The sequence below is a fragment of the Winogradskyella sp. genome, from assembly GCF_965228925.1.
Lineage (GTDB): Bacteria > Bacteroidota > Bacteroidia > Flavobacteriales > Flavobacteriaceae > Winogradskyella.
On the sequence record NZ_OZ245845.1, the window covers coordinates 2,595,213 to 2,652,883 of the forward strand.

A 57,671-nucleotide genomic window follows, 5' to 3' on the forward strand; every position below is an offset into this window, starting at 1 on the left:
TTTGCATCAACATCGGAAAATTTGGAATCAGTTGCCCTTTCCTTGGCAAAAACCTTTAAGTCAACCATTGTACCGTTACATGTCCTACCAGATGATATTGTTAATTCTAAAGTCAAGGCTTTGTTAGACGATACAGCATTAAATCGACTAAACGCCGCGGCTGAGGCGATGAAAGCAGAAGGGGTTAATGTTGAATCTCCACTCATTAAATACGGTGTGGCTCACGATCAAATCGTAATGACAGCCTCAGCAACTAATGCCAATATGATTTTGGTCGGTTCGGGTGAGAATAAAGCCAAGGAGAAGTTTAAATTGGGTACTACTACTGAGCGGATTATTCAAAATAGTGAAAAACCAGTATTGGTCATTAAAGAAGATGATGCATTTAACGTAAATACCATTCTATGTCCAGTAGATTTTTCAGACCCATCCAAGCGTGCCTTAAATAATGCTATGATCATTGCGAGACGTTTTGGAGCACAGCTTATGGTATTAAGTGTTTCTGAAGAGCAAACGTCTTCATGGTTCAGCTCTAAAGAAGATTTGGACAAAGAAAATGCCGAACGTTTTGAAAACCATAAGCAAGAGTTCGACCAATTCTTGGCACAGTTTAGATTTGGCGATTTAAACTGGTCGAAAATAGAAAAATCAGGTAATGCTGCCCAAGAGATCTTAAAAGCCATAACCACAAACACTATAGATTTGCTTATTATGGGTACAGCTGGACGTACAGGATTAAATCGTTTGGTGGTTGGCAGTGTTACTGAAAAAGTCATACGTGAAGTACCATGTTCCTTCCTAACCCTTAAATCCCAAGATGTGATTAGCCTTCATTTAGAAACAGATATTAGGGATTTTGAAACGTCGTTTGCAGCTGCAGAACAACTAGAGAAAGATGGGTTTTTAGAAGAAGCTATAGAGCAGTATAAGGCTAGTTTGGGCATTAATACCATGCATGTCCCGGCATATAATGCTATAGCTAAATTATTCGATGAGATTGGGGAACCAGAAAAGGCAGCATTGTACAGAAAAAGTGCTAATGAAATAAAGGAGCGTATTTGGTACAGTAAAGTTGAGGAGGAAGCCCGTAAGCTAAGAGGTAGCTAATAGGATAGTATATAGGTACTCGTTTGCAAGCACAGTTTTTAAAGTTGTGAAGCAACCAGACATTTCAAATAAAAAAGTAGAAAGAAAGATAAATTCTAAACATTTGGAAAACGCAAAAGGAAAAGTCGTCAGTGTCAATGAATCTTTAGTAGGTGTCGAAAATACTGAGGGAGCAGTAATGAATGGCGAAGTGGCTTATATTATCATTGAAGATGGCAAGCGATTAAAATCTGAAGTCATAGATGTAAAACCTGGCAAATTAGTTTATCTACAGGTATTCGAAGATACCTCTTGGATGCGCGTTGGCGATCCAGTGGAATTTACAGGTTTGCCTTTATCCGTAAAATTAGGCCCGGGCATTTTAGGCACAGTAACAGATGGTCTTCAAAATCCACTGTATGAACTTGCAAAGAAAGAATGGTTTTTAGAACGTGGAATGGTGGTTGCGCCATTAGACACTGAGGCGAAATGGCGTTTTACACCCAAAGTCAAAAAGGGCGATACCGTAAGTGGAAGTTCCATTTTAGGTGCAGTTCCCGAAAAACTATTTACACACAACATTTTTGTTCCGTTTTCAATTAAGGGAAACTATACGATCGATTTCATTGTTGAAGAAGGAGACTATACCATAGCAGATAACATTGCTATCATAAAAGACGATTCTGGGAACACCATAGACTTGACTATGACTTTTGATTGGCCTGTAAAGCAACCCATGCCATTTCATGAACGGTCAGTTCCTACAGAGACCTTACCGACAGGCATGCGTATTCTCGATGCACTATTTCCTATTGCTTATGGTGGAACAGCCTGTAGTCCTGGACCTTTTGGGGCGGGAAAAACAGTATTGCAACATAGTATCGCCAAACATTCTAGAGCAGATGTGGTGATTATTGCCGCTTGTGGTGAACGTGCGGGAGAAGCTGTGGAAGTCTTTAAAGATTTTCCTGAGCTTATTGATCCGCGAACGGGCAAATCCTTAATGGATAGAACCTATATTGTTGGAAACACGTCATCAATGCCAGTGGCAGCGCGAGAAGCCTCTGTCTATATGGCAACGGCAGTCGGTGAGTACTATCGCAAGCAAGGCTTAGATGTATTGATATTGGCAGATTCTACCTCGCGTTGGGCACAGGCACTTCGAGAAACTTCAGGTAGAAAAGAAGAAATTCCCGGACCAGAGGCCTTTCCTATGTATATTTCAACATTGATTTCTGCGTTCTACGATAGAGCAGGAGTGGAGGTTTTACCCGATGGCACCAAGAGTTCTTTAAGTATTATCGGTACGGTATCACCTGCTGGCGGTAATTTTGACGAACCAGTGACTCAAGCTACCCTATTGAGTACAGGCGCTTTTCTAGGGTTATCACGAGAATTATCAGATGCTAGAAAATATCCGGCAATCGACCGTATAGATAGTAGCTCAAAATATCCATCTCTCATTTCAGAGGATGAGGTACAGTTTTTAAAAGAATTGCTGCGTGAAGGTAAAACCATAGCTTCTAATTTGTTACTCATGGGCGAGCGCGGTATTACTAACGAAGCCTATATCAGCTATCAAAAAGCGGAATTGTTAGATGCGGTGTTCTTGCAGCAGAACAGTTTTCATCCCGTAGACGGCGTCACCAATCCAGAACGTTTGCGAATGATGTTCGATATGATAAAACACATCATAGACACGCCTGTTTATATTGAAACTAAGGATGATATCCGATCGCATTTTAACTTCTTGCGTCAGGCCTTTATCGACTGGAACAACCTAAAACTAGACGACTCGAACTTTGAGGGTCAAAAGTCTAAAATTGTAAACTTGGTTAAACAAAAAGCACATGCTAAGGAAAACGTATGAACATATAGATAGTATTGGTAGAGCCATTTTAACCATTGAAGCCGCAGATGTCCATAATAAGGAGTTGGCCGAAGTTATTTATCCAGACGGAAAAAAGGCCTTTGCTCAAGTCATTGCACTAAACGGAAATAAAGTCACCTTACAGCTTTTTGGTGGTGGTTTTGGGGTATCAACGGATTGTAAAGTACGCTTTTTAGGTCATCCGGTCCAAGTAGGTTTTTCGGATGATATGCTTGGACGTGTTTATGCCGGAAACGGTGCGCCCATTGATGGTGGCCCTCAATTAACCTCGGATATGACGCGCGTAGCTGGGCCATCCATTAATCCCGTAAAACGTCTGATTCCAAAGAATATGATTCGTACGGGTGTACCGATGATCGATGTGTTTAACACCTTGGTACGTTCTCAAAAAATACCCATTTTCGCAAGGGCAGGCGAGCCTTATAACCGGCTTCTAGCCAATGTAGCTACACAAACCGATGCCGATGTTATTATCATTGGTGGAGTAGGACTCAAATACGATGAGTATCATTACTTCAAGGAACGTATCGAAGAAGCAGGTAGCAAGAGCAAAACCATTATGTTTATCCACACCCATCGCGATTCTATTGTAGAAGGATTAATGGTGCCAGATTTAGCCTTAACGGTTGGAGAGCGCTTTGCTTTGCAGGGTAAAAATGTTTTTGTGTTATTATCCGACATGACGCAGTGGTCAGATTACCTGAGACAGGTAGCCAATGCCCAAGACCAGATCCCTGCCAATCAAGGCTATCCGGGAGATTTATATTCCCAATTAGCGAGTCGCTATGAAAAAGCCGCCGATATTGAAGGTTCTGGTAGTTTGACCATTTTAGGGGTGACGACCATGGATGATGTGACCCATCCTGTACCTGATAACACAGGTTATATCACAGAAGGCCAATTCTTCATGAAAGATGGTTACTTGGAGCTATTTGGATCATTGAGCCGTCTAAAACAGCAGGTTAATGATAAAACACGTGATGACCATCGCGGTATCATGAATGCGATGGCGCGATTACTCTCAGAAGCAGAAGAACGCGTAAAGGCACAAAAATTTGGCTCGGTCAAGGATGATTATTCGTTGCGATTGTTGGACTATCGCAAAACCTTCCAAAGGGAGTTGATGGATCCTTTCCGTTACTTGGAATTAGAGGATGCCTTAGATTTATGCTGGGATATTCTGTCCAATCATTTTAAAAAGGAAGAAGCCGGATTGTCAACTGAATTAGTTGAAAAATATTGGCCTAATAAAGGTGAATTTAAGATTTTAAAAGCACAGAGAATATGAGTGAACAGACTTTAGATGGGTTGATAGCCAGGGTAAAATCTGAGGCTATTGAAGCTTCTGAAAATGAGGCCAAGCAAATTATTGATGATGCTAAACAAAAGGCACAACAGCTATTGAGCAATGCTGAGACTGAAAAGGAAACGCTACTTGCTAACGCGAAAGTACAAGCTGAGGCTTTAGTGGAAAAAGGGAAGATTGCCTTAAATCAAGCATCCCGTGATGTTCAGATTAGTGTTAAAAATGATATTCAGAAATTATTCAAATTGGCCTTGGAGGCTAATATCAAAGACGCCTTTACGTCAGATTTGTATAGTTCAATTATTACTCAGGTTACGAATAGCTTAGGCAGCAACGTTGCAATTGCATTACCGGCAGATACGGAAGACCAAGTGTTGAAGTCCATTCAAAAAAAGGTAGCAACATCCCAAACCATTCCAGAAATTATAAAGAAAGAACAGTTGTTGTCTGGCCTTTCGGTAACCAAAACTGATGAAGGTTGGAGTTATGATATTACTGCTGAGGAAATAGCCAGTCTATTAAGTCAACAGTTGAGTCAGAAATGGATCGAATTTTTGAATACCAAATAAATGCTTACAGGAAATCTTGAATATCTAATCAGTAGCCTTCCGAATTTGTCATTCAGCAATTCAGAGGCGGTTCAGCATGAGGTGAAAACTTTATTTCAAAAGTATGCCTCTTCAACTGAAGCATCAGGTGACTTGGTTTCCATATTAAATGATGAAGCGTCAAAATATCTGTCCGCACGTGATGTTCAGAGTTTTCAAGACATTCAATTACATGTTATTCGTCAGGTGCAATTTCAAAACAGTCATATCCAAGTGGTTTCAGAGCTTTCAAAATTCATGTACCAACTAAAAAGCGAACTTAAAGCTTTTCGTCTAGCTCAAAAATCTGAAGAGTCCCTTGGTAAAACTAATTATGAACTATTGGGTGAATTGCCTGAAAACCCACTAAAAGCGGAGGAATATTTACTCGATATGCAATGGCAAAAGCTAGATGCCTTGTCCATTGGTCACTATGCTAGCCTATCGGCATTGGTACTCTATAAATTGAAGTTAGACCTATTGTCGCGTTGGTGGCAATTTGATGCGGAAAAAGGCTTTGAAGTATTTCAGCAATCTTTAAATGTAGCGTGATATGGCGGACAAGATTTTGATGAATAAAAATACCTTGGCGGCCTTGAAGAACGAGTTGAAAGGCTACCGAACCGCTTTGCCTGTCTTTGAAATGAAGGAACAACAGTTAAAGGAAGTTATCACCACTATTGAAACTGCTGTGGAGCGTTTACAAGAGGCTATCTCCAAAACCAATACGGATGTCAAAACATGGGCTGCTGTTATGACGGAACCGACCATAGATCTTAGTCAGTTAATTTCCGTGAAGGAACTTAAAACCAAAACCAGAGAAATTGCAGGTGTCATTATAGAACAATTTGTAGCGATTGAATTTGACGAGATGAACATTGACTACTTCGAAACACCGCTTTGGATTGATGCTGCCGTTCAGGCGATCAAGGATCAGACAACCAATCAGGCAATGCTGAAATTGGAATTAAAGAATTTAGAGAACGTTCGAGAGGAATTGGCTGAAGCGCGCCGTATGAAGAATGCTTTAAAAGAAGTCTTTATACCAGAAACCCAACATAACATCCGAAAGATTGAGATTTATTTAGGCGATGTAGAGCGCTTGGCCATAGGTTGTGCCAAATTGGTAAAAAAGAAAAAACAGCTAAAAAGTGATGTCGCATGATTGTAAGGATGAAGGAAATACTGCTCTTTACTAGCGCTAAAGCGGTTGATGATACCATTCAAAAGTTGGGCGGATTAGGTGTGGTCGATATAAAAGAGGTACATCCGCCATCAGGTGATGTTATAGAACGTTGTTTGCAAGATATTGAGGATACCCATCAAGCCTTATCCATTTTAGAACAACATGAATTGACCGATGTGCCTCCCAATGGTATCGTAGATACTAATGGAAAAGATCCCAAACGTATTATTGGTCGTTTATTAAAATCTAAAACAGTCAAGCAGAACATTGACAAAACCCTTGAAGATATCAGTTCCCAATTACAATTTTATGATACTTGGGGACAGCAATTTCATAAAAAAGATCTGGATGATCTCAATCGAAATGGTATTTATGTTCGATTGTATGCCATCGAAAAATCTCAGATAAAAACACTGCCAAAAGATAAGACCACGGTTGTTTTTACTGAGAAAGACGGCAAAATACCTGTAGCGCTCTTTTCCCAAAATGCCAAGGATAGACTTAATTTTAAGGAAGTCACCATTCCGGATTTGCTATATACGTCTCTACAGGACATTAAAAAAAGGAAGGAACGTCAGCTCGAACAATTGAAGGTGTTTCTAAATGAACAAAAAGCCTATGTAGAATTATTAACAGACTACAATCATTATTTAAACGATCGGTTTAATTCTGAAACCGCATTGGAAAGTATGGGGGACATTGAAGGTAAGGTTAAGTTTTTAAGAGGCTATGTACCCAAGGATGCTGTAGATGGTTTTAAATCTAGAGCTAAAAAAGAGCATTGGGGCTATTCGATTTCCGAACCCACCAATATGGATGAGGTACCTGTATATATCAAAAATCCGAAATGGATTAGCATTATCAATCCTATGATGAAGTTTATTGATATCGTTCCTGGCTATAAGGAAATAGATGTATCTATTTATTTCCTCATTGCCTTTGCCTTGTTTTTTGCTATGTTGGTCGGTGACGCTGGTTATGGTCTTATATTCTTGCTTTTGACCATTATTTTCAGAAAGAAAATGGCAGCAAAATTACGCACATTGATTTATGTGTTGAGTGGTTCGACCATTATTTGGGGCCTATTGAGTGGTACGTATTTTGGAGCTGAGCAAATAGCTCAATTACCCTTTTTGAGGGATTTGGTGATTCCGAATATTGCCAGTTTTGGTGTGGATAACATCAATTTTATGATGCACTTATCTTTTTTGATTGGTGCCATTCATTTAACAGTGGCACATGGAATAAGGATCTTTCAATTTATCAATTCTATTAAGGCCTTAAGTGAAGTTGGTTGGATAGCATTGGTTTGGGGACTCTTCTTTATCACCGAACAACTGGTGCTGGGAAATCCAGCGCCCAGTTGGTATAATTGGCTGTTTATTGCAGGTGCCACCTTGGTTATTTTCTTTTCCAAGGAGAGTACGAGCTTTTTAAAGAGTATGGGAGCATCCATTGCAAATTTACCACTGAGTTTAATAAGTGGATTTTCGGATATTGTGTCTTACGTAAGGCTTTTTGCTGTGGGAATGGCAACTGCTGCGGTTGCGGCAAGTTTTAATAATATGGCCTTACCAGATGGTATTGCAGGAATGGGCATTTTGGATATGCTGATGGCAGCTATTGCGTTGCTCTTGGGACATACTTTGAATATTGCTTTGGCTCTAATGGCCGTTATGGTACATGGTATACGATTGAATATGTTGGAATTTGCTGGGCACCTAGGTGTGCAGTTTTCGGGTGAAGCTTATAAGCCGTTTAAACTAATGGTAAATAATGAAGAATAGATATGAAAGTTTTGTCTCCTTGAGCGCAGTCGAAAGGTTGACAAAACATCTCGACTGCCTGTCCGCCGAACTAGTCTTTGGAAGGCGAGGCGCTCGATATGACATATGAATAGTATTAGAGATGAGCGTCAATTTGAATGTCGAGAACTGTTGGAATAAAAAAACAAACAAAATAAAAACACTTTAAAGGAAATAACTATGGGAATTTTCACAATGATACAAACATCGGTTGAAGGCTTAGGGGATATGGGTATGTCGTTAAGTATTGCAGCTATCGGTTCTGCTATAGGAACTGGAATTGCTGGAATGGCGGCCATTGGTGCATGGAAAAAGATGATTACCAGTGGGCAGAAAGCCGCAACGGCCTTATTAATATTTGTTGGAGCGCCACTATCCCAGGTGATATATGGTATGATACTTAAGAACTCCATTGCAGATGCTAATTTGGATCCTGATTCTTACATATGGCAAATCATCATTGGCTTGTTTGCTGGTGCGGCTATGGCAGGTTCTGCAATTTTTCAAGGAAAAGCTGGTGCAAGGGCTTGTGACGCTATTGCTTCAGGAGCGAATGATACAGCAAAGTATATCATGATCATCGGAGTAGTGGAAACCGTAGCACTATTTGTTATGATATTTACAATGACTGGGTTACCAGGTTAAAGTATAGTGCCATACTGAATCAATTATGTCAGGTCGAGCGCAGTCGAGACCTTAATTGCAAGTAATATTTTGGTAGAGCCATGTCAAGTCGAGCTAGGTCGTGTTCTTAATTCCAAAGGATATATTGGTTGAATGATGTCAGGTCGAGCGCAGTCGAGACCTACTGAATACATAATAGTCATAAATTGAAAGAATACTATGTTTACATATTAGAATGTAGTGACGGTTTAACCTATACAGGAATTACCAACAATGTTCACCGTCGTTTCGAAGAACATCAAAAAGGTTTAAATCCAAAATGCTTTACGTTTAAAAGAAGACCCTTAAAGTTGATATTTCATCAAGTATTTAATGATGTTAACCAAGCCATTTATTTTGAAAAGAAAATAAAAAAATGGAGCGGAAAAAAGAAGTTTGCTCTAGCAAATGGTGAGTTTGACCTGCTCCAGATTTTATCTGAATGTAGGAATGCTACACATTCTAATTATAAACCGGAATAAGGAGAGGTCTCGACTGCGCTCGACCAGACAAACCGCAATCAAACTCAATAAAAACTTTTTAATTGATAGAACTCAATCGGTTAACCCAACAGTTTCTGCTTCATCCAACTCGAATTCATTTCTGCAATGTTCTTTATGGAAATCCCTTCTGGACATTCCACTTCGCAAGCCCCGGTATTGGTACAGTTGCCAAAACCTTCAATATCCATTTGATAGGTCATTTGTTCTAAACGTTCCTTGGCCTCGGCTTTACCTTGCGGTAAACTATTGAGATGATTGATTTTTGCGGAAGTGAACAAGGCAGCAGAAGCATTTTTGCAAGTGGCGACGCAGGCTCCACAACCTATACATGCGGCTGCATCCATAGCCTTATCTGCAACAGCTTTTGGTATGGGAATGGCATTGGCTTCTGGTGCTGTACCTGTTTTAGAACTGATATAGGCACCAGCTTCTATGATGCGGTCAAATGCCGAGCGGTCAACCACTAAGTCTTTTATGATCGGGAATGCTGAGGCACGCCAGGGTTCTACGGTAATGGTATCACCATCTTTAAAACTACGCATATGCAATTGGCAAGTTGTCATATTGGGATGTGGACCATGAGCGCGACCGTTTATGAACACACCACATTGGCCGCAAATGCCTTCACGACAATCGTATTCGTAGGCAATGACTTTTTCATCTTTTAAGACGAGTATCTCATTTAAATGGTCCAATGCTTCCAAAAAAGACATGTCTTCTGTGAGCCCATCAACATCGTAGGTTTTGAAATCCCCTTTAGTATTTGGGTTTTCCTGTCTCCATATTTTAAAGGTTACCTGCATAGTAATTTATTCTCTCGTTAAATATTAAAACCATGAAGTTTCATTTCAGTTAGCCTTAATAGCCTAAAATTTTAAACTGCGTATTGTCATTTCGAACGAAGTGAGAAATCTCACCTAAGATTGAAAAAATAAGATTCCTCGTCACTCGTTCCTCGTTCACTTCGACTTCGCTCAGCACAGGCCGTCGGAATGACATCGAAATGATGTATTTTCAATTTTCAATTTTCGACTTCGACTTCAACTTCATCTTCAATTTCAACTTATTTATAACTTCTCACGGTTGGTTTTACAAATTCAAATTCCAAAGGTTCTTTGTGCAATTCGAAATTTCCATGGTCATATGCCCAAGCTGAAACATACGAATAATCGTCATCTACACGCAGGGCTTCTCCATCCTGAGTCTGGTATTCTTCTCTAAAATGGGCACCACAAGATTCTTCGCGTTGTAGGGCATCGGTACACATCAAAATACCTAATTCAATAAAATCTGCTAGGCGATAGGCTTTTTCGAGCTCGGTATTCATTTCGTTCGAACTCCCAGTTACTTTAACATCAGTCCAAAAATCTTCCTTTAAAGCTGTTATTGCTCTTATGGCTTTTTCGAGACCTTCTTTGGTTCTGCTCATGGCGCATTCGTTCCACATAATCTTGCCGAGTTCCCTGTGAAAATGATCTACGGTTTTTGTGCCATTTACAGAAAGAATTTTATCAATGAACGTTTTAGTCTCGTTTTCTGTTTTGTCAAATTCTGGATGTTCTATAGTTGGATGGTCTGATTTAATTTCATCGGCCAAATAATTATTGATGGTATTCGGTAGAATGAAATAGCCATCTACACTGGCTTGTAGAAGTGAATTAGCCCCTAAGCGATTGGCACCATGGTCTGAGAAATTACATTCGCCGACGGCATAAAGCCCAGGTATAGTGGTCATTAATTCATAATCCACCCAAAGACCACCCATAGAAAAATGGGCTGCAGGTGAAATAAGCATTGGTGTGGTATAGGCATCTATTCCTGTAATCTTTTTATACATATTAAATAGGTTGCCATACCGATCTTTAATGGTGTCTAATCCAAATTTCTCAATGGCATGCTTAAAATCTAAATAGACTGCATTTTTAAGTCGTCCTACACCATAACCAGCATCTATACGTTCTTTTGCCGCTCGTGATGCTATATCGCGAGGCGCTAAATTTCCAAAGCTTGGATAGCGTCGTTCCAAATAATAATCGCGTTCCTCCTCAGGAATATCCTTTGGGCGTCTTGTATCTTCTTTTTGTTTGGGCACCCAAATACGACCATCATTCCGCAGAGATTCTGACATTAAAGTCAATTTAGACTGTGCCTCACTGGATTGTGGTAAGGCCGTTGGATGAATTTGGGTGAAACTCGGTGCGGCAAAAAAGGCCCCTTTTTTATGGGCTTTCCATATCGCACTGCCGTTACAGCCAATCGCTAAAGTTGACAATCGGAATACTCTTGAGTAACCACCCGTAGCTAAAACCACGGCATCCGCAGCATAACGCTCCAATTGTCCTGTCACCAAATTTCTGACAATAATACCTTTGGCTTTGCCATCGATAAGTACCAAGTCCATCATTTCACTTCGGGGATACATGGTCACCTTTTTGGCGCGAACCATTTTATACAATTGTGAATAAGCCGCTAATAATAATTGTTGACCGGTTTGGCCTCTAGCATAAAAGGTCCGTTGTACTTGTACACCGCCAAAGCTACGGTTCACTAAAGTGCCACCGTACTCACGAGCAAAGGGGACGCCTTGTTGTACAAAATGGTCAATTAAAGGTGCCGATAGTTCAGCCAAGCGATAGGTGTTTGCTTCTCTAGACCTAAAATCACCACCCTTTAAGGTGTCGTAGAACATACGGTATACACTATCGCCATCATGTTGATAGTTTTTAGCGGCATTGATACCACCTTGTGCAGCCACCGAATGCGCACGTCGTGCAGAATCCTGATAACAAAAACATTGAACATCGTAACCTAATTCGGCCAGAGTTGCTGCAGCACCAGCGCCACTAAGTCCTGAACCGACAACAATGACATTTAGTTTCTTTTTGTTGGCAGGATTAATGAGCTGTGACTTCAACTGATAGTTTCGCCATTTTTTTTCTAAAGGGCCTTCAGGAACTTTTGGATTTAAAGTTGGTTTCACAACACCTAAGATAACAGATTATCTCAGGAATTACAAGGCAAATACAACATCAAATTGTTAAAATATACTAGTGTTTTTCAATCCACTTTCTAGCATTCACAAAGGCCTCGATCCAAGGTGAGACTTCGTCTTGTCGCCCTTCAGGATAATGGGCCCAGTTCCATTGGAACGTTGATCGTTCTATATGTGGCATGGTTACTAAATGCCTGCCGGTTTTATCGCACATCATGGCTGTATTGAAATCAGAGCCATTAGGATTGTGCGGGTAGCCTTCATAACTATATTTGGCAACAATGTTGTATTTATCTTCGGAATAGGGAAGGCTAAATTTCCCTTCACCGTGTGAAATCCAGACGCCTAGTTGACTGCCTGCTAAGCTCGATAACATCACAGAATTATTTTCCTGAATTTTTACCGACGTAAAGGCGCTTTCGTGTTTATGTGAATCGTTATAGGTCATTTTTCCGTGCACCTCATGGTCAGGATTAATAAGGTCCAATTCCATCCAAAGCTGACAACCATTACAGATACCCACTGAAAGTGTATCTTCCCTGTCGAAGAAATCCTTAATCACTTTATTGGCCTTTTCATTGTATTTAATCGCACCTGCCCAACCTTTAGCGGAGCCCAATACGTCCGAGTTACTAAAACCACCCACGGCTCCTAAAAACTGAATATCTTCTAAGGTTTCTCTTCCCGAAATCAAATCGGTCATGTGTACATCCTTAACGTCAAAGCCTGCTAAATACATAGCATTGGCCATTTCGCGCTCAGAATTACTGCCTTTTTCCCTGAGGATGGCGGCTTTAGGACGCTTTTTGTCATTGTGAGGCATTTGTGACGTGGTAATCTCAGATTCTTCGCTTCCGCTCTGAATGACATCTTTAAATTTACCTGTGAAATGCGATGGGAATTTATAGTCTAGTGCTTGGTGTTTGTAATTCTCGAAACGTCGGTCCGCTAATCCATTTGCCGTTTGCTTGCGGTCGAGAAGCATTGAAGTCTTGTACCAGACGTCTCTTAGACGAGATATGGTCATCGTATATACTTGATTGTCATTTATAACACCAAGTACATCGCTTTCGGTGACCTCTCCAATTTTATGATAGATAATATCAGCATTAGACAAGTGGCTTTCAATGGAATCATCAATTGATTGAATTACTATACCGGCATTTTCTGCAAATAGGACTTTAAAGCTGTCTTTTTCACCCAAGCTTGTGATATCTAATTCAGCACCCAGATGATTATCAGCAAAGCACATTTCGAGAAGTGTCGTAATTAAACCACCAGAGGCTACATCATGACCAGCGACAATTTTTTCATCTTTAATTAATTGCTGTATGGTATTAAATACATTAGCCACATATTTAGCATCCTTAATAGTTGGTGTTTCACTTCCTATTTTATTATGGATTTGAGCAAAAGAACTACCGCCGAGTTTGTAGCTGTCTTGAGATATATTGATATAATAGATAGCACCCTTACCTTTTTGAAAAACTGGCTCTACAACTTTAGTAATAGCATTACAATTTGCTGCTGCCGAGATAATAACTGTACCAGGGGCAATAACATCCCCATCTGGATACTTTTGTTTCATGGAAAGCGAATCCTTTCCTGTAGGGACATTTATTCCAAGATCGATTGCAAATTCTGAAACTGCTTTTACGGCTTCATACAATCTGGCATCTTCACCCTCATTTCTACATGGCCACATCCAGTTGGCTGAAAGCGATACGCTTTTTAAACCATCTTTTAATGGTGCCCAAATCATATTGGTTAAGGCTTCGGCAATGGAGTTGCGGCTTCCAGCAATGGGGTCGATCAATCCTGAAATGGGGGAGTGCCCAACAGAGGTTGCAATACCTTCTTTGCCTTTAAAATCGAGTGCCATAACACCAACATTGTTTAGTGGTAATTGCAATGGCCCAACACATTGTTGCTTGGCGACTTTTCCACCAACACAACGATCTACTTTATTGGTCAGCCAGTCTTTACAAGCCACGGCTTCAAGTTGTAAAACCCGATATAAGTCATCGTAAAATTTATCCTTGTGATAGGCAATATCAGCATAATGCCTTTCGACAGTAGTGTCGTTCATTATTGTTTTTGGTGAACTGCCAAACATGTCTTCTAAGGCCAAATCCATAGGTTTATCGCCTTTGGATTTAGACTCAAACGTAAATCGATGTTTCCCAGTAACTTCACCAACATCATAAATAGGTGAACGCTCTCGGTCTGCAATTTTATGCAAGGTTTCGAGATGCTCATCCGCTATGACCAATCCCATACGTTCTTGGGATTCGTTGCCTATAATTTCTTTTGCCGAAAGGGTAGGGTCGCCAATAGGAAGCTTGTCTAAGTCAATATGTCCACCAGTATCTTCAACTAGTTCCGATAAACAATTGAGGTGTCCACCGGCACCATGGTCGTGTATGGAAACGATAAAATTTTCATCGCTTTCTACCATGCCTCTAACAGCATTGGCTGCACGTTTTTGCATTTCGGGATTGGAACGTTGTACGGCATTCAATTCTATTCCTGAATCAAACTCACCTGTATCTGCAGAAGATACTGCAGCACCTCCCATGCCGATTCTATAGTTGTCACCTCCAAGGATTACAATTTTATCGCCTGCTTCGGGCACATCCTTAATCGCCTGATCAACTTTTCCGTAACCAATACCTCCTGCAAGCATGATGACTTTGTCGTATCCCAGTTTTCTGGAGACTGAGGTTCTCGAAATCTCCTCAGTGCCTTCGAGAGCCTCAGGCACCATATCATTACTTTCGTCATGTTCGAACGTTAAAACGGAGCCACAGATAAGCGGTTGTCCAAATTTATTTCCAAAATCCGAGGCGCCATTACTGGCTTTGATTAAAATATCTATTGGGGTTTGATATAGCCATTGACGTTCTGGAAATGCTTTTTCCCAGTCTCGAGAATTATCAGAATCTTTTTCTAATCGCGAATATGAGGTCATATAGACGGCTGTTCCTGCTAAAGGAATGGATCCCTTTCCACCGGCTAAACGATCCCTAATTTCACCACCAGAACCCGTTGCAGCACCGTTGAAGGGTTCTACAGTCGTTGGGAAATTATGAGTTTCCGCTTTTAAGGAAATGACCGATTCAAAATCTTTGGCCTTATAATAATCGGGAATATCGGCGCGTTGTGGTGCAAATTGCTCTACAACAGGACCTTTGATAAAAGCGACATTATCCTTGTAAGCTGAAACGATATCATTAGGATGCTTCTCTGAAGTAGCTTTTATCATCTTAAACAATGATGTTGGCTGCGCTTTCCCATCAATCACGAAGGTGCCATTAAATATTTTATGGCGACAATGCTCTGAATTGACCTGTGAGAATCCAAACACTTCAGAGTCTGTTAAAGGTCGCCCTATTTTTTGGGAAACCGCTTCTAGATATGCAATTTCTTCATCACTAAGAGCTAGACCTTCTTGTTGATTGTACGATGCAATATCCTCTATATTTTGAATGGCTTCAGGTTGGACATCTATAGTAAAAATAGTTTGATTTAAACTCCTGAATTTCTCAGAAATCATAGGGTCATACCCTTTGTAATCTTTGGTTACAGCCCTAAACTCTTCAATTCGAACGATACCAGAAATTCCCATATTTTGGGTAATCTCTACGGCATTGGTACTCCAAGGCGTGATCATGGCGGCTCTTGGACCAACAAAAAAAGCATCGATTGATGCTTGCTCTATTTTAGGCTGGTTGCCAAATAACCATGTCAGTTTAGATGTTGTTTCAGTTGATAATTCTTTTGTGGCTTGAACAGCAAAAACTTTACTGTTTTGGTTTCCAAAGAAATGAATCATTAGATGCGTAGTGTTGCGATTATTAAAGCGCAAATTTACGCTTTTTTACGGGAAATTAAGTGCTATGCTTTCATGTAAAAGATGAAGTTATTCACCAGTAATTGACATCAAACCCGCATTAGACATTACAAAGTCTATTACGTCCTAAAATCACTGCAAAAGCTAGCGTTTCACTACATTTTCAAGCGTAATCATAACGATGCTATGCTTAAGCTTGTAAAATGTCAGCTTTTATTGTGCTTTTAGGCCTCATTGCAACATTATAATGCATAATTCGGGTTAGAAATACGATGTTAAAATGCGCTTCACTGAGCCGTAATAAGAGCGACCGAAAATGTTGAGGTGAACTAATAGATAATACAACTGATATAGGTCGATGCGCTCTACATGAAAATCGGTCTTTGGGTTGATGCTATAATAGGCTTCATAAAATACTGGGTGAAAACCTCCAAATAGTTTACTCATCGCAATATCTACTTCTGAGTGTCCGAAATATACGGCTGGATCTATAAGATAAGGCACACCATCTTCAGCGATTATGAAATTCCCACTCCATAAGTCACCGTGAAGTAGCGCAGGCTTTATTGTATGGCAAAAGGACTCAAATGTAGATTTGATGTCTTGGGGCAATGGAATTTCAGATGAATTTAACAGGCCTTTTTTAAGCGCTAGTTTTAATTGATAACCTAATCGCTGTTCGCTGTAAAAAGTTGTCCAGTTTTCTGAAGGTTCATTTTTTTGCAATAGGCTTCCGATAAAGTTATCATACTCTAGTCCGAAGGCTTCACCATTGTATTTATGCAATTTTGAAAGCTGAATGCCTAGCTCATAAAAATCTTCAGGCCCGGGAGATTTTGAAGCGATATGCGCCATAAGAATATAAGCCATATCGCTGTGAAGTCCAAAATTTATGATACGAGGAGTGGCGATGGTATTCGTCTTGGAAATTAGATCAAGTCCGTTCGCTTCAGCCTCAAAACTGTTCTGAGTAATATTTGAACGACCGTACTTTAGAACATAAGATAATCCGTCCGACGTATCTAGCTTTAAAACAGAAGCAGTATCACCACCAGATAACGCTATAGCACTTATTATAGGGACATTGAGAACACGCTCAATATGCGATTTTAAGCGCTCATCCAGTAGCATCGCTACAGTCTAACCAATTTATAAGTCTTACTTTGGCCGCCCAGACTTAGTTGAATAATGTAAATCCCCTTGTCCAAGTAACCAATATTGATTTCACCGTTGATAGTACTACCTTTAGCCACCTTTTTTCCAAGAACGGAGAATACGTGGTATTCAAATGCCTCATTGGAACTTATGTATAATATAGGGCCTCGTGAAGGGTTTGGATAAATGGAAACCGATTCAAAGTCATTATCTTCAACACTTAAAGTTTGGTTGTGTTGTCCTAAATCCGAACAATCATTAAAAGCTTCTACATTCCATTCGTTGGCATCGTAAGTGGTACTTGGAAATTGAATTTCTGGTTTTCTTATCAGCGTTACATTTTCACCAAAAGTCGTTCCGCTCCCTTCGATCCCTAAAATATCAATAAGTACATCGTTTTTAAATAAACCAATGGCATCATTACCATTAAAACCGGTAATACTATTGTTAATATCGTCTTGTTCGGGTTGACAACTCGCCGATAAGCCACTATTGGCAATTACAAATACATCTCCATTGGCAATTGAACCGGCAGGGAAGTTATAGGTGGTTGAAAAATTGTTACTGTTCGACGCTAGTTTAATAGTATAATTGGATAAGTTGACCGCACCGCCTGTAAAATTGGCTATTTCCAAGGCTTTGTTGGTTCCACTGCCTTCTACATATTCAGAGAAAAACAAGTCTGTTGTTTGTGAACCATTATCTGTAGTGTTTTCGCAGTCTTGATTACTAAAATCAGACTCATTGAGCGAACTATCTATGGCTTTCACTGTGAAACAATAATTGGTGTTTGCGGTTAATCCAGTAACCGTAAATGATGTGTTGGTCGTATTAAAACTATTAACACCATCTTGGTAAATATCGTAAGAAATAACCGCGACATTATCTGTAGAAGCTGTCCAGCTTAAGTCGATACTATTATCCGTTGGATTAGAGGCAACCAAATTAGTTGGTGATGTAGGAGGTGTAGTGTCGGGAGCTGCATTCCAAATAGCTTCAGCATATTCTGGGTGAGTAATAAAAGGATTCGCATTACCTTGCCAATTATAAGCTGCATTATTTCTATCGATTTCCCGTTGACTTACGGGGTCGGCCAAATGCCAATCTAACATGGTAGTAATAAACCAAGTTTCATAAAATTGGTCGCTCGTTCCATTAAGGGGATTGTATGGAGAGGCGTCAGGAGCGTCCCAACCACTGTCATCCCAATTATCTTCATATCTAACGGCAAAATAGAGCATAGCTCTAGCAATGTCTCCTTTAAATTCATCAATTGGTTCAAACACACGATCTGTATAACCATAATTATTTCCTGTTCCCCATTTTGAACCATTAGCGTATGAGGTATTGGTATTTGTTACGATACCAAATGGATAGTTGCTTCTTCCGTTATTTACAAAACCATCGACGGGGATAACGGTATGAATGTCAGAAACCATAGGTAAATCATCGGCATTATTAAAAAAACCTTGCGGAAATAAGTGCTCCCTGTTGTAGCATAAGCCTTCGTTTGGAATATTACCACCACATTCGTCAGCTGGAATATTGAAACTGGTTTCAGAACCTGAAGGGTTTTCTGAATAAACATCTAAAAGAGTACCGTCATTTTCGTAATAATTATCTACATCAGTTGTAGCATAACCGTTAAACAAATTATCATAACTATTGACATTAAAGGTATGTCCATTGGTTACAATATTCTTGAGCTCAGTTTTAAGTGCATATCCGACTAAGCCATTTGCAGAGTCGTAATAATTTGAAGGTACCTGAGCAAATGAAGATGATGAAATAAGTAATAAGAGTATGGGGTAAAGCTGCTTCATAAATCTATGTGTGATTAATTCATTTATTTTTTTCTAATAAGGCCATGTAAAATCCATCATAACCGGATGTATGGGCCAAAACTTTTTTATCCTTAACAAAAGTAAACGCTTTTCCCGTTTCTGAGGTTAAGAATTTGTCAATTTGCTTTTCGTTCTCCGAAGGTAGGATAGAACATGTAGCATAAACCATTTTCCCGCCTGGTTTTACCATTTTGGAGTATTGATTCAATACCTCGGTCTGCGTGTTCTTTATGTTGTCGATAAATTCTGGTGTTAATTTCCACTTGGCATCAGGATTTCGTCTTAAAACTCCTAAACCCGAGCAAGGCGCATCAATTAATAGGCGGTCTGCTTTAGCGTGCAATTTTTTTATGGGTTTGGTAGAATCAATAACTTTCAATTCCACATTATGAACACCGTTTCGTCGGGCTCTGACTTTTAGTTTTTTTAATTTACTTTCGTAAATATCCATGGCTATAATTTGCCCTTTATTTTCCATTATAGAGGCCAAATGCAATGTTTTACCTCCCGCGCCAGCACAGGCATCGACAACTTTCATACCTGGTTTTACATCGAGAAAGTCAGCCACGAGTTGAGAAGAAGCATCTTGCACTTCGAACCAGCCATTTTTAAAGGCTTCTGTTCTAAACACATTGGCACGTTTTTTAAGCTTTAGGGCAGAAGGATAATATGCTAAGAACTCAGTCTCGATATCTTCAGATTGCAACTTTAAGCGTAAATCCTTTTTAGTGGTTTTAAGCGTATTGACTCTTAAAATCACATCAGCTTGTTCGTTTTGCTTTGTAATTTCATTGGTCCAAACAGATTCTCCAAGCTCTTCAACTCCCAAATTATCCATCCAGTCAGGTATGGATTCACGGTATTTTCTAGTCTTGGATAATTCATCAAAGCGTCCTTTTATTTTTCGGGCGGGTGTATCCGAAAAGTATTTCCAATCGGGTAACCGTATCCCTTTTAAGGTAGCCCAAACGGCAAATAGCCGCCATAGGTTATCTCTATCAAATGGTGCCTTGACATTTGCGATTTCAGCATATAATCGCTTATACCGGACAATTTCATAAGTGGTTTCTGCTACAAAGCCTCTATCACGACTTCCCCAACGCTTGTCCCGCTTTAATAATTGTTGAACCACCTTATCGGCATAGTCATTATCGTTGAAGATTTGATGTAAGCCGTCAATGACTGCAAAGCATAAGTTTCGATGTAGACGCATTGTTTTTTTAGTTTACAGTATGCAGTCGAAATCAGCCATATAAACAGCTGACTCGAATTTAATGAAATTAACTGTTAACTGAAGCTGTAGACTATCTACCGGCAAAAGGCCTGCAAAGTTACATTTAATTCCTTAATTTGTATACGATAATCTATTTGTATTTGGAACAAAACGATTTTGTTAATCGATTAATAGCAGGTGAGGAGACGGCTTATGGTGAGTTGTTGGACGACTTTCAACAGAAGGTGTTTTCAACCTGTATCTCTTTTGTGCCAAATAAGGAAGAAGCCGAGGATCTGGCGCAAGATGTGTTTGTAGAAGTTTTTAACTCTATTCATAAGTTTAAAGGAAACTCTAAGCTTTCGACATGGATTTATAGAATTACGACCAATAAGTGTCTTGAGTATATCAGGAAGCGCAACACAAAGAAGCGATTTGCATTTTTACAGTCCCTAAGTGGAGGTACATTACCCATAGATAAAACATCCTATTTTACGGAGATGAACCATCCGGGTATTATTTTAGAAAATAAAGAAAAAAGCGAAACCTTATTCTTGGCGATTAATAGTTTGCCTGAAGCACAGAAAGTAGCATTTACACTTCATAAAATAGACGGTTTGAGTTACCAAGAAATAAGTGAAATTACTCAAAAGAGTATATCCTCGGTGGAGTCCTTGATGTTTAGGGCCAAGAAAAATTTACAAAAGTTATTAGAGGATTATTATAAAAAGCACATGTAACGCAAGTTTTTAAAAATTATTGCATCTAAGTATTTGAATATGGAAACACATAAAGATATAAAACAAAAAATTGAAGCAACGCTCAACAGTGCAGACTCGATTGAAGAGGTTGAAATTTCACCCTTTTTCAAAGAGAATGCACTACGCCAAATGTTTTCGGAAAAGGAGAAGGAACCATTTGTACTGTGGTCTTGGTTAACTCCTCAAGTTCAGTTGGCAGCCTTGATCTTAATAGTAGCCATTAATGTGTTTACAATGATGCAACTGAGAAATGAATATTACGACGATGAAATTTCAAACTTTGCGGACAGCTATGGTTTAACTGTAGATGCTTCAGAATCCTTAATGAATTAGAAATGAAAAAACAACTTCCACTTTATATCTTTTATGTCTTGTTACTATTCCTAATGGTTGTGAATGGCTTCTTTTTGTTCAGATACTTAGGCGAATCTAATCAGAAGGACGACAAAGGACTTAAAGAGCCTAATAATTTTATTACCAAGCGACTAGATTTTAGTGAAGATCAACTCAAGCAATTTAATGCTTTAGAAGTTGGACACAGGGAAAAAATGACATCGATTTCAGAACAAATCAGACGTTCCAAAGATGCACTTTTTAATAATGTCTCTAAGGCTAACATCGATCGCTCAGTGATAGATTCTATTACATCCGTTATTGGGGATTATGAAAAGGAGAAGGATTTGGAGGTATTTAACCATTTTAGGGCTATCTATAATATTTGTAATGAATCTCAAAAAGCAAAATTCGACGATCTCATAAAAGATGCACTTCATAGAAGACGACCACCAAGAGGGCATCGTCCACCAGATGGAAAGGGAAAAGATAGACATGGCCCACCTCCAAGACATTAACATTTAAAAGATCCCGACTCGGGATCTTTTTTTATGATTATTTAACATATCTAGGCACAAGTTGCTAAGAGCAATGGCATCTAAAAGTTTATAATAAAAATTTAAGATATGTATTGTAAGACATTAAAATTAGGATTTTTAACGAGTGCATTAATACTAATGTTCGTGTTAAATGCAAACGCTCAGTAAGATAGACCAGAGCGTGAAAGAAGGGAGCCGCCAACATTTGCGAAACTTTTGGAAAAGTTAGATGAAGACAAAGATGGTCAACTTTCAAAAAAGGAAGTTAAAGGACCATTGAAAGACCATTTTGATAAAGTGGATCTTGATGAAGACGGTTTTATTACTGAAGAAGAGTTCGAGAAAGCACCTAAGCCAAAACGAAGAAATCGAGAGGATTAATTTTTTCTAAACCACAAGTTTTTTAAAACTGATGCATCTAAAGTCATAACGGTAAATAGTTTTTACCGTATTACTAAATCAATTATTATGGTTATAAATCAAAATCTAGGATTAGGACTTTTAGTTTTACTGTTACTAAGCTGTAATAGTCATAAAGCTGAATACGCACATTATCACGGTGGAGTAGCCCATGCTCACGAAATGTCTCAAGATATCAAAGACTATTTTGGTGCATATACCTTGGATAGTGAAGCTTATGGCACAAAGACCACGGTAACCATAAAAGGGAATCAACGTATTATGACCACGAATTCCTTGCCAGACCATCAAACGGGAGAATTTCCTAATCAAGGCAATCCCAACAGCATTTCATCACAAAGAAAAACCTATGTATTTCCCTTAAATCCTAAATACACAGGTGAAGCCAAATGGGTCAGAGAACCAGGTGTCGCTTTAAATGGCGTGAAGTTCGAACCTGGAACAGCCGAGGTTGTGGTTTGTGATTCAGGTGAAAATTATCGTGTTGAAGCCTTGCAGGATGTAATTGATTTAGGATTGGATTTTAATCATGCCCATGTGCAACCCACAGGAGCTTATCATTATCATGGATCGCCAACATCGCTTATTGAAAACTTTGACACAGGCGAAGATTTGGTACACATAGGTTTTGCACATGATGGTTTTCCGATGTATTATTCTAAGAGCGCCAAGTATAGGTCTAGTTATCGGCCAATCAGCGGAACTCGGGAAGGTGAGGATTGCAGTTATGAAAATCCGATGCAACGTATGGATATTTCCGTAGGAGGGCACCATGATGGAACGTTTACTTCAGATTTTGAATATGTTGAGGAATATGGGGATTTGGACGAATGTAACGGAATGACCATAGACGGTAATTACATGTATCTAGTGACTAAAGAATTTCCATATGTCAGCCGATGTTTAATGGGCGAATACGAAGAGATGCATAGACCACAATTAGGCAATACGCGTATGGATGATAGGGCCAGACCAAGTCGACGACATACACCAAGTTTTGCAGACCTTTTACAAGAAATGGATACGAATAACGATAAAAAGATTAGTAAAAGAGAGGCTAAAGGGACTTTGAACGATTTTTTTGATCGTATAGATAGGAATAAAGATGGTTTTATTTCAGAGGCTGAAATAAAAGATGCATCGAGACGGAATAGACAAGATCCTCCAAGAAGGGGATAGTATTTAAATTAAATCAATTATTATGAAAAATCTTTTTAAACTTTTAGGATTAGTTCTGACATTGTTTATGATAAGCATTGCATGTTCTAGTGATGATGGCTCATCTTCAGATGATACTTTGGATAATACAGATGATGAGGTGGTCGTGACAGAACTTCATCCTGCATTCGAAGAGTTTGATGCAGACTATACAGACATTTATATAGATGGACCTAATTACGTCATCGAAACTATTGGCGTCCCAAATCACCCAACACCATATTACAGTGTGTCGCATCCATTGTATGTGGTACCTACTGTCACAAGTGAAGCACAAATGACACCAACTAGAATTGACACTTCAGGTCGAGATTTTGATGCATCACTGACAGTATCTGCAAATCCAGAAGCCGCTAGTTTTACAACAGCTACGCAATTGGGCGCTATCGGTATAGCAGTGAGTGGTGCCTTTATTTTTAATGATCAAGAAGGTGCTGGACCTTTAGATGCTGCTGCTGGTAGTCTAGATTATACGGGGGCACACATTGGTCCTAGCGTTTATCATTACCATTTAGAACCTCTGGCTTTCTCAAATGACGACGGAAATTTAGTTGGAATTATATCAGATGGCTTTTTTATTTATGGAAGACGCGATTATCCGTCTAATGATTACCCAACGGATTTGGATGAATCAGGTGGTCATTTTGGCCCGACCCCTCATAATCCTGATGGTGAATATCATTATCATATTATTAACGAAGTATATGGTTCACTTGGAAGGTATTTACTTTTTGCCGGGCCTTATCAAGGTACACCGAATGCGATTAATTAATTATATACCGTTATTATACTTGGTCTTTTTTGTTTGCTGTAGTAATCAGCCGGCCAAAGACACATACTCTGAATCAACCAAAGAAATAGTAGCTGTTATGGTTAATAAAAATCATATAGAATTAAACCCGGTAAAAGGACAATGGTTTTATGATAACCAACCATTTGAAGGTTACGCGGTTGCTTACTATGAAAATGATAGTATAGCTGAAAAAACGGGATTTTTAAATGGCAAGCGAGAAGGGAAATCGTATAAATATTATGATAATGGCCATATAAAAAGCGAATCGTATTATAAGGCAAACAGGTTCCATGGTGTAAAACGCAACTATTATAAAGATGGCGCTTTAGCTTCAGAATATAGATATGTTAATGGCAAAAAACATGGCGTTCAGAAAATATGGTTTCAAAATGGTCAACTGGCTAAAAAGAAAAACTTAGACAAAGGAAAGGAAGTAGGTATACAGCAATCTTGGCTTGAAAATGGGAAATTATACGTTAACTATGAAGCCAAGAACGGACGAATTTTTGGAATGCTGCGTGCGAATTCATGTTATAAACTAGAAAATGAAAATGTCGTTAAAAAGCAATAAAATCATATTTGTACTTGGACTGTTTGCACTAGCAATTTTTGGGTGCGACAATAAGCTAAAGTCGAAAGAAACTAGTAGAGTAGAGTATTTACCTTACTACAATGACGAAGCTTTTACTCCACATTGGATTATACCGAATTCAAAAGAAGAACGAAACTTTCATCAAATTCCTGAATTTAAATTAGCGAACCAACTAGGGGATACCATTACTGAAGAGACCTTTAAGAATAAAATTTATGTCACGGATTTTTTCTTTGCAAGCTGTCCTGGGATTTGTCCGCAAATGACAGGGAACATGTACAAACTACAAGAGGCATTTATAAATGATGATGATATTTTATTTTTATCGCACACCGTCACACCAACAAAAGATTCTGTTCCCGTTTTAAAAAACTATGCGAGAATACATGGGGTGATTGCCAATAAATGGCATTTGGTAACAGGGGACCGAACAGAGATATATAACTTAGGAAGAAACCAATACTTTGTAGAAAATGACCTAAGCGAGCCTAAAGACTTAAATGATTTTCTGCATACAGAGAACTTTTTATTAATTGATAAGGACAGGCATATTAGAGGAATTTACAATGGTTTAAACAGAGCTTCTATGATGCAACTCATTGAAGATATAAAGACCTTGAAGAACGAAAAATAAATTTTGGTTAGTTTATAGTTTGATTGATTATTGTTAGTTAGAGAGGCTTTGCGGTTATATCGCAAAGCTTTTCTATTTTTAGGGAAAAATCGAATTATGGGTTATATGCTTAGATATATAGTTGTTTGTTGTTTAATCGTCAGTTTCAGTGCTTGTAAACCAGATTATATACGACCAGATAATGTGTCTAATGTATTGATAGAACCCATATTTGAGGATTCAACAATTAGCGTTAGAGCTTTAGAATTTGATGATGAATATGTCTTCTATGGAAGTGCAGGTCAGTTTGGAAAACTAGCATTAGAAACACAACTTAAAATTGACTTGGACGCATTCTCGGCAAAAGCCGGTAGGGAATATCATAAACACATTATTGATAACGATGATGCAAAACCATTGAATTTTAGGGCTATTGCTCAAAACGAAGGTGATTTATTGGTAATATCAATTGCTAATCCAGCAAGACTCTATAAACTTTACAGAAAATCTACTCAGCCTAAATTGGTTTATGAGGAAATAGATGAAAAGGTCTTTTATGATGCCATGGACTTTTGGAATCATAAAGAAGGTATTGCTATTGGGGATCCTACAAAGGATTGCATGAGTATAATCATTACCAGAGATGGTGGAGAGACTTGGACAAAACTATCCTGCGATGTATTACCAAAAGCCAAAGAAGGCGAAGCCGCTTTTGCCGCCAGTGACACTAATATTTCTATAGTTGGCAATCATACCTGGGTCGCGACTGGAGGAAAGTCAAGTCGAATATTGTATTCGCCAGATAAAGGCAATACTTGGAAGGTTTTTGATACACCAATAATCCAAGGTAAAGCAACCACAGGAATGTATTCTATCGACTTTTATGATAAAGATAATGGCTTTGCTATTGGGGGTGATTACACCCAACCAAACGATACTTTAGCGAATAAAATAAGAACAAAAGATGGGGGGAAGACTTGGCAAGTGGTAGCTGATGGTAAAGGGCCTGGTTACAGGAGTTGTGTACAATATATTCCTAACCGTAATGCTAAGGAATTAGTGGCTGTAGGTTTTAAGGGCATTGACTATAGCAACAATGCTGGGGACACTTGGACGCATCTCAGTGATGAAGGCTTTTACACGATTCGATTTTTAAATGATTCTGTGGCCTATGCTGCTGGTAGGGGACGTATCAGTAAACTGACCTTTAGGGAATAAAAAAAGAAGCCAAATGGCTTCTTTCTCAGTTTTTTCTATTCATTCTTCGCTCTCTAAATTCTTTTAACTTCTCAAGGAGTCTTTTATTGAACTGATCCTCCACAGCTTTCAGCTTTAGTATTTTAACCGATGGGATCACCTTTTTTAAATCATTGACCAATTTAATTTTTGCAGCTAGTAGACTTTCTTCGGCTTTAATAAGCTTGGAAATTAATCGCTCTGCTTCTGCTTCTGACATATCAGGGTTTTGACGCATTTGCATTCTAACGGGTCTTATATTGCTCGACTTAATATCTTCTACAGTATCTTCATAAGCATTATAAATAGGCCAAAATCCTTGAGCTTCTTTTTCACTCAGGTCTAGCTGATTCGTAATGAAAGCAACTTTTTCTGCTTTGATACGTTCCCTCATTTTTTTTTCACCTCCTTGAGCGAAAGTGGATAAACTAAAGAATAATAATAGTATAGGGATTAATTTGTTACTCATGTCGTTTTTATTTTTTACGAAGTATTCGTGAATCTTCGATTTCATTTTATTGATATTTATTGTTGTAGTATAGATTCAATATCTGAGTTTTCTAGAAGATAGGATTCTAAATCATCTTCATCAAATTCAGGCTCAGTTATAGTAAAATCTTCTTCAAGGATGTCTGCATCTACTAATAGCTCTGCCAATTCATAACTGTCTAAATTGCTATCTTCAAAGTAGGTTTCTACCATTTCCGCTGAAATTCCATCATCTCCTTCATTGATGAATATGGCAAGCATTAATAGTAAGGATGCAGCAATGCCAGCAACATAGAAAAACGTTCTCCGTGTATTTAATTTAACGACAGGTTGATCTTTTGCTTCTAATCGACCGATAATTTTATCATCGAGTTTGTCAAAATAACCCTCGGGTACATTAAAGCCAGTGTCCTCAATACCACCTATAGACTTCTCATCTTTAATACGTTCGAAGAGTTCATCATCGAAAGACTCAAAGTAGTTATCAGGTGTTTTAAAACCTGTAGATTTAATCTTATGTAATTTATCGTTTTTCACCTTGTGCTGAACTTCTTTCAGTTTATATCTATGACTTCAAAATACTAAAATGGTTTAATCTGAAGTCAAAAAGCTTTCTATTTTTTTAACGGCTATATGGTAGGATGCTTTTAGGGATCCTTCACTGGTTTCTAAAATATCTGCGATGTCTTTATATTTTAAATTGTCAAAATATTTCATATTGAATACTAACTGCTGTTTTTGGGGTAATGTTGCAATGGCCTTTTGTAATTTTAGTTGAATCTCATCGCCTTCAAAATAGACGTCAGCGGTTAAATTGTTAATAGCTAATGTCTGGTGTTCCTCATTTGCTAGCTGCATGCGTTTGGCATTTTTGTTAATATGCGTAATGGATTCATTAGTGGCAATGCGGTATAACCAAGAATATAATTTGCTGTCTCCTTTAAATTTATCGATATTACGGTACACCTTTATGAAGGTATTCTGCAAGACATCATCGGCATCATCATGCGAAATCACAATCTTTCGTATATGCCAATACAAGCGCTCTTTATAGAGTTGTAGGAGTTCTCTAAAAGCGGCTTCTTTAGATGCGGGGTCTTGAAGGCGTAATATGAATTCAGTTTCGTTATTCAAGCAAAAAACTTTGGTATTTAGACCATTTAAATCACTAAAGGTTTAAAGGTAAACAATAATATTTTCTGATTTGACTAATAGGTATTGATTATCAATGATTTATGATTTTAAACATCGATTAAAAGCAAAAAAATACGATAAAAAGCGTTTTTTTCTTGGTTTATAGCATAATTTATTATATGTTTGACACAGCTTAACCTATTAACTGTTATCAGTTCCCCAAATCTGGTAACAACATGAGAAGGGTGTACGAAAGTGCACCCTTTTTTACTTTTGGAAGATAGCTTTTACCCGTTATTTTAAAGCTTACCACGATTTTATTTCTATGATAATGCATAAATATTGTACATTGGATAGATTTGATTCTTAAGACTTAATTACAATGAAAACCCTTAGCCTCCTTTTTTCACTATTGTTACCTGTGTTTGTATTTGCTCAAGTAGGTATTGGTACTACAGACCCTCAAAGTACTTTGGATATTAATGGTAACCTCTCCGTCAAACATGTGAGTTTAAGTGGCTCGGCTTCTCCTACACTTATAGATGATGGTGTTTATATATCTGTTAGCCCCACCTCTGATAACCAAGATTTTCAATTACCCGACCCAAGGGATTATCCAGGAAGAATTTACATTATTAGAAATGTTCAAGATGCATTTGATGCGGATATCACGATGGATGCAACAGTCACGGGAGCTGGTGTTAGATTTTTTCCTGGTGATAGCACCACTGGCATCATTCAAGTGGATATGGATACCGCTGTAGGATCTGGAAATACAACAAAAACCCTCATTTTTATTAGTGATGGTTCTAATTGGACTTATGGAACCTTAGGATTTTAGTCGTTTTTGATTCATTCTAGAAATCAATCAAAGCTCTGCATCTCCACAAGTTTCTTATAAACCCCATTTTTAGCAATTAATTCAGAGTGGGTACCATGCTCTGCAATTTCACCATTTTGCATCACTACAATGACATCTGCATTTTGAATAGTGGATAAGCGATGTGCAATGACAATTGAAGTTCTATTCTTCATCATATTCTCTAAGGCGTCCTGCACTAAACGCTCACTTTCAGTATCTAAAGCCGAAGTTGCCTCATCTAAAATCATGATAGGTGGATTCTTAAGTACTGCTCTGGCAATACTTAAACGTTGCTTTTGACCACCAGAGACTTTAGTTCCAGAATCACCGATGTTGTAGTCTAATTGACCTTTTAATTTTTTTACGAATTCCCAAGCATTAGCTATTTTCAGTGCATCAATAATTTCCTCATCGGTGGCGTTTGGTTTCCCCAATTTCAAATTATTTCTGATAGTATCGTTAAAGAGTATAGAATCCTGTGTAACGATTCCCATTAGATGACGTACGGAATGTTTGGTGAGATCTTTAATGTTGTCTCCATCAATGCATATGCTTCCTTCGTTGACATCGTAGAAGCGTGTCACCAAATTGGCAATGGTGCTTTTACCACTTCCCGATTGTCCGACAAGAGCCACACTTTTTCCTTTGGGAACGATGAGCGAGAAATTTTTAAGCACATAGTCCTCTTCGTACTTAAATGAAATATTATTGAGTTTTATTTGAGACTCAAATGTGTCTTTGGACTTGGCATTTGGAATATCTTCTAAAGGTGATTTTGTTTCTAGAATTTCTAAAATTCTGTCTGCCGCTGCATTACCTGCTTTTACTTTGTAACTTGCTTTGCTTATTGCTTTTGCAGGTGTTAATATCTGATATGCAAGTGCCATATACGTTATAAACGCACCACCCGTAAGTGCTTTATCAATTAATACCATAGAGCCACCATACCATAGAAGTGCAGCAATAGTAATAATTCCTAAAAACTCACTTGTAGGTGAGGCCAAATTTTGTCGATTCATTAATTTGTTAGAAAAACTGTAGAATCGATTTGTCGATTCTTGGAACTGATTGTTAAAATGATTTTCAGCGTTGAAACCTTTAATCACTTTAAGCCCGCTTAATGTCTCTTCTAAAGTTGAAAGGAAAATTCCTTGTTCGGTTTGAACTCTATTGGATTTTTTCTTCAAACTTTTTCCTATTCTTGAAATAATAAATCCAGAGATTGGAATAAATAAAAAAACAAATATGGTCAGTTTAACAGAGATAGTAAACATTGCAATAATTGCAAATAAAATAGTTAACGGTTCTTTCACTATTAATTCTAAAATTGCAAGAAGTGAATTTTTAACCTCATTGACATCACCAGAGATTCTAGCAATGATATCTCCTTTTTTCTTTTCTGAGTAGTAGGAAATGGGTAGAGTCAGTACTTTATCATAAATCTCATTTCTTAAACCTTTCAAGACCCCATTTCTCAAAAAAGTTATAAAATATAGTCCCAGATAATTGAAGAAGTTCTTAAGTAAAAATAAGGAAATAATTAGAATTATCATGTACAGCAAAGAGCGCTGAGGTCCAAATTGCTCGGACGTTGTAGTTATAAAATAATTCATTGAACTCTCTAAGTATTCCTTCAGATTTGTGAAGCCAGAATACACTGGTTTTACTGAAACCTTTTGACCCTCACCAAAGAGCACATTAATCATTGGCATCAATGAGACCATTGCCAAGGTGCTAAAAAGGGCATAGAGTATATTCGAAATTATATTTAAAATCCCATAACGCTTGTATGGGATAATAAATCTAGAAAGTTTTTTTAAATAATTCATGCATTATAAATTCATATCCTTAAGGATAGCATCGATCTTGTTTTCCAATAATTGCTCCGTTTCTTTAAAAGCAGACATATTGTCAAGTGATGTATTAACGCTAATATAGAATTTGATCTTAGGTTCAGTGCCGCTCGGCCTAAGCGCAATTTTACTGCCGTCTTTTGTGTAATAGATCAGAACATTAGATTTAGGAATGTCAATGGTTTCTTCCGTGCCATTTACCATGTTTTTAGCTATAGACAGTTGGTAATCCTCTATGCGTATCACTCTAGAGCCGTTCACTTCCTTAAATGGATTTTCCCTAGCATCTATCATAATTTGCTTAATCTCTTGAGCGCCCTCAATCCCTTTCTTGGTCAAGGATACTAAGCGTTCTTTATAAAAGCCGTGCTCCACATATAAATCTATTAGAGATTGATACATAGTTTTTCCGTCGGCTTTTGCTTGTGCCGCAATTTCACAGGCTAAAAGTGTAGAAGTAACGGCATCTTTATCCCTAACAAAATCACCAACCATAAAGCCAAAACTTTCCTCGCCACCACCAATAAAGTCTAACTCTGGAAAATCTTTTATCATCTTGGCAATCCATTTAAAACCAGTAAGACCTACTTTGCACTCCACGTCATAAGCTTCGGTCAATACCGACATCATTGGTGTAGAAACGATGGTTGATCCTACAAATTGATTGCCATTTATTTTATTGGCGTTCTTCCATTGTTTGAGTAAGAAATCCGTCATTAAAAGCATGGTTTGATTACCATTGAGAATCACTAGCTCATTTTCTAGATTACGAACAACTACACCCAAACGGTCACAATCGGGATCTGTACCTATAACGATATCTCCATCAACTTTCTCAGCTAGGGCCATAGCCATTTTGAGGGCTTCAGGTTCTTCAGGATTAGGTGAGACTACGGTTGGGAAATCGCCATTGGGATCGGCTTGCTCTTCCACAATATGAACATTGCTATACCCCGCACGTTTTAAGGTTTCAGGAATTGACATAATAGAGGTGCCGTGCAAAGACGTGAACACAATATTGAGGTTTTCTTTGGCCGTGGATGGGGTATTAAAGCTTCCGTTTTTTATAGACGATGCAATAAAAACATCATCAACTTCCTGTCCTACATATTGAATTAAATCGGCATTAGATGCAAACTTAACTTCAGCATAATCCAATTGATTGATTTCTGCAATAATGTCTCCATCTTGTGGTGGTACCAATTGCCCACCATCTTGCCAATACACTTTATAACCATTGTATTCTGGCGGATTATGAGACGCAGTTAAGACAATACCACAATGACAATTCAAATGCTTCAAGGCAAAGGAAAGCTCTGGAGTTGGTCTTAGGTCTTCGAATAAATATACCTGAATGCCGTTGGCTGAAAATACATCTGCCACTACTTTTCCGAAGGTTTTACTGTTATGTCTGCAGTCATAAGCAATGGCCACTTTTACGGTCTCATTGGGAAATGATGCCTTGAGGTAATTGCTTAATCCCTGTGTATTTTTGCCTAAAGTATATTTGTTAATTCGGTTGGTGCCCAATCCCATTATACCCCGCATACCACCGGTTCCAAACTCTAAATCTTTATAAAAACTTTCTTCCAATCCCTTAGGGTCAGAAGCAATCATATGTTTTATCTGTTCTTGTGTGTCATTGTCGAATGTTGGAGTTAACCAGGCATTAACACGTTCTAAAATTTCAGGCTTTATGTAAATCATGAGAAAAAAATATAGTAATACAAAAGTAAACAATCTAAGAGATGCATACTTAAATACAGAAGATAATTCTATGTTATGATATATTTAAGGCTTCTTTAATATAATAGCGCTGTTGCTGACGTTTAGATCTTAGGATTAATTCCCCTAGAAAGCCCGCAATAAATAATTGAGATCCAATAATCATGGTGGTGAGAGCAATATAAAATTGGGGTCTATCGGTAATGAGACGTCCTGTTGGATTAAAAAATAGTTTATCCAAACCTAAATAAAACGCAAAGCCAAAACCAATAACAAACATAAGTACCCCTAAAGCTCCGAAAAGGTGCATAGGCCGTTTGCCAAAGCGAGACACAAACCAGATGGTGATTAAGTCTAAAAATCCATTGATAAAACGGTTCATTCCAAATTTGGTTTTCCCATATTTACGAGCTTGGTGCTTCACTACTTTTTCACCGATATTTATAAAACCTGCATTTTTTGCCAAGACTGGGATGTATCTGTGCATTTCCCCATAAACATCAATATGTTTTACGACCGTATTACTATAAGCCTTAAGCCCACAATTAAAATCGTGTAATTTTACACCTGACGTGCGTCTGGCAGCCCAATTGAATAGTTTTGAAGGCAAGTTTTTGGTAATTACAGCGTCGTAGCGTTTCTTTTTCCAGCCAGAGATGAGGTCGTATTTGCCTTCTGTCACCATCTGATATAATTCTGGAATTTCTTCGGGATTATCCTGAAGGTCCGCATCCATAGTAATGACCACATCACCTTGGGCTTGGGCAAAACCTGCATGTAAGGCTTGTGATTTTCCAAAATTCTTTAAAAAACGAATCCCTTTAACGTTTGGATTTTGATTACTCAGTTCTGTAATCACTTGCCAAGAGCCATCAGTACTTCCATCATCTATAAATAGAATCTCATAAGACAACGAATTGGACTGCATCACAGATACAATCCAATCGTATAATTCTTTTAAAGATTCCTTTTCGTTAAGTAGTGGTATGACTACAGATAGGTTCATACAGATGCTGTCTAAGATTCTTAAACAGCAAAAATAAAGAAATTATTTAAGCAGTAATTATGATTTACTGCGCATTACCAATCCGCCAATCAATGACCAGATCAAACCAAAAAGTGCACTCATTGCTATCCAAATTGCAGACCCAAGAAAAGGATTAAACATCATTTCCATAAATTTGATGCTTTGGTCTATTTGCTCTTGAGGCATGTCAGGATTTTGTTCAATCATTGTATCTCTAGTCACTTCCATAAGCTGGCCCATAAATTCTGGATCTATGACATAGTTAAAAAGGATACCATAAATGACATAGACAATTGCACTTATAACACCTATGACGACTCCTAGTTTTATAGCATTTCCTAAGGTGAGTACATTAGCGTTATTTTTTTTGAAAGCGCTTATCGCATACATGATGACTATTGGGAAAACAATATAATATACCGTTTGAGGCCACCGAGCCCCTTCTAAAGCCTGTCCAGTGACATAGCTAACGACACTTAAAGCAATCATTACGACACCTAAGATGATACCATAATTCATTGCAAATTTACCAACAGCTGGTTTTTGATCTTCCATAATTTTGAATGGTTTTAGTTAATTGACTAGTTAGTACTCAAAGATAGTGAATTGTTACAGGAATTTAGAAAATAAAAATTGCGTAAAAAGATTGTAGATTTAGAAAAAATACTTAAATTTGCACCTCGAAAAAATCGAAACTATTTAAAGCATTTAGTGATGAAAGCAGAAATACATCCAAAAAATTATAGAGTAGTAGCATTCAAGGACATGTCTAATGACGATATCTTTTTAACAAAGTCTACTGCAGATACAAATGAGACTATTGAGGTTGATGGTGTTGAATATCCATTGGTAAAATTGGAAATTTCTAGAACTTCTCATCCTTATTACACTGGTAAGTCTAAATTGGTAGATACAGCAGGTCGTATCGATAAATTCAAAAACAAATACGCCAAGTTTAAGAAATAAGCTTGGTTTACAGATAAACGTAAAAAGCCTTTCTATAATCAGAAAGGCTTTTTTGTTTTCTGCAATTCAATTACTTTTGAAATATAACTATGCTATGGGTTAGATAGAAAACTTCTAGCTTCGTACTTAAAACTTCAAGCTTAGCATGAACTATATACTTTTTGATGGCCCTTATCGCGACAACCTTTTACCATTTACCTATACGAGACCCGTTGCAGATATCCGAATTGGTATTTTAACGATTCGTCAAAAATGGGAATCCTATTTAGAATATACCACAACAACGGTCACCGAAGATTATTTATCCGATAAGTTCCCCATGGTGGAAATGGAAGATAATATCATGATTAATGCGTCTTTTCTTCCCAATGCTGAGGTTATTGAATTTGTGAAAAATTTGAAGCACAATCAAGCCTTATTCAAAGGCGAAGATGTCATTGCGTTTTTTGCTAAGGAAGGTGAGGAAGTCAATGATTTTTCAAAATTTGAAGCTATCGAGTTTCAGAGAGCTATTGGAAAAGTAGAGCACACTTGGGATATTTTTTCTAAAAACGGCGAGGCCATTGAAGAAGATTATAACCTCATTACTAAAGGCAGAAAGTCCCAACCGATTCCAACGACGGTCCAAACCATAAATCCCGAAAACATTTTTATCGAAAAAGGGGCGAAATTAAACTTTGTGGCCCTGAATGCAAGCTCGGGTCCTATATATATAGGTAGAGATGCTGAGATTATGGAGGGCTCAGTAGTGAGAGGGCCATTAGCACTTTGTCATAATGCTACTTTAAAATTAGCTACAAAAATCTATGGGCCCACCACAGTTGGTCCTCATAGCAAAGTTGGTGGCGAAGTGAATAACTCAGTAATTTTTGGCTATTCTAATAAAGGACATGATGGATTTTTGGGAAATTCGGTTTTAGGAGAATGGTGTAATCTAGGTGCCGACACGAATAATAGCAACTTAAAAAACAACTACGCCGAAGTGCGACTCTGGGACTATAAAACAGGGGGCTTTGCCAAAACGGGATTGCAATTTTGTGGCCTCATGATGGGAGATCATAGCAAATGTGGTATCAATACCATGTTTAATACTGGTACGGTTGTTGGTGTAAGTGCCAATATCTTTGGAAGTGGATTCCCGCGCAATTTTGTACCTAGCTTTTCCTGGGGTGGAAGTAAAGGTTTTGTAACCTATAAAACCAATAAAGCTTTTGAAGTTGCTGAAGTGGTAATGGCAAGGCGAAAAGAAGCATTTACAGAGAAGGATAAAGCAATTTTAGATCACGTTTTTGAAGTGACTAAACCTTATAGAAGAGAATAATATGAAGCTTAAAACCAAATTTACAGGACTACTTATTTTAGCCTTAGGCTATGGCTTCTCGCAAAGTGAAGATGTGGAAGTTAAAAAGCTTAAGATCAATAACGAACTCGATCATTTTGCAGCGCGTGTGGTCGGTGACAAACTTTTTTTTAGCTATAACCTTACCACAAAACGAGGAAGAGCTATCAAGGATAAGTACGATGGATTTATTTATACCATGTACGAAGCACCTCTAAGTAATGATGGTGAGATCAATGATGCTCAAGCCATTACCAAGACAGAGTTGGGACGATTTAATATGTCGGCCGCGACATTTTCTAAAGATGGGAAGTACATGTATTTTACAACCAATCAATTAGGTAAAGGCACCAATAAAATTAAAGGTATTGAGACTTATAACTTGCAAATTAGACGTGCCGAGTATGTTGAAGGCAAAGGCTGGACCAATTTTGAGACCCTACCATTTTGCAAACCAAATTATAATTATGCGCATCCTGCATTGAGCCCGGATGGCAATACTCTGTATTTTATCGCTGATGTAAGGGGAACTAAGGGAAAATCGGACTTGTATAAGGTGTCAGTAACAAATCACAATAGCTATGGCGAAATCACAAGTTTAGGCGAAACCATTAATTCTTCGCGTACAGAGATTTTTCCTTTCGTCAGTGCAGATAACAAATTGTATTTCTCATCGAATCGCAGAGGGGGAAAAGGAGGCATCGATATCTATGTATACGATTTAAACTCTAGTAATAGTGAGCAAGTACCGGTATCCTTAGAAAAGCCTATCAACAGTAGAGGTGATGATTTTTCATTTTTCTTAAATGACGACCTAACCACGGGTTATCTATCCTCAAGACGACTTAAAGGTGAAGGTGGTGATGATCTCTATTATTTTGAGAAGTTTTGATAGTTTAGGTATTAGGTATTAGGTATTAGGTATTAGGTATTAGGTATTAGGTATTGGGTGTTAGGTGGTTTTTGTATACTGAGCACTGACTACTGATCACCGATTACTGACTATTGCTTACTAACAGCCTTCAACTCTAACAAATTCGTCGCGTTAATTCCAAGACCATTAACCTCTTTTCTGGTAAAGCGCACTACTTCATCGTAAAACAAAGGTACTATTGGAGCAGATGTCATCACCAAGGAGTCCATTTTAGTATAGAGTACGGCTCTTAGATTCGGGTCAGTTTCCAAATAAGAAGCTTCATACAATTGGTCGAATTCATCACTAGTATAATGTGTATAGTTGGGACCATTGGGCGCAAAATTCTTGCTGTAGTACAGTGACAAATAATTTTCGGCATCGGGATAATCCGCCACCCAACTGGCTCTAAAAAAGTCCAATTGTCCATTGGCTTTGGCGTCTTTTAGACTAGAAGCCGGAATCACATCCACGTTAACTTGTAGTCCAATTTTTTGAAGTTCGCGCTGAATAAACTCACAAAAACTGAGATAGTTGCTCGTTGTAGTTAAAGTCACTTCAGGATTTTGGATTCCCGTTTCGGATTTAAACGCTGCAATAAGACGCTTTGCTTTTTCGGGCTGATAGGTGAAACCAATCGCATCATCATGACCAGGCAAACCTTTCGGAATAAAACCTCCATGAGCGGGGATACCTATGCCATTTCTTAGATAGGTCATCATAGTCGCTCTATCGAAGCCGTAGTTTATAGCTGTTCTGAGTTTTAAGGCTTGCAAAGCGTCAACGTCAGTTTCCATAAAAAATGCTAGGTATTCGGTATTGAGGTAGGGTCCACGAATCATATTGACCTCATTGGCATAGAGAGCTCTCAGTGTTCCATCGGCCGTTAAAATTTCATCCTTATAGGAGGCGTCCAAACCCGAAACAAAATCAATATTACCTTGGGCAAACTGTAAAAATTCACTTTGCTTATCGGGTAAAAAGGTAATAGCAATAGCTTCTAAATAAGGTAAGGGCTGCCCTTTATCGTCGTTTTCAAAATAATGGTTATTTCGTCTAAAAACGAGTTTAATATTTTCTTCCCAACGTTTAAGTTTAAATGGGCCAGTACCAATGGGATTAGACCTAAAATCACTACCATAATGTTCCACAATTTCTTTGGGAACCACAGAACAGTATTTCATGGTTAATAGACCTAAAAAGGCTGGAAAAGGCTGCTTTAACCTAATTTGAAAAGTAGAGTCGTTAAGAGCGGAGAAGTTTTCAACTTTATTTAAGACCCAACTTCCGGGAGAGGCTATGGATTTATCCTTAAGTCGATTAAAACTGTATTCAAAGTCTGAGGCATTTACAGTTCTTGTTGAATCTTGGTTGCTGAGCGCTGTCGAAGTACCGAAAAGATGATGCTTATGAAAAAACACATCATTCCTTAATGAGAAAGTATAAGTAGTTGCACTATCGGTCACTGTCCAATGCTTTGCAATACACGGCTTAACATTGAGTTGATCATCCATTTGTACCAGGCCATTAAACAGCTGATGCGTGGCCCAAATATCAGCAATATCTTTAGAAAAAGCAGGATCTAAAGAGCCTATGTTTTTATGTTCGTTATATCTAAATACCAAATGGTCTTTACTAGAGTCATCCTTCGACCTACAAGAACATATAATAAGGGCAATAATTAAGTATTTGAATAAGAGCTTACTGGGTTTTTGCATGTAACTAATTATGTTGTAAATTTGCAGCCACAAAAATTTAAGGTATTTTTCCTTAAAAATTTAGCCTTAAAGGTAAATTTAAAAAGATCCTGAAGCAAGTTCGGGGCAACAAAAGATGGAAACAAAAAAAGTCGCATTTTACACCTTAGGATGTAAGCTCAATTTCTCTGAGACGTCTACCATAGCTAGGAGTTTTGGTAATGAGGGATTTGACCGTGTGGACTTTAAGGAAAAGGCAGATATCTATGTGATCAATACCTGTTCTGTTACCGAGAATGCGGACAAGCGTTTTAAGACCATTGTAAAGCAAGCACAAAAGGTAAATCCGGACGCTTTTGTGGCGGCCATTGGTTGCTATGCCCAATTAAAACCACAAGAATTAGCTGATGTTGAGGGCGTGGATTTGGTGTTGGGAGCCACCGAAAAATTCAACGTAACCTATTACATCAATGAACTACTTAGCAATCCTGAACGCGGTCGAAGGGCTGGAGAAGTCCATAGTTGCGAAATAGAAGCGGCAGATTTCTACGTCGGTAGTTATTCTATTGGTGACAGAACCCGAGCGTTTTTAAAGGTTCAAGATGGTTGTGATTATAAATGTACCTATTGTACGATTCCTCTAGCGAGAGGCATTTCACGTAGTGATACTATGGACAATGTCCTTAAAAATGCAAAAGAAATCTCTGAGCAAGGCATTAAAGAAATCGTGTTGACCGGAGTTAATATTGGAGATTATGGAAAAGGGGAGTTTGGTAATAAAAAACACGAGCATACCTTTTTAGACTTGGTCACTGAACTCGATAAGGTAGAAGGCATCGAACGCTTAAGAATATCGTCTATAGAGCCTAATTTGCTTAAGAACGAAACTATAGAACTGGTTTCAAGATCTAGGGCTTTTGTACCGCATTTCCATGTGCCTTTACAGAGTGGAAGCAATGACATCCTTAAAAAAATGAAACGGCGCTATATGCGAGAGTTATATGTGGATCGCGTTTCTAAAATCAAAGAAGTGATGCCGCATGCTTGCATTGGTGTGGATGTTATCGTAGGCTTTCCTGGTGAAACGGATGAACACTTTCTAGAGACTTATAATTTTTTGAACGCATTGGATATTTCTTATTTGCATGTATTCACCTACTCGGAGCGCGACAATACTGAAGCCGCTTCAATGGACGGTGTAGTGCCAAAAGATGTAAGAGCAAAACGAAGTAAAATGCTTAGAGGCTTGTCTGCAAAAAAGCGCAGAGCCTTTTATGAAAAACAACTTCATACCCAACGAATGGTCTTATTCGAAGGGGAAAATAAAGAAGGCTATATCCATGGATTTACCGAAAACTATGTCAAGGTTAAAACCCCTTGGAATCCTGAATTGGTCAATACACTTCATAAAGTCCACCTTACCCAAATTGATGATGACGGTTTAGTGAGATTTGAATTTCTACCGCAACCGGCTTTAAAGACCGTTTTTTAATCTGTAACTTTAGTTGTATATTAGTGTATTAAATCATTAATTCACAAGTTGTTATGAAGAAAGTCTTGTTTTTACTTTTTTTATTATCGGGATTAGTTTTGGTATCCTCGTGTAGTAAGGAAGAAAATCTTGCTGAAGAACTAGAAGTCACAATTAATGGGCAAGAATTGACCTTTAATACTATTATAGTCGATCGCCAAGGGTCAATAGATGAAAGATACTATTCGGCAGTAATTAATAGTAATACCAGTAGGATTATTACGTTTTATGCTAATGTAGGAGAAGATGGTGAAAATGCTGTTCAAAATTTTACGTATACCATTAGAGGTAGAATATACAAACAGATGCAGAGTAGTGATATGTTTATTGGAGATGTACGTATCAACAACAATGCGCATTTCGCTATGGATTTTTCAGGGACACTATCGTCTTATGATGCAGAGACGGATACCTATGATTCCATTATACTTACCGACGGAAGTATGGATGTAGAATATTAATAAAAAAACCCAAAACATTTTTGTTTTGGGTTTTTATGTTTGTGTATTTCTTTTTCAAATTATATGCGAATGCCAACTGGAAGCATACGCTTATATTTTCTGTTGCTTCTTACGAATTTTGCAATCTCAGGACTAGTAGGGACAACGCTAATGTTTCGATCTTTAATATCGTCAAACACCATCGCTAAAAATTCTTTTTCAAATTCCACGGTTTTGATAGTCTCAGGTATGACTAACTTTGTTAAGAATATCTTACGTTCTTGCAGGGAATACTCTATAACAGCCATCTCATTTTCAACCTTTAATTCATATTGACGCAGAAAGTCATTATCAATCAATTCAGCAGTTTCAGTCATAATTTTCTTTGTTTTTTAAGTTAGCGGTTGGCAAGTAGATACTATATTTTATATAGTTTTGCAGTGCAAAGGTACAAAAAATCATCTTATGTTTTAAGATAAGGTTGTTAAAACGTTAAATTATAACTAATTAAGCCTTTTCGTTTTGTGTCAAACAAGTGAATTAAAACCTAAAAAAGCGAATGAACTCAAAATTGACCCATGTGTATTTAATGCCTGGAATGGCAGCAAATCCAACAATTTTTGAGCACATCAAATTGCCGGAAGACCGCTATGAAATCCATTGGCTAGAATGGCAAATACCTAATAAAGAAGAAACCTTAGAAGCATACGCCAAGCGTATGTGTACGTTTATTAAGCACGACAATGTGGTGCTCCTTGGCGTGTCCTTCGGTGGCATGTTGGTACAGGAGATGAGCAAGTTTTTAGACTTGAAAAAGCTCTTTGTCGTTTCTAGTGTAAAATCCCATCATGAATTACCCAAACGATTAAAATTACTTAAGATCACTAAAGCCTATAAACTATTGCCTACACAGCTTGTTAGTAATATCGATTTATTGGCCAAGTACGCGCTTGGTGAAACCATTCAAAAACGTGTGGATTTATATAAGAAATACCTTTCCGTTAGTGATAAAGTCTATTTGGACTGGGCGATAAAACAAGTTGTCTGTTGGGAACAAGAAGAACCACATCCCGAAGCTATCTATATCCATGGCGATAAAGATATTGTGTTTCCACATTCTTGCCAAGGTGACTGTATTGTCATTAAAGGAGGGACACATATTATGATAATCAATAAGTTCAAGTGGTTCAACGAAAATCTGCCCAAACTAATTGAGGCTTAGGTTTGTATAATTCAAATGTTTTTTTACATTGTAGAAAAAAACAATGCCATGCAAATCGTAAAAAATATACTAGCAATTATAGGCCTAGTCTGTATTTCGGGATTTTTCATCTTTTCTATGCAAAAAGCGCCTTCGAATGAGACCATCGAAAAAGAAACACCTACTGTAAATACTTATAATGTCTATGCTTTAGAGATGCCTAAGGGCTTGAATTTTGCTGGTGAAGCAGTTCCTTTAGAAGATCCGGATGTCTACGAACGTATGGATAGAGAGCTTTTGGTCAATACCTATTGGCAATCCAATGGCTTATTGTTGTTTAAACGAGCTCAAAAATACTTTCCTATACTTGAACCACTACTTGAAAAATATGACTTACCAGATGATTTTAAATTTTTGGCCCTAGCCGAAAGTGGTTTTATCGATGAGACGTCGAGTGCAGGTGCAGCGGGCATGTGGCACTTTATGCGAGATACTGGAAAGGAGTATGGCTTAGAAATAAATAAAAACGTTGATGAACGTTATCATATAGAAAAATCTACCAGAGTAGCTGCAGAATACTTAAAAAAGGCCAGAGAACGTTTTGGAAACTGGACCTTAGCTGCAGCCTCATATAATGCCGGAATTTATGGTGTAGCCAAGCGACTTAAAGCGCAACAGGTAGACAGCTATTATGATGCATTATTACCTGATGAGACAGAGCGCTATGTGTTTAGAATTTTGGCTTTAAAGGAAATTCTCAATAACCCTTCTAAATATGGTTTTAACTTTAATAAGAGCGATTTATATAATCATATTCCGACATATACCGTTGATGTAGATACTGCAGTTACCGATCTTTCTCAGTTTGCAAAACAGTTTGGCATCAACTACAAAATCCTTAAAATACACAACCCTTGGTTACGGGAAGGACATCTAAATAACAAGTCGCGCAAGCTATATCAAATTGAAATCCCAAAGGAAGGCTACTATAAATAGTAGTTTATTTGTTTAGTCGTTTAGGGGTTTATCATATTTAGTTGGTTAGCTATAGGCAGTATCCAGTAAGCAGTATCCAGTAAGCAGTATCCAGTAAGCAGTATCCAGTAAGCAGTATCCAGTAAACAGTCAGCAGTAAATCTACTATAAAACGTAAGTTGAGGTATGTTAGTCAATCGTTAACATCAGATTTATATCAACAATTACTAACTACTGAGAATTCTATCTTCTGCTTCTTCGGTGTTGTCTGGCAGACGTCGGTTGGCCATAATGCTGTTTTGGTATCGACGCTTTCTTCATTTGCTGTTTCATCATCTTAATTTGCTCAGCAAGCATATCACGCTTATCGAGTTTTTCTGCTTCAGCTAATAATTTTTGGGCTTCTTGCTTTCGACGTTTAGAAAAAGCAATACCTGCTAAGTTGAGTTTGGCCATAGCCAAATCATGATCCATAGATAAACCTAAGCTGATCGCTTTTTTAAAATATTTTTCAGCTTCATTCATATTGGTTTGGGACACCATAATACCATTGAGGTAATTTAAATAGCCTTGTTGCTTTTTAACTAATGCCGATTCGGGATGCTTAATTTTATCCAGCCATTTCTTAGCGCCTGCAAAGTCTTGTTTTCTCAATCTAAAGAACGCGAGCAGAATCATTTCATTTTTAAAATAGAGGAAAATGAATATGGTAGAAAATAATATATACATAATGCCATTTCCTATATAACCTTCTATAAATTGGTATATGGCGTAGGCTATGATTAATACGGTAAGGACTAATTTTATATTTTTATTGAACATGTGTCTTGTTTGTTTTTAGGGAGGGCAAAGTTAATAAAATTCTATCGAAATAATTTTATTATGAGGCTTGCTAAAGTAAAAACTTGTTGTATATTTGCACGCAGTTTTGAGAAAAGGCTCAAAGCACTATAAAAAGATTCAAGATTACTAAAGATATAAGACAATGAGCAAAAGAACGTTTCAACCGTCTAAAAGAAAGAGAAGAAACAAGCACGGTTTCAGAGAAAGAATGGCTTCTGTTAACGGAAGAAAAGTTTTAGCACGAAGAAGAGCTAAAGGAAGAAAGAAATTGTCTGTATCTTCAGAATTAAGACATAAAAAATAATGATTAACAATTGTTAATATTTTAAAGGTGTTACTTAGGTGTAACACCTTTTTTTATACCCTATTGATATTTATTTTTGCAAACCAAAAGACAATCTCATGCCAAAAAACAAAAACATTAAATCTATTCTACTTATCGGTTCTGGTCCAATTATCATCGGTCAAGCTTGCGAGTTCGATTACTCAGGTTCCCAAGCATTACGCTCTCTTAGAGAGGATGGTATAGAAACGATTCTTATCAATTCTAATCCTGCGACCATCATGACAGATCCTACCATGGCCGATCATGTGTATTTGTTACCACTTAATACAAAGTCCATTATTAAAATTTTAAAAGAGCATCCACAAATTGATGCTGTTTTACCAACAATGGGTGGACAAACGGCCTTAAATCTTTGTATTGAAGCGGATGAGAAAGGTATTTGGGAAGACTTTAATGTCGATATTATAGGGGTTAATATAGACGCTATAAATATCACAGAAGATCGAGAGCAGTTTAGAGATTTGATGACAAAAATTGGTGTGGGCATGGCACCTCAAGAAACAGCGACCTCTTTCTTAAAAGGAAAAGAAATAGCTCAAGAATTTGGATTTCCACTATGTATTAGAGCATCTTTCACTTTAGGTGGTGCCGGAGCTTCAATTGTATACGATGAAGCTGAGTTTGACAAGTCGCTTACTAGAGGACTAGAGATATCACCAATCCATGAAGTGATGATCGATAAGGCCATGATGGGTTGGAAAGAGTATGAGTTAGAGTTGTTAAGGGATAAAAATGACAATGTGGTTATCATTTGTACCATAGAGAATATGGACCCTATGGGAATTCATACCGGTGACTCTATAACTGTAGCACCTGCTATGACCTTGTCTGATAAAACCTTCCAGAAAATGCGCGATATGGCCATTCATATGATGCGCAGTATTGGTGATTTTGCGGGAGGTTGTAACGTACAATTTGCAGTGAGTCCCGATGAGGAAGAAGAGATCATCGCCATTGAAATTAATCCAAGGGTATCGCGTTCTTCGGCCTTGGCAAGTAAAGCCACAGGGTATCCTATCGCAAAAATTGCGGCTAAATTGGCTTTAGGTTATACACTAGACGAATTAAGCAACCAAATTACAAAATCCACTTCAGCCTTATTTGAGCCTACACTAGACTATGTTATCGTTAAGATTCCGCGTTGGAACTTCGATAAGTTTGAAGGCTCAGACAGAACTTTAGGATTACAAATGAAAGCTGTAGGCGAGGTAATGGGTATTGGACGTTCCTTTCAGGAAGCTTTGCATAAAGCCACGCAATCGCTTGAAATTAAGCGCAATGGTTTAGGAGCTGACGGCAAAGGTTATAAGGATTACGATACCATTATTAAAAAGCTGAGGCATGCGAGTTGGGATCGTGTATTTGTGATTTATGATGCCATACAAATAGGAATTCCGTTAAGTCGTATCCATGAGATCACAAAGATTGATATGTGGTACTTAAAACAATACGAAGAGTTGTTCCAGCTCGAAAAGGAAATTTCTACCTATACCATAGATTCTATTCATAGGGAATTACTTCTTGAAGCCAAGCAAAAAGGCTACGGCGACCGTCAAATTGCCCATATGCTACAATGCTTAGAAAGTGAAGTCCATAATAAACGAAGAGAACTTAAAATTAACCGTGTTTACAAATTGGTAGATACCTGTGCCGCTGAGTTTAAAGCGCAGACACCTTATTACTATTCGACCTTCGAAAGTGAAGTCGAAACATCAGATGGAGTGGTTTCTGTAGCTAATGAGAGTGTGGTTACGGATCGAAAGAAAATCATTGTTTTAGGTTCTGGCCCTAACCGTATCGGTCAAGGTATTGAATTTGATTATTGTTGTGTACATGGTGTATTGGCAGCTGCGGAATGTGGTTACGAAACCATTATGATTAATTGTAATCCTGAAACAGTATCTACAGATTTCGATATTGCCGATAAATTATATTTTGAGCCTGTCTTCTGGGAGCATATCTACGACATTATCCAGCATGAAAAGCCAGAAGGGGTTATTGTGCAATTAGGTGGGCAAACCGCTTTGAAACTTGCCGAAAAGCTAGAGCGTTACGGTGTAAAGATTATGGGTACTAATTTCCAGTCGTTGGATTTAGCTGAAGATCGAGGCAACTTTTCAACCCTATTAAAGGAAAACAATATTCCATATCCAGAATTCGATACAGCTGAAACAGCTGATGAAGCCTTGGCTATTGCAGACCGTTTGCACTTTCCGATATTGGTGAGACCATCTTATGTACTTGGAGGTCAAGGCATGAAGATTGTTATCAATAAAGAAGAGCTAGAAGAACACGTGGTAGATCTTTTAAGAAAAATACCAAATAACAAATTGCTTTTAGATCATTATTTAGATGGTGCGATTGAAGCCGAGGCTGACGCCATTTGTGATGGTGAGAATGTTTACATCATTGGTATTATGGAGCATATTGAACCCTGTGGGATCCATTCAGGGGATAGTAATGCCACGCTACCACCTTTTAATCTAGGAGAATTTGTAATGCAACAAATTAAGGATCACACTAAAAAAATTGCATTAGCGCTAAATACCGTTGGTTTAATCAATATTCAATTCGCAATTAAGGACGATACCGTTTATATTATTGAAGCCAACCCAAGGGCATCTCGTACAGTTCCTTTTATTGCAAAGGCTTACAAGGAACCTTATGTCAACTATGCCACGAAAGTAATGCTTGGAAAGAACAAAGTAACGGACTTTGATTTTAAACCGAGATTAGAGGGCTATGCCATTAAACAACCCGTATTTTCATTTAATAAATTCCCTAATGTGAACAAGAAATTAGGACCGGAAATGAAGAGTACAGGTGAGAGTATTCTCTTTATAGATAGTCTTAAAGAAGATGAGTTCTATGATCTATATTCTCGACGTAAGATGTATTTAAGTAAGTAAAATCTTAGTTATTTTCGATTAACGGTCGAGTCATTTCATTAATAATTACTAACTTAGCCTCAAATTGGACTATATGAAAAGAACTTTACTTTTATTTTCCTTTTGTTTAATAGTAACTGGTCTCTCCGCTCAGGTAACGCTCAGTCAGGTTGATGATTTTGAGGACGGGACGAAACAAGGCTGGTTTGAGAACGGTACTCCTGGTGAAACCGTAGAGAATATTGCTAGTGATGGCCCTGCAGGAACTGATGATAACTACTTAAGAGATTTCACTACAGGTGTTGGTGCTGGAGGAGGCTCAAGAATGGTGATTAGAAACAATACACAATGGTTAGGTGATTTTACTTCTGAAGGTGTTGAATCTATTACTTTAGACGTACGTGCATTAACCGCAGGCGTTACCGTAAGAGTTTCCATGACAGGTCCTGGCGGAAAATTCTCATCGACTACTGGTGTTGCTATTGCAGCTGGTTCCGAATGGACACAAGTTGTAATACCCATTTCTGCAAGTGATATGGTGTCTGTTTCCGATGGTTTTGATGGCGGTGCAGCTGGAACGGATATTAATGCTACTCTTGGAGGCGTTACTGAACTTAGAATTTTGAGCAATCCTAACCCAGCGTGGCGAGGAGAGGTGACAAGCGCAGAAATGCATATCGATAATATTACAGCCACTGGGTCTTTAAGTACTCCAGAATTTAAGAAACAAAATGCTGAATTTACGATTTCTCCAAATCCTGCTAAGAATAAATTAAATATTGTTTTGCCTTCGAATGAAGATATGAAGCTCGAAGTATTTGATGTGTTGGGTAAACGCGTGTACCATGGAACTATTTCGCAATTATCGTCTTCCATCGATGTGTCTAACTGGCGAAGCGGTGTGTATTTGGTTAAAGTTTCTAACGACAAAGCGACACAAACCAAACGTTTTATAAAGCAATAAAATAAGCTACATATGATAAAAAACCATCTACTTATAGATGGTTTTTTTAATCCCTATGCTCAGGTAATTCTATCTTTACACGATAAGCTTCCAGTTCTTTGAGATAATTCTTAAGCGAAAAACTGGTATCGTCAAACTCAGCTTTTCGTTGCCGTTTTGTCTTTATACGCTTCAAGGCTTTTAAAAATCGTTTTACTTCAACTTTATCATTTAAGATAAGACCAGGAACTTCCGTGGGTCGTCCAGTTTCATCTTTAGCTACCATAGTAAAATAAGAGGAATTGCAATGTTTTACTTCACCGGTTTGTATGTGTTCCGATTCCACTCTAATCCCTATGACCATAGACGTTCTGCCAACATAGTTTACTGAAGCTTTCATAGTGACCAATTCCCCGACTTCAATTGGGTTAATAAAATCTACGGTGTCTACTGAAGCTGTCACACAATACACACCCGAATGTTTTGAAGCGCAAGCAAAAGCAATCTGATCCATGAGATTGAGAATATAACCACCGTGAATTTTACCACTGAAATTAGAATGCGAGGGGAGCATCAGTTCTGAAATACTGATCCTTGATGAGTCTATGGTTTTATACATAAGATAATAAGTTAAGGTACGTTAGGCTTGTAATGATGGCGATGCCAAAACTGATGAGTGTGCCTATTAGAATATATTCGGTCAATTTACGCTCTTTAGATGATGATAAATCTCCAAACCTAAATACAGATTTTGCTGTAATTAAAAAACCAACAGCCTCCCAATGACCTACTATGATAAAAATAAAGACTAAAAGCCGCTCGAGGATTCCAATATATTGACCGGCATCTTCTAAGGAGTCATTGGTCTTGGTTAATTTGGATATATCCCATTTTGTAAATATAGTTCGCATTAATATCGATGTGGGCATCGTTAAAAATGCGAAACAAATAATGAATAGTAAAAGTTTTGCACTTAGGGTAAAAGTGAATTCAAAATGACTTTGATACAACACAAAAGTCAATATAAAAATAGAGCTAAGATGGAATAATTGATCCATAACGAAGTAAATCCGCTTGGTCTTCTTTGTCTGTAATATAATTTTTAAAGCATCTATGATGAAATGAATTGCTCCGATGGATAGAATTAATAGGGTATAAGACAAATCCCAAACGATTAGAAACATTAGTGCAATGTGAATGATGACATGTATATATAACCATTTAGACCTTAGTTTCTTTTTTTCTTTATGCGCTACCCATTTGCGGTGTTGAATAAAGAAATCACCGATGAGATGTGCGAGTACTAGTTTTAGTATTATAATTGTCATAACATTTACCTAATTTTTGTCTAAAAATTACATCAAGCTCAAATAGTTTGTCGAGGTGCGCTCTTTTGGCTCTTTTGCTTACGGCATCTTGACTAATATCAATAAGCTTGGCAAGTTCTTCTTGAGTTTTATTTGGGTATTCATAAAAAAGTTTAGCGACTTCTGCTGAATTTACGGTCCAATTGTCCATAGCTATAGATGCTAACTTGAAGTAAAGGTTCATTTCTTTATCAAAATCCGAAAACTTAGATTTAAGCATTAAGTTGACTTTCGCTTTTTTTAAATCCTCTAAAGTGAAGCCAGAATACTGAAAAGCTTCGCCATTCGATTCCGAAATAGTATCTCCTCCAAAAGTTTTGTCACCAATACCTATGGCCATTCTAACATCTAAATCCTTTACCGTTTTTATGCAAGCCTTTATATATAAAGCGACCATAAAGCTTTCAAACATATTTTTCACCTCAATTTGAAAACTGTCCCCACGAAATATTTCCCAATATTTTTGTTCAATACCTGTTTTAGATAAAGCTTCCTTTAGTGGCTTGAGCCATATCTCGGGATTTTTAAATCGCTCTGATTTTATGATGTCACCTGTGATAACACTAGTCATAATTGTTGAGTTCGTTTAAGATCAAATATATGCCTTAAATATGGAATAAACAAATATATGCCTTAAAAAAGGAATAATTAAATATATGCCTTAAAAAGGGAATATTCTAAAAATCACCTTCAGATGCACGTTTTATAATATTCTCAGGGAGGGATTTTTTGGCTTTGGCACCCATTTTTTTGATATTTTCTACACGCGAAATTAAGTTGCCTTTTCCTTCAACGAGTTTATTCATTGCTGCAGAATAATCATTTTTTGCCGCATCAATCTTTTTACCCACACCAGTGAGATCGGAGACTAAGCCTTCAAATTTATCATAGAGTGCTCCTGCCTGTCTAGCAATTTCAATGGCATTTTGCTGCTGCTTTTCATTGTTCCACATGGTGTCAATCGTACGCAGTGTGGCCAAAAGGGTAGAGGGTGTTACGATGACGATATTTTGTTCAAAAGCTTTGTTATATAAGGTGTTATCGTCATTAATGGCGACCGCAAATGCCGGCTCAATAGGGATAAACATCAATACAAAATCGGGGGATTCAATATCGTATAAATCCTGATAATTTTTTGCCGAAAGCTGATCGACGTGTTTTTTAATGGAATTGACATGTGCTCTTAAGAATACGTCGCGCTCATCGTCTTCGGCATTGACCATACGCTCATAATCGACAAGGGAGACTTTAGAGTCAATGATCATCTTTTTAGAATCCGGAAGGTGTATGACCACATCTGGCATCACACGAGACCCGTCCTCAAGCTGAAAACTTTGTTGAACAACATATTCACGATCTTTTTCTAAGCCCGATTTTTCCAAAACGCGTTCTAGGACCAATTCCCCCCAATTCCCTTGGGTTTTAACATCCCCTTTAAGCGCTTTGGTCAGATTAGTGGCTTCTTTGGCCATTTGTTGATTAAGATCTTTTAAACCTAACAATTGTTCCTTTAAAGCTGAGTGCATACTGATGCTTTCTTTCTGACTATCTTCAACTTTCTTCTCAAAGGTTTTAATCTTCTCCTCTAATGGATTAAGAATATTTTTGATATTTTCTTTGTTCTGTAGCGTAAATTTCTGAGACTTTTCATCCAGAATTTTTGAAGCCATCAATTCAAAATCCTTTCGCAGTTGCTCCTGTTGTTTGGCCAATTCCTCATCGCGTTTTAAGTTTTGTTGTTGAAGGTTTTCAAACTCGGTATTGCGTCTTGAGAGTTCCGTACTTAAAAAGTCTTTTTCGCGACGTATCTCTTCACGCTCACTTTCAATTTTAGAAATCGTGTCTTTCAGTTCATTTATAGTGAGGCCTAATTGGTTTTGGCGCTCTTCGAGCGTACTTTGCTCACTTTTGGTTTTAAGCTTTGTAAAAAGCATACCCAAATAGGCACCAATAGTGGCAGAAATTAAAATAGCAAGTATAAGGATGATACTGTCGTTCATTAAATGATAATTGTAAGACTCAAAGATACCTTTTTTAAAAGTAGAAATAAAGCTTATTTATTAACACGGAAGCCACCTGTTTTGGTATCGAATACAATTAAGTCTGATGGAAATAAGGCTTCAAAGACTCCTTGAGAAATAAGATGACGAGGCTCATCAAAAACCACCTTATCGTTTTGCATCACAATCATGGTATCGCATAACTGGATGGCCAAATCAATTTCGTGTGACGAAAACAAAATGGTTTTCCCGGTGTCTTTGGTCAATTTTTGAAGCAATTTTAAAATGTAGGCCTTATGATACATGTCGAGATGTGTGGTAGGCTCATCTAATACAATTATGTCAGTATCTTGGGCCAATGCTCGGGCTAGCATCACCTTTTGTAACTGGCCATCACTAAGCTCGTAACATCTTTTCGTTTTCAAGTCTTCTATATTAACAAGCTTTAGGGCGTTTTCAGTAATCGCAATGTCCTTTTCTGTTAAGCTACCAATCCAATTGGTATAAGGGTACCTTCCCAGTGCGACCAATTCATAAACAGAAAGGTTTTTAGAACTAATAGGCTCTGTCAAAACAATGCTTAATTGCTTGGCGAGCTCTAAGCTGGTGGTTGACTTTAAATCTTCACCATTTAAGACGATGGATCCTGATAAAGCGGGTTGCACTTTAATTAAAGTTCTTAAGAGCGTGGACTTACCGATACCATTAGCGCCAACCAAACCAATCAGTTGTCCTTTTTCCAATTCGAAATTGATATGGGATGCCACGACCGATTCATTGTTCTTGGTTTTGTAACCAATCGAAAGTTGTTCTGCTTTTAGGATGATATTATTGGTTTCTTCGCTCAAAATCTAATTTTGCTTTTTCTTTAAAGTCTTCAAATCTTTTTTTGCGTTTAGGATCTCTTTCAGAGTCATCCAATGCCGTAAGATAGTAAATGGCCAAAATTAATTGGTTATGGAAATCGTCATAATCAAAATTGTCACGATTGTAATTAAAGTAGGCATCTAAAAACAAGGGATTATAATCACCAGTTCTTTCAATCCGCTCATAACAAGCTTTAGCAAACTCATTACTGTCACTAAGATCCTTAAGAAGCGTATAAAACTTTCCATTGGTTTTGCCATTCATATAGGCTTCATCAGGAAATGGTGGTCCTGAAATACCAAGTTCCCAGATTTCATTGAAGGTCGATTTTGATATCGAATTATAAAGTTCCTTTTGCTTCTTGTACAACAATTCATCATTATCTGAAAACTGACCTTTAAATACGAGAGTATGATTAAATGATAAAAAAGCCTCCTTAAATTTCTTTTGATCACTTTTCAAAAATTCAACAATAAAGAAGTCATTGATTTTATTTAAATCTTCAATTTCAACAGTAGTAAAATGTCTCTTTAACTCTGGTGAGCTGAAGTTCTTACGACATCCAAACAGCACAAGAATAAAAACACCGATTAAAAAACTTCTAGCTCCTAACTTCATACGTCTAACTTTTCTAGAACATCATTTTTCGTTGCCTCACCAATAGCCAAATCACAACAGGCGCACCAACGATAGCCGTAATGGCATTAATGGGTAAGGTGTAATCGCTTCCAGGTAACTGTGCAATGCTATCACAAATAAGCATAACGATGGCGCCATATAAAAATACAGCTGGAAGCAATACTTTATGGTTTGAGGTTTTAAAAATTTGCCGTGTTAAATGCGGAATGGCTAAACCAATAAAAGCAATAGGGCCAGCAAAAGCTGTGATGGTACCCGCAATGAGGCTCGTTGCCAATATAATGACCAATCGACTTTGTTTTAAGTTTAGACCTAGGCTTTTAGCATAGTTTTCACCAAGTAATAGACTATTTAAGCCTTTAATCGAGGCAATACTTAAGAAGATGCCTATACTGTAGATTCCAAAAAATATCAACAACTCTTGCCATGAGAGATTACTTAAACTTCCGAATCCCCAAAAAATGTACTGTTGTAGCTGTTCTGCCGAGCTAAAATACGAGAGGACACTAACCACAGCAGCGGTAATGCTACCAAACATTAAACCAATAATGAGGATAGCCATGGTATCCCTTACCTTATTAGATACAGCCAAAACGGCTAACAATACGAGAAAACTTCCCAAGCTGGCAGCAATGACAATACTCCATTTAGAAATAAAGGCCGTAGCCCATAGACCTCCAAATAGACCAGCACCTAAAATCACCAAGGCTACGCCTAAACTAGCACCAGAGGTGATCCCTAAAACAAACGGTCCTGCCAAGGGGTTTCTAAACAGGGTTTGCATGAGCAATCCAGAAATGCCCAAACCCGAGCCGACCAAAATAGCGGTAATTGCTTTGGGTAAACGATAGTCCATAATAATAACCTGCCAAGTGCTATTATCGATACTGCCGAAGAGGCTTCCAAAAATACTTTTTAGTGGAATATGTACTGAACCTAGACTGATATTGACAAAAAAGCATATAACCAGTATTACCAGGAGTAATACAAACTGAAAACTATATGCCTTTTGATGCCTCAATTAATTAAGCGGTTTAAAGAAGTAAGGTGTATAATCCGGTAAAATCTCTGGATGGCACACTTTTATGATGTCTTTTAAAACTAGATCTGGCCGTGCTGTCCCCAATTCGTAGTACAGAACACCACCAGTGTCTCCAGTAGTACTAGAAAATGTATATACCGACTTGTTTTTAAAAGCACTGAAGTTGGTATATAACTTACTTGCATTTTCAAGCTGATCAAAACTTGTATAATAGGAAGGGCTTAGCCATATATCGGCATCTTTAGCCTTATCCAGTACCGCCTCAAAACTTAAGGCTAAACTGCCATTTCCTGAGGTATCACTCCATAAATAATCGACATTGGCATCTTTTAAAAATTGGGCTTCAGGGCTAGAGCCATTAGGTAAATACCAAACCTCTTTGTGCATGGCCCCACTCAAAATTGTAGGTTGTTTTAGGGCCTGTTTTGCGATGGATTTTGCAGAGAGATAGTCTTCTTCGATTTGATTAAAGATGGAATCGGCTTCTCTTTCTTTATTAAAGAGAATCCCAAAAAATTTGATCCATTCTGCCTTTGCCAGTGCGGAGGATTCTACCCAATCTCCATTATAGACGACAGGAATTCCAGCTTTCTTTATGGTTTCAAAAGTTTTATTAACACCATCCACACCAAAACCAACAACTAGATCTGGATTGAGTTCTAGTAGCACTTCGGTATTTATACCTTCATTTTTACCTAATTCTCTGACTTCACCGGCGTCGATACGCTTTCGCGTTTTTTCCGAAGAAATATAATCTGTCCCTGGAAAACCAACCAAGGTGTGCTCAACCCCCAAAAGCTCTAATGCAGGAATATGCGTTGTTGAAGTCACAACTATTTTTTTTACGGTATCGGTAATGATGCCATCAAAACCATCGTCCTTCCAATCGATGATTGCATTTTTATCTGAAATACCGTAAGTATAGCTTTTATCTGCTTTTGGCCAGGGATTATGGATTTCGAGCACTTTATAAGTGTCATAATTTTTAAATTTGAAGCCTTTGGCATACTTCAATTCTAAAGTTGGACTATTTGTAGCTTCAACAGTGCTTTTAGACGGTTCATTTTTACAAGAGATAAAAGCAAATACAAATAAAAGTAAAGCAGATAGTTTCATTTTTTAATGTGAGTTGTAAGCTCAAAAGTAAGATTATTTACAGTTTTAGCTAAATCCATAAACAATTTGTTTATTTTCGCAATGAAATTAGGTTTGATTCAGATTTTAATCTAATCAATTAAAAGGGAATTTGGTGCAAATCCAAAACTGTTCCCGCAACTGTGAGTTTATGCCGAACTTGATTCGGTACCTCATTTTGAGGTTATTATTTTCTTCGATACCACTGGCATAAGGCTGGGAAGGTGAAATAGTAAAAACAAGTCAGGAGACCTGCCAATTTCATTTAACTAATAAGCTTTCGGGTAAAAAGCTTCGGGTTTTATGAAGAGACTTATTCCAATTCTTTTATTGGTACTCCATGGTGTAGTACCAGCGCAGACTATAGATTCAATTCAACGCTTAGATGAAGTGACTGTTAGCGCGGATCGTTTTCTAAAACCTTTTTCACGAACACAAACGACACAGCGACTATCGGACAGCATCATAAAACGTAATGCATCCTCTTTAACCCAATTGCTTAGCTTCAATTCTCCCGTTTATTTTAAGGAAAATGGACTGGGAATGGTGTCATCACCTTCTTTTAGGGGTACAACTGCACAACAGACCGCGGTCATATGGAATGGTATCAACATTAATTCGCAATTTAATGGACAAACCGATTTTAATACGATCAATACCAGAAATTTTAATGATATCACCGTGCGCCATGGAGGGGGTAGTGTGCTTTATGGGAGTGGAGCCATAGGAGGCAGTATTCATTTAAATGATAGAATTATTTTTGAAACACCATTTAAAAATGAGGTGTTTGGCAGTTTTGGTAGTTTTAATACCCAGGATTTGGCATACAAAACCCAATATGGTAGTGACCGATTCAGCGTTGGTTTTACCGCTGCATTTACTAGGTCTGATAATGACTACGAATTCAGAGCTGGTAATACGACACGAGAAAACATAAATGGGCAATTTTATAATGTCTCTTTTTCCACGCAGTTAGGTTATAAGCTTAACTCCAAAAATACCTTACGATATTACAATTATGTTTTTGAAGGAGAACGCCACTTCTCTTTAATATTACCGACCGAAACACCTTCAAAATATAGAGATTTTAATACAAGACAGCTCTTGGAATGGGAAGGCAAATACGGGGAATTTTTATCGGTTTTAAAAGCAGCCTATCTCACAGAATCCTATAAATATTTTGGGAATATTGAGCGTGATAGTTTTTCCTTTGGTGAAGCCGAAACTTTCATTGGCAATTATCAACTGAGTTATAAATTGAAAAACAATGGAAAACTTTTGGCATTTGCAGATATTAGCCATACTAATGGTGAAGGCTCTAGTATTCCCGAAGCTTCGAGAACGATTACAGCATTTAGCGTCTTAATAAATCAGCGCCTAAAATCCTTTTATTACGAAGCCACGGTTAGAAAGGAAATAACTAATAACTATGAGAGCCCATTGCTCTTTAGCCTTGGTTTAAGTCAGGAATTTGGTGACATATACACGCTAAATCTTAATGGTTCTAAGAATTTCAGAATTCCAACGTACAATGACTTGTTCTGGGCCGGATCGGGTAACCCTAATTTAAATCCAGAAACATCTCATCAGATAGAATTGGGGAATCAATTTCAATTTAAGAATTGGCATTTCAATCTTACCGCCTTTTATAACGACATCGAAAATATGATTCGTTGGGTACCAAATACCAGTGGGGTATGGCGTCCTGTTAATACAGATCATGTGGTCACCTATGGGGTTGAATTTCAAACCTCTTTAAAAAAGGAATTTGAGGAACATAAATTGCAGTTTAATGCCAATTATGCCTATACAGTTGCAGAGAATCAATTTAATGATAAACAACTTATTTATGTGCCTTTTCATAAAGCTGCTGGTACTATAAATTATGGGTTTAGAAGATGGAGCGCTTATTGGCAAAGCAGTTTCGTTGGAGAGGTTTTTATCCAATCCGACAACAATCCCGATCGCATCGTAGAGGCCTATGGGCTGCATAATATTGGGGTCGAGTACAAGCCTTTGCAACAACTTTCCGTTGGATTGCGCGTTCAGAACCTTTTTGATAAAAATTACCAAAGCGTTGCCAATCGGTTTATGCCAGGTATTAACTATACTTTTTACGTAAATTTTAATTTTTAAATCTTATGAAATACATATTTAGATTATTTGTATTCAGTATCAGCATGGGGTTGATACTTAGTTCTTGTAGTAATGATGATGATGGAACACCACAAGTACCACTTGGGGATTACGAAAACGGTTATTTTATTTTGCATGAAGGCGCCGGTCCGATCACTCCCGTGACCTATGTAGGTTATGATGGTACTTCAGAACAAGCCCCTTTTGACAATGTCAACCCAGGTGCGAGTCCCTTTGGTGGGTTTAATCAGGATTTATTCTTTTCAGGCGAACTCGCCTTCATAATTTCTGGTCAGTTTGCTACGGTCACTGTAGTGAATAGGTATACCCTAGAGTTTGTTGCTTCCATTGATACCGATTTGGAAAATCCGAGATATGGTACGGTTTTAGATGGTAAGGCCTATGTTACCAATTCGGGTGATTTTAGTACTACTGCAGACGATTTTGTTACGATTATTGATTTATCGGATTATTCCACGACGACAACTGTGGTAGGGGATATCGCCGAGCGGATTGAGGCTATTAATGGTAAGCTTTATATTACAAATGGATCTTTTGGTTCGGGTAATTCATTGACCGTTATCGACCCGGATAATCTCAATGCACCGTCGACCATAGATTTTGGAGATGGCAATTCGCCCAATTCCTTAGAAGCTGCTGGCGGATCTTTATACGTATTAACGAGTAGTTTTACAACAACTGGTAAAGTGTTTACTATAAACCTT

General features: G+C 37.8%; 55 protein-coding genes and 1 riboswitch (2 of these 56 cut by a window edge). Of the genes, 31 read left to right on the forward strand and 24 right to left on the reverse strand.

Translation table 11 applies throughout. The features are described from left to right. From ACO052_RS10555 to ACO052_RS10595, 9 genes are all read left to right on the forward strand, one after another. A protein-coding gene (locus ACO052_RS10555) for a universal stress protein (protein WP_422107978.1) crosses the window boundary here: on the forward strand, positions 1 to 1,107 show its 3' portion. It extends 36 nt beyond the left edge of the window; 1,107 of the gene's 1,143 nt are visible here — the last part of the coding sequence; its start codon lies beyond the left edge, outside the window; its stop codon occupies positions 1,105 to 1,107. A gap of 103 nt (positions 1,108 to 1,210) precedes the next feature. Beyond that, positions 1,211 to 2,956, forward strand: a complete 1,746-nt coding sequence (locus tag ACO052_RS10560; protein ID WP_422107979.1) for a V-type ATP synthase subunit A — start codon at positions 1,211 to 1,213, stop codon at positions 2,954 to 2,956. Beyond that, on the forward strand, positions 2,937 to 4,265 hold the full coding sequence (locus tag ACO052_RS10565; RefSeq protein ID WP_422107980.1) for a V-type ATP synthase subunit B: 1,329 nt from the start codon (positions 2,937 to 2,939) through the stop codon (positions 4,263 to 4,265). The genes ACO052_RS10560 and ACO052_RS10565 overlap by 20 nt, the downstream gene beginning before the upstream one ends. Next, positions 4,262 to 4,852: a hypothetical protein gene (locus ACO052_RS10570; protein WP_422107981.1), complete on the forward strand. Its 591-nt coding sequence runs from the start codon at positions 4,262 to 4,264 to the stop codon at positions 4,850 to 4,852. The genes ACO052_RS10565 and ACO052_RS10570 overlap by 4 nt, the downstream gene beginning before the upstream one ends. Next, positions 4,853 to 5,422: a DUF2764 family protein gene (locus tag ACO052_RS10575; RefSeq protein WP_422107982.1), complete on the forward strand. Its 570-nt coding sequence runs from the start codon at positions 4,853 to 4,855 to the stop codon at positions 5,420 to 5,422. It begins immediately after the preceding gene. Between the two features lies 1 nt (position 5,423). Further along, complete coding sequence (locus tag ACO052_RS10580) at positions 5,424 to 6,035, forward strand: V-type ATP synthase subunit D (RefSeq protein ID WP_422107983.1); 612 nt, start codon at positions 5,424 to 5,426, stop codon at positions 6,033 to 6,035. Further along, on the forward strand, positions 6,032 to 7,843 hold the full coding sequence (locus ACO052_RS10585) for a V-type ATP synthase subunit I (RefSeq protein ID WP_422107984.1): 1,812 nt from the start codon (positions 6,032 to 6,034) through the stop codon (positions 7,841 to 7,843). The genes ACO052_RS10580 and ACO052_RS10585 overlap by 4 nt, the downstream gene beginning before the upstream one ends. Before the next feature lie 198 nt (positions 7,844 to 8,041). Then, a complete protein-coding gene (locus ACO052_RS10590) occupies positions 8,042 to 8,506 on the forward strand; it encodes a hypothetical protein (protein WP_422107985.1) in 465 nt (154 codons plus the stop codon). A 185-nt stretch (positions 8,507 to 8,691) separates the two neighbouring features. Further along, positions 8,692 to 9,006 (forward strand): GIY-YIG nuclease family protein, encoded by a 315-nt coding sequence (locus tag ACO052_RS10595; RefSeq protein WP_422107986.1) that lies wholly within the window; start codon positions 8,692 to 8,694, stop codon positions 9,004 to 9,006. 80 nt (positions 9,007 to 9,086) lie between these two features. Here ACO052_RS10595 and ACO052_RS10600 read toward each other — a convergent pair whose 3' ends face one another. The 6 genes from ACO052_RS10600 to ACO052_RS10625 all read right to left on the reverse strand — a co-directional run bounded on the left by ACO052_RS10600 (position 9,087) and on the right by ACO052_RS10625 (position 20,084). Further along, complete coding sequence (locus tag ACO052_RS10600) at positions 9,087 to 9,830, reverse strand: succinate dehydrogenase/fumarate reductase iron-sulfur subunit (protein ID WP_422107987.1); 744 nt, start codon at positions 9,828 to 9,830, stop codon at positions 9,087 to 9,089. Positions 9,831 to 10,090: 260 nt separating this feature from the next. After that, positions 10,091 to 12,007, reverse strand: coding sequence for a fumarate reductase/succinate dehydrogenase flavoprotein subunit (locus tag ACO052_RS10605; RefSeq protein ID WP_422107988.1), 1,917 nt, complete (start codon positions 12,005 to 12,007; stop codon positions 10,091 to 10,093). 67 nt (positions 12,008 to 12,074) lie between these two features. Then, on the reverse strand, positions 12,075 to 15,854 hold the full coding sequence (gene purL, locus ACO052_RS10610; RefSeq protein WP_422107989.1) for a phosphoribosylformylglycinamidine synthase: 3,780 nt from the start codon (positions 15,852 to 15,854) through the stop codon (positions 12,075 to 12,077). 279 nt (positions 15,855 to 16,133) lie between these two features. Further along, complete coding sequence (locus tag ACO052_RS10615) at positions 16,134 to 17,003, reverse strand: fructosamine kinase family protein (RefSeq protein ID WP_422107990.1); 870 nt, start codon at positions 17,001 to 17,003, stop codon at positions 16,134 to 16,136. 2 nt (positions 17,004 to 17,005) lie between these two features. Further along, entirely contained in the window at positions 17,006 to 18,850 is a 1,845-nt protein-coding gene (locus tag ACO052_RS10620; protein ID WP_422107991.1) for an endonuclease, read from the reverse strand. A gap of 19 nt (positions 18,851 to 18,869) precedes the next feature. Then, positions 18,870 to 20,084: an RsmB/NOP family class I SAM-dependent RNA methyltransferase gene (locus tag ACO052_RS10625; protein ID WP_422107992.1), complete on the reverse strand. Its 1,215-nt coding sequence runs from the start codon at positions 20,082 to 20,084 to the stop codon at positions 18,870 to 18,872. Between the two features lie 161 nt (positions 20,085 to 20,245). Here ACO052_RS10625 and ACO052_RS10630 point away from each other — a divergent pair, with 161 nt between their 5' ends. The 9 genes from ACO052_RS10630 to ACO052_RS10670 all read left to right on the forward strand — a co-directional run bounded on the left by ACO052_RS10630 (position 20,246) and on the right by ACO052_RS10670 (position 26,571). After that, positions 20,246 to 20,824: an RNA polymerase sigma factor gene (locus ACO052_RS10630; protein WP_422107993.1), complete on the forward strand. Its 579-nt coding sequence runs from the start codon at positions 20,246 to 20,248 to the stop codon at positions 20,822 to 20,824. Between the two features lie 39 nt (positions 20,825 to 20,863). Continuing rightward, positions 20,864 to 21,178: a hypothetical protein gene (locus ACO052_RS10635; protein ID WP_422107994.1), complete on the forward strand. Its 315-nt coding sequence runs from the start codon at positions 20,864 to 20,866 to the stop codon at positions 21,176 to 21,178. Positions 21,179 to 21,180: 2 nt separating this feature from the next. After that, a complete protein-coding gene (locus tag ACO052_RS10640; RefSeq protein ID WP_422107995.1) occupies positions 21,181 to 21,696 on the forward strand; it encodes a Spy/CpxP family protein refolding chaperone in 516 nt (171 codons plus the stop codon). A 237-nt stretch (positions 21,697 to 21,933) separates the two neighbouring features. After that, a complete protein-coding gene (locus tag ACO052_RS10645) occupies positions 21,934 to 22,098 on the forward strand; it encodes a hypothetical protein (protein WP_422107996.1) in 165 nt (54 codons plus the stop codon). Between the two features lie 87 nt (positions 22,099 to 22,185). Then, positions 22,186 to 23,316 carry a YHYH protein gene (locus ACO052_RS10650; protein ID WP_422107997.1) on the forward strand — a complete coding sequence of 377 codons (1,131 nt, stop codon included), beginning with the start codon at positions 22,186 to 22,188 and terminating at the stop codon, positions 23,314 to 23,316. Between the two features lie 22 nt (positions 23,317 to 23,338). Next, positions 23,339 to 24,127, forward strand: a complete 789-nt coding sequence (locus tag ACO052_RS10655; protein ID WP_422107998.1) for a YHYH protein — start codon at positions 23,339 to 23,341, stop codon at positions 24,125 to 24,127. A gap of 97 nt (positions 24,128 to 24,224) precedes the next feature. Further along, a complete protein-coding gene (locus ACO052_RS10660) occupies positions 24,225 to 24,719 on the forward strand; it encodes a toxin-antitoxin system YwqK family antitoxin (protein ID WP_422107999.1) in 495 nt (164 codons plus the stop codon). Next, positions 24,700 to 25,374: an SCO family protein gene (locus ACO052_RS10665; RefSeq protein ID WP_422108000.1), complete on the forward strand. Its 675-nt coding sequence runs from the start codon at positions 24,700 to 24,702 to the stop codon at positions 25,372 to 25,374. Before ACO052_RS10660 ends, ACO052_RS10665 begins: the two co-directional genes overlap by 20 nt. 105 nt (positions 25,375 to 25,479) lie before the next feature. Continuing rightward, positions 25,480 to 26,571, forward strand: a complete 1,092-nt coding sequence (locus tag ACO052_RS10670; RefSeq protein ID WP_422108001.1) for an oxidoreductase — start codon at positions 25,480 to 25,482, stop codon at positions 26,569 to 26,571. Between the two features lie 25 nt (positions 26,572 to 26,596). Here ACO052_RS10670 and ACO052_RS10675 read toward each other — a convergent pair whose 3' ends face one another. From ACO052_RS10675 to ACO052_RS10685, 3 genes are read right to left on the reverse strand one after another with little or no spacing between them, the layout of a single operon-like run. After that, positions 26,597 to 27,058 (reverse strand): sensor of ECF-type sigma factor, encoded by a 462-nt coding sequence (locus ACO052_RS10675; protein ID WP_422108002.1) that lies wholly within the window; start codon positions 27,056 to 27,058, stop codon positions 26,597 to 26,599. Between the two features lie 56 nt (positions 27,059 to 27,114). Continuing rightward, positions 27,115 to 27,615, reverse strand: a complete 501-nt coding sequence (locus ACO052_RS10680) for a hypothetical protein (RefSeq protein WP_422108003.1) — start codon at positions 27,613 to 27,615, stop codon at positions 27,115 to 27,117. Positions 27,616 to 27,669: 54 nt separating this feature from the next. Beyond that, entirely contained in the window at positions 27,670 to 28,212 is a 543-nt protein-coding gene (locus tag ACO052_RS10685; protein ID WP_422108004.1) for an RNA polymerase sigma factor, read from the reverse strand. 382 nt (positions 28,213 to 28,594) lie between these two features. Between ACO052_RS10685 and ACO052_RS10690 the strand changes: the two genes are divergently transcribed. Continuing rightward, complete coding sequence (locus ACO052_RS10690; RefSeq protein ID WP_422108005.1) at positions 28,595 to 29,053, forward strand: hypothetical protein; 459 nt, start codon at positions 28,595 to 28,597, stop codon at positions 29,051 to 29,053. Positions 29,054 to 29,076: 23 nt separating this feature from the next. On the opposite strand, the gene ACO052_RS10695 is transcribed toward ACO052_RS10690, so the two are convergent. From ACO052_RS10695 to ACO052_RS10710, 4 genes are all read right to left on the reverse strand, one after another. Further along, entirely contained in the window at positions 29,077 to 30,903 is a 1,827-nt protein-coding gene (locus ACO052_RS10695; protein ID WP_422108006.1) for an ABC transporter ATP-binding protein, read from the reverse strand. Between the two features lie 3 nt (positions 30,904 to 30,906). Continuing rightward, positions 30,907 to 32,634 carry a phospho-sugar mutase gene (locus ACO052_RS10700; RefSeq protein ID WP_422108007.1) on the reverse strand — a complete coding sequence of 576 codons (1,728 nt, stop codon included), beginning with the start codon at positions 32,632 to 32,634 and terminating at the stop codon, positions 30,907 to 30,909. A gap of 73 nt (positions 32,635 to 32,707) precedes the next feature. Further along, positions 32,708 to 33,658 (reverse strand): glycosyltransferase family 2 protein, encoded by a 951-nt coding sequence (locus ACO052_RS10705; RefSeq protein WP_422108008.1) that lies wholly within the window; start codon positions 33,656 to 33,658, stop codon positions 32,708 to 32,710. Positions 33,659 to 33,715: 57 nt separating this feature from the next. Continuing rightward, positions 33,716 to 34,234, reverse strand: coding sequence for a DUF4199 domain-containing protein (locus tag ACO052_RS10710; protein ID WP_422108009.1), 519 nt, complete (start codon positions 34,232 to 34,234; stop codon positions 33,716 to 33,718). A gap of 159 nt (positions 34,235 to 34,393) precedes the next feature. On the opposite strand from ACO052_RS10710, the gene ACO052_RS10715 reads away from it, so the two are divergent. The 3 genes from ACO052_RS10715 to ACO052_RS10725 all read left to right on the forward strand — a co-directional run bounded on the left by ACO052_RS10715 (position 34,394) and on the right by ACO052_RS10725 (position 36,876). Next, complete coding sequence (locus tag ACO052_RS10715; protein WP_422108010.1) at positions 34,394 to 34,645, forward strand: type B 50S ribosomal protein L31; 252 nt, start codon at positions 34,394 to 34,396, stop codon at positions 34,643 to 34,645. Between the two features lie 145 nt (positions 34,646 to 34,790). Further along, positions 34,791 to 35,966, forward strand: coding sequence for a GlmU family protein (locus tag ACO052_RS10720; RefSeq protein ID WP_422108011.1), 1,176 nt, complete (start codon positions 34,791 to 34,793; stop codon positions 35,964 to 35,966). A gap of 1 nt (position 35,967) precedes the next feature. Next, positions 35,968 to 36,876, forward strand: a complete 909-nt coding sequence (locus ACO052_RS10725) for a TolB family protein (protein WP_422108012.1) — start codon at positions 35,968 to 35,970, stop codon at positions 36,874 to 36,876. Between the two features lie 110 nt (positions 36,877 to 36,986). Here the strand turns inward: ACO052_RS10725 and ACO052_RS10730 are convergent, their stop codons facing one another. Continuing rightward, positions 36,987 to 38,615 (reverse strand): ABC transporter substrate-binding protein, encoded by a 1,629-nt coding sequence (locus tag ACO052_RS10730; protein ID WP_422108013.1) that lies wholly within the window; start codon positions 38,613 to 38,615, stop codon positions 36,987 to 36,989. 115 nt (positions 38,616 to 38,730) lie between these two features. Here ACO052_RS10730 and mtaB point away from each other — a divergent pair, with 115 nt between their 5' ends. Continuing rightward, positions 38,731 to 40,086 (forward strand): tRNA (N(6)-L-threonylcarbamoyladenosine(37)-C(2))-methylthiotransferase MtaB, encoded by a 1,356-nt coding sequence (gene mtaB / locus ACO052_RS10735; protein WP_422108014.1) that lies wholly within the window; start codon positions 38,731 to 38,733, stop codon positions 40,084 to 40,086. Between the two features lie 53 nt (positions 40,087 to 40,139). Beyond that, positions 40,140 to 40,586 carry a hypothetical protein gene (locus ACO052_RS10740; protein WP_422108015.1) on the forward strand — a complete coding sequence of 149 codons (447 nt, stop codon included), beginning with the start codon at positions 40,140 to 40,142 and terminating at the stop codon, positions 40,584 to 40,586. Positions 40,587 to 40,645: 59 nt separating this feature from the next. Here ACO052_RS10740 and ACO052_RS10745 read toward each other — a convergent pair whose 3' ends face one another. Further along, positions 40,646 to 40,942, reverse strand: coding sequence for an N-acetyltransferase (locus tag ACO052_RS10745; RefSeq protein WP_422108016.1), 297 nt, complete (start codon positions 40,940 to 40,942; stop codon positions 40,646 to 40,648). 182 nt (positions 40,943 to 41,124) lie between these two features. Between ACO052_RS10745 and ACO052_RS10750 the strand changes: the two genes are divergently transcribed. Together ACO052_RS10750 and ACO052_RS10755 are read left to right on the forward strand one after the other, a co-directional pair. Continuing rightward, the gene (locus tag ACO052_RS10750) at positions 41,125 to 41,787 is read left to right on the forward strand and encodes an alpha/beta fold hydrolase (RefSeq protein ID WP_422108017.1); all 663 of its coding nucleotides are present in this window, start codon (positions 41,125 to 41,127) and stop codon (positions 41,785 to 41,787) included. A gap of 48 nt (positions 41,788 to 41,835) precedes the next feature. Then, complete coding sequence (locus ACO052_RS10755) at positions 41,836 to 42,762, forward strand: lytic transglycosylase domain-containing protein (protein WP_422108018.1); 927 nt, start codon at positions 41,836 to 41,838, stop codon at positions 42,760 to 42,762. Between the two features lie 222 nt (positions 42,763 to 42,984). Here the strand turns inward: ACO052_RS10755 and ACO052_RS10760 are convergent, their stop codons facing one another. Then, on the reverse strand, positions 42,985 to 43,563 hold the full coding sequence (locus ACO052_RS10760) for a DUF2892 domain-containing protein (protein WP_422108019.1): 579 nt from the start codon (positions 43,561 to 43,563) through the stop codon (positions 42,985 to 42,987). Positions 43,564 to 43,726: 163 nt separating this feature from the next. Between ACO052_RS10760 and rpmH the strand changes: the two genes are divergently transcribed. From rpmH to ACO052_RS10775, 3 genes are all read left to right on the forward strand, one after another. Further along, complete coding sequence (rpmH, locus tag ACO052_RS10765; RefSeq protein WP_111683942.1) at positions 43,727 to 43,888, forward strand: 50S ribosomal protein L34; 162 nt, start codon at positions 43,727 to 43,729, stop codon at positions 43,886 to 43,888. 98 nt (positions 43,889 to 43,986) lie between these two features. Further along, positions 43,987 to 46,839 carry a carbamoyl-phosphate synthase large subunit gene (gene carB / locus ACO052_RS10770; RefSeq protein ID WP_422108020.1) on the forward strand — a complete coding sequence of 951 codons (2,853 nt, stop codon included), beginning with the start codon at positions 43,987 to 43,989 and terminating at the stop codon, positions 46,837 to 46,839. A gap of 73 nt (positions 46,840 to 46,912) precedes the next feature. Further along, positions 46,913 to 47,782 (forward strand): T9SS type A sorting domain-containing protein, encoded by an 870-nt coding sequence (locus tag ACO052_RS10775; protein ID WP_422108021.1) that lies wholly within the window; start codon positions 46,913 to 46,915, stop codon positions 47,780 to 47,782. A gap of 46 nt (positions 47,783 to 47,828) precedes the next feature. On the opposite strand, the gene ACO052_RS10780 is transcribed toward ACO052_RS10775, so the two are convergent. The 8 genes from ACO052_RS10780 to ACO052_RS10815 all read right to left on the reverse strand — a co-directional run bounded on the left by ACO052_RS10780 (position 47,829) and on the right by ACO052_RS10815 (position 54,792). Next, the gene (locus tag ACO052_RS10780; RefSeq protein ID WP_422108022.1) at positions 47,829 to 48,380 is read right to left on the reverse strand and encodes an acyl-CoA thioesterase; all 552 of its coding nucleotides are present in this window, start codon (positions 48,378 to 48,380) and stop codon (positions 47,829 to 47,831) included. Continuing rightward, the gene (locus ACO052_RS10785; RefSeq protein ID WP_422108023.1) at positions 48,373 to 49,089 is read right to left on the reverse strand and encodes a DUF3307 domain-containing protein; all 717 of its coding nucleotides are present in this window, start codon (positions 49,087 to 49,089) and stop codon (positions 48,373 to 48,375) included. The genes ACO052_RS10780 and ACO052_RS10785 overlap by 8 nt, the downstream gene beginning before the upstream one ends. Continuing rightward, positions 49,043 to 49,699, reverse strand: coding sequence for a transcriptional regulator (locus ACO052_RS10790; RefSeq protein WP_422108024.1), 657 nt, complete (start codon positions 49,697 to 49,699; stop codon positions 49,043 to 49,045). The genes ACO052_RS10785 and ACO052_RS10790 overlap by 47 nt, the downstream gene beginning before the upstream one ends. Positions 49,700 to 49,805: 106 nt before the next feature. Next, complete coding sequence (locus ACO052_RS10795; RefSeq protein ID WP_422108025.1) at positions 49,806 to 51,128, reverse strand: DNA recombination protein RmuC; 1,323 nt, start codon at positions 51,126 to 51,128, stop codon at positions 49,806 to 49,808. 53 nt (positions 51,129 to 51,181) lie between these two features. Beyond that, positions 51,182 to 51,976: an ABC transporter ATP-binding protein gene (locus ACO052_RS10800; protein ID WP_422103740.1), complete on the reverse strand. Its 795-nt coding sequence runs from the start codon at positions 51,974 to 51,976 to the stop codon at positions 51,182 to 51,184. Then, positions 51,957 to 52,613: a hypothetical protein gene (locus ACO052_RS10805; RefSeq protein WP_422103742.1), complete on the reverse strand. Its 657-nt coding sequence runs from the start codon at positions 52,611 to 52,613 to the stop codon at positions 51,957 to 51,959. The genes ACO052_RS10800 and ACO052_RS10805 overlap by 20 nt, the downstream gene beginning before the upstream one ends. A gap of 13 nt (positions 52,614 to 52,626) precedes the next feature. Next, positions 52,627 to 53,655, reverse strand: a complete 1,029-nt coding sequence (locus ACO052_RS10810; protein WP_422103743.1) for a FecCD family ABC transporter permease — start codon at positions 53,653 to 53,655, stop codon at positions 52,627 to 52,629. Next, the gene (locus ACO052_RS10815) at positions 53,656 to 54,792 is read right to left on the reverse strand and encodes an ABC transporter substrate-binding protein (RefSeq protein ID WP_422103745.1); all 1,137 of its coding nucleotides are present in this window, start codon (positions 54,790 to 54,792) and stop codon (positions 53,656 to 53,658) included. 71 nt (positions 54,793 to 54,863) lie between these two features. After that, a riboswitch (cobalamin riboswitch) is annotated at positions 54,864 to 55,084 on the forward strand. Positions 55,085 to 55,113: 29 nt separating this feature from the next. Here ACO052_RS10815 and ACO052_RS10820 point away from each other — a divergent pair. Both ACO052_RS10820 and ACO052_RS10825 read left to right on the forward strand, forming a co-directional pair. Then, positions 55,114 to 56,946: a TonB-dependent receptor plug domain-containing protein gene (locus tag ACO052_RS10820; RefSeq protein ID WP_422103747.1), complete on the forward strand. Its 1,833-nt coding sequence runs from the start codon at positions 55,114 to 55,116 to the stop codon at positions 56,944 to 56,946. Between the two features lie 5 nt (positions 56,947 to 56,951). Next, positions 56,952 to 57,671, forward strand: partial view of a YncE family protein gene (locus ACO052_RS10825; protein ID WP_422103748.1) — the 5' portion only. 339 nt of this gene lie beyond the right edge of the window; the window shows 720 of its 1,059 coding nt (coding positions 1-720); its start codon is at positions 56,952 to 56,954; its stop codon lies off the right edge, out of view.

Bases quoted from the DNA above. Each gene is read 5' to 3' on its own strand.
- ACO052_RS10565 (WP_422107980.1), top strand. From the start codon at position 2,937: ATGCTAAGGAAAACGTATGAACATATAGATAGTATTGGTAGAGCCATT.
- ACO052_RS10570 (WP_422107981.1), top strand. From the start codon at position 4,262: ATGAGTGAACAGACTTTAGATGGGTTGATAGCCAGGGTAAAATCTGAG.
- ACO052_RS10575 (WP_422107982.1), top strand. From the start codon at position 4,853: ATGCTTACAGGAAATCTTGAATATCTAATCAGTAGCCTTCCGAATTTG.
- ACO052_RS10580 (WP_422107983.1), top strand. From the start codon at position 5,424: ATGGCGGACAAGATTTTGATGAATAAAAATACCTTGGCGGCCTTGAAG.
- ACO052_RS10585 (WP_422107984.1), top strand. From the start codon at position 6,032: ATGATTGTAAGGATGAAGGAAATACTGCTCTTTACTAGCGCTAAAGCG.
- ACO052_RS10590 (WP_422107985.1), top strand. From the start codon at position 8,042: ATGGGAATTTTCACAATGATACAAACATCGGTTGAAGGCTTAGGGGAT.
- ACO052_RS10600 (WP_422107987.1), bottom strand. From the start codon at position 9,830: ATGCAGGTAACCTTTAAAATATGGAGACAGGAAAACCCAAATACTAAA.
- purL (WP_422107989.1), bottom strand. From the start codon at position 15,854: ATGATTCATTTCTTTGGAAACCAAAACAGTAAAGTTTTTGCTGTTCAA.
- ACO052_RS10615 (WP_422107990.1), bottom strand. From the start codon at position 17,003: ATGCTACTGGATGAGCGCTTAAAATCGCATATTGAGCGTGTTCTCAAT.
- ACO052_RS10620 (WP_422107991.1), bottom strand. From the start codon at position 18,850: ATGAAGCAGCTTTACCCCATACTCTTATTACTTATTTCATCATCTTCA.
- ACO052_RS10625 (WP_422107992.1), bottom strand. From the start codon at position 20,084: ATGCGTCTACATCGAAACTTATGCTTTGCAGTCATTGACGGCTTACAT.
- ACO052_RS10635 (WP_422107994.1), top strand. From the start codon at position 20,864: ATGGAAACACATAAAGATATAAAACAAAAAATTGAAGCAACGCTCAAC.
- ACO052_RS10640 (WP_422107995.1), top strand. From the start codon at position 21,181: ATGAAAAAACAACTTCCACTTTATATCTTTTATGTCTTGTTACTATTC.
- ACO052_RS10650 (WP_422107997.1), top strand. From the start codon at position 22,186: ATGGTTATAAATCAAAATCTAGGATTAGGACTTTTAGTTTTACTGTTA.
- ACO052_RS10655 (WP_422107998.1), top strand. From the start codon at position 23,339: ATGAAAAATCTTTTTAAACTTTTAGGATTAGTTCTGACATTGTTTATG.
- ACO052_RS10660 (WP_422107999.1), top strand. From the start codon at position 24,225: ATGGTTAATAAAAATCATATAGAATTAAACCCGGTAAAAGGACAATGG.
- ACO052_RS10665 (WP_422108000.1), top strand. From the start codon at position 24,700: ATGTCGTTAAAAAGCAATAAAATCATATTTGTACTTGGACTGTTTGCA.
- ACO052_RS10670 (WP_422108001.1), top strand. From the start codon at position 25,480: ATGCTTAGATATATAGTTGTTTGTTGTTTAATCGTCAGTTTCAGTGCT.
- ACO052_RS10675 (WP_422108002.1), bottom strand. From the start codon at position 27,058: ATGAGTAACAAATTAATCCCTATACTATTATTATTCTTTAGTTTATCC.
- ACO052_RS10690 (WP_422108005.1), top strand. From the start codon at position 28,595: ATGAAAACCCTTAGCCTCCTTTTTTCACTATTGTTACCTGTGTTTGTA.
- ACO052_RS10695 (WP_422108006.1), bottom strand. From the start codon at position 30,903: ATGAATTATTTAAAAAAACTTTCTAGATTTATTATCCCATACAAGCGT.
- ACO052_RS10700 (WP_422108007.1), bottom strand. From the start codon at position 32,634: ATGATTTACATAAAGCCTGAAATTTTAGAACGTGTTAATGCCTGGTTA.
- ACO052_RS10705 (WP_422108008.1), bottom strand. From the start codon at position 33,658: ATGAACCTATCTGTAGTCATACCACTACTTAACGAAAAGGAATCTTTA.
- ACO052_RS10710 (WP_422108009.1), bottom strand. From the start codon at position 34,234: ATGGAAGATCAAAAACCAGCTGTTGGTAAATTTGCAATGAATTATGGT.
- ACO052_RS10715 (WP_422108010.1), top strand. From the start codon at position 34,394: ATGAAAGCAGAAATACATCCAAAAAATTATAGAGTAGTAGCATTCAAG.
- ACO052_RS10720 (WP_422108011.1), top strand. From the start codon at position 34,791: ATGAACTATATACTTTTTGATGGCCCTTATCGCGACAACCTTTTACCA.
- ACO052_RS10725 (WP_422108012.1), top strand. From the start codon at position 35,968: ATGAAGCTTAAAACCAAATTTACAGGACTACTTATTTTAGCCTTAGGC.
- ACO052_RS10730 (WP_422108013.1), bottom strand. From the start codon at position 38,615: ATGCAAAAACCCAGTAAGCTCTTATTCAAATACTTAATTATTGCCCTT.
- mtaB (WP_422108014.1), top strand. From the start codon at position 38,731: ATGGAAACAAAAAAAGTCGCATTTTACACCTTAGGATGTAAGCTCAAT.
- ACO052_RS10740 (WP_422108015.1), top strand. From the start codon at position 40,140: ATGAAGAAAGTCTTGTTTTTACTTTTTTTATTATCGGGATTAGTTTTG.
- ACO052_RS10745 (WP_422108016.1), bottom strand. From the start codon at position 40,942: ATGACTGAAACTGCTGAATTGATTGATAATGACTTTCTGCGTCAATAT.
- ACO052_RS10750 (WP_422108017.1), top strand. From the start codon at position 41,125: ATGAACTCAAAATTGACCCATGTGTATTTAATGCCTGGAATGGCAGCA.
- ACO052_RS10755 (WP_422108018.1), top strand. From the start codon at position 41,836: ATGCAAATCGTAAAAAATATACTAGCAATTATAGGCCTAGTCTGTATT.
- ACO052_RS10760 (WP_422108019.1), bottom strand. From the start codon at position 43,563: ATGTTCAATAAAAATATAAAATTAGTCCTTACCGTATTAATCATAGCC.
- rpmH (WP_111683942.1), top strand. From the start codon at position 43,727: ATGAGCAAAAGAACGTTTCAACCGTCTAAAAGAAAGAGAAGAAACAAG.
- carB (WP_422108020.1), top strand. From the start codon at position 43,987: ATGCCAAAAAACAAAAACATTAAATCTATTCTACTTATCGGTTCTGGT.
- ACO052_RS10775 (WP_422108021.1), top strand. From the start codon at position 46,913: ATGAAAAGAACTTTACTTTTATTTTCCTTTTGTTTAATAGTAACTGGT.
- ACO052_RS10780 (WP_422108022.1), bottom strand. From the start codon at position 48,380: ATGTATAAAACCATAGACTCATCAAGGATCAGTATTTCAGAACTGATG.
- ACO052_RS10785 (WP_422108023.1), bottom strand. From the start codon at position 49,089: ATGACAATTATAATACTAAAACTAGTACTCGCACATCTCATCGGTGAT.
- ACO052_RS10790 (WP_422108024.1), bottom strand. From the start codon at position 49,699: ATGACTAGTGTTATCACAGGTGACATCATAAAATCAGAGCGATTTAAA.
- ACO052_RS10795 (WP_422108025.1), bottom strand. From the start codon at position 51,128: ATGAACGACAGTATCATCCTTATACTTGCTATTTTAATTTCTGCCACT.
- ACO052_RS10805 (WP_422103742.1), bottom strand. From the start codon at position 52,613: ATGAAGTTAGGAGCTAGAAGTTTTTTAATCGGTGTTTTTATTCTTGTG.
- ACO052_RS10815 (WP_422103745.1), bottom strand. From the start codon at position 54,792: ATGAAACTATCTGCTTTACTTTTATTTGTATTTGCTTTTATCTCTTGT.
- ACO052_RS10820 (WP_422103747.1), top strand. From the start codon at position 55,114: ATGAAGAGACTTATTCCAATTCTTTTATTGGTACTCCATGGTGTAGTA.